The following is a 56,144-nucleotide window of genomic DNA, read 5'->3' on the forward strand; positions in this document are numbered from 1 at the left end:
GCCGACGCCGTCAAGGTCACCCTCGGCCCCAAGGGCCGCAACGTCGTCCTGGAGAAGTCCTGGGGCGCCCCGACCATTACCAACGACGGTGTCTCCATCGCGCGCGAGATCGAGCTCGAGGACCCGTACGAGAAGATCGGTGCAGAGCTGGTCAAGGAAGTAGCTAAGAAGACTGATGACGTTGCCGGTGACGGCACCACCACCGCTACCGTTCTGGCACAGGCTCTCGTGCGTGAGGGTCTGCGCAACGTAGCCGCTGGTTCTAACCCGATGGGCATTAAGCGCGGCATCGAGGCCGCTACCAAGAAGGTTGTTGACTCCCTGCTCTCCTCCGCGAAGGAAGTAGAGACCCAGGAAGAGATCGCCACCACCGCTGGTATCTCCGCTGCTGACCCGGCAATCGGCGAGAAGATCGCCGAGGCTATGTACACCGTGGGCAACGGCTCCGTAAACAAGGACTCCGTTATTACCGTTGAGGAGTCCAACACCTTCGGCGTCGACCTTGAGGTCACCGAAGGCATGCGCTTCGATAAGGGCTACATCTCTGGCTACTTCGCTACCGACATGGAGCGCCAGGAGGCTGTCCTCGAGGATCCGTACATCCTGCTGGTTTCCTCCAAGGTCTCCAACATCAAGGACCTCGTTCCGCTGCTGGAGAAGGTCATGCAGACCGGCAAGCCGCTGCTGATTATCGCTGAGGATGTTGAGGGCGAGGCCCTGTCCACCCTCGTGGTCAACAAGATCCGCGGCACCTTCAAGTCCGTTGCCGTGAAGGCTCCGGGCTTCGGCGACCGCCGCAAGGCCACCCTGCAGGACATGGCTATCCTCACCGGCGGCCAGGTCATCTCCGAGGAGGTCGGCCTGTCCCTGGAGACCGCTGAGATCGAGTACCTCGGCCAGGCACGCAAGGTTGTCGTGACCAAGGACGAGACCACCATCGTTCAGGGCGCTGGCTCCCAGGAGCAGATCGACGGCCGCATCAAGCAGATCCGCGCCGAGATCGAGAATTCCGATTCCGACTACGACCGCGAGAAGCTGCAGGAGCGCTTGGCCAAGCTGGCCGGCGGCGTGGCAGTCCTCAAGGTCGGTGCCGCTACGGAGGTTGAGCTCAAGGAGCGCAAGCACCGCATCGAGGACGCCGTGCGCAACGCTAAGGCAGCCGTCGAAGAGGGCATCGTCGCCGGCGGTGGCGTGGCCCTGCTGCAGGCAGCTGATGTCCTGGATTCCCTCTCTGACCTCACCGGTGACGAGGCAACCGGCGTCAAGATCGTCCGTGAGGCACTGTCTGCTCCGCTGAAGCAGATTGCTCAGAACGCTGGCCTGGAGCCGGGCGTTGTTGCGGACAAGGTTGCGTCCCTGCCGGCTGGTCAGGGCCTTAACGCTGCTACTGGCGAGTACGTGGACCTCATGGCCGCTGGCATCAATGACCCGGTCAAGGTCACCCGTTCCGCACTGCAGAACGCTGCGTCCATCGCGGCCCTGTTCCTGACCACCGAGGCAGTTGTGGCTGATAAGCCGGAGCCGGCCGGTGCAGGCGCTGGCATGCCGGACCCCGACGCAATGGGCGGCATGGGCTTCTAATGCTTAGCTCCCCGGGCTGAGGCGTCTCGCGGCTGCAGCCCGTAGCAAAACGAACGCTCCCCACGGTCAACCGTGGGGAGCGTTCTCTGTTCTGAGACCTTTTTGTGCCCTTATGTCACCCCGGATGGGGGTAGGCGAGCATGTTCTTGCGGAAAATATTTCTCGCTTTTACTTTGTTTGTCAGGCCTATGAATCGCTAGTGGAGGGGCTAGCGTTACGTTTTGCAGAAAATTTCTTGTCGCCTCGCGCCTGATGCTGTTTATTTCCGCAGTTAGAGGCGTTGTTGCTGGTTAGGTTAAGGTCGAGTGAATAAATAACGCTCGTTGCATGCTTGATCTGCAATGATCTTCATCCGAAAAATTAACTCGCCTAAACGCTTGCAAAGTCGGGGAGGTGTGCCAAAATAGTTTTCTGTGACGCCCGCTGAGGGTGTCTGCAAAACCGCAAACCCCTCCGGGCACTTCTGAGTCCGGACTTCACAAAAGGAGACCATAATGGATCTTTCTTTCGTTGCTGATCAGCTGGGCAACTTCGCTGACTTCGCTTCCGGCATCAAGAACCTCTTCCAGGGCTTCGCTAAGGCTTTCGACATCATCGCTGGTGCTGCTACCGCTGACTCCGTTGAGGTAACCCCGGACACCTCCAAGCTGGACGCCCTGTCCTCCACGAAGTAATCTTGTGCCCTTCTGAAGGGCGCACTTAATACACACACTTTCAATCCCAAGGAGATTTTAAAATGGAAACCCTGTCTTCCACCGGCATCTTCGGCCTCATCCTGCCGCTTCTCTACGCTCTGGGCGACGCTGCTTCCGGCGCCAAGAAGCTGATCGGCCTGCTCTAAGCAGCACGCTGCTCACGCAGAACTAAGCGTTAACCCCGCTGACCCACTTTGGGCAGCGGGGTTTCTCATTTCCAGAACCCTGGGCCGGCTAGCGCAGTGGCGCGGTACGTTTTCGCAAACATGCCCTTGGGATCATGCGGTTTCCGGACCTTGCACGCGAAAACGTACCATCGCGTAAGCGGGGCAGGTACGGATCGATCATTTAAGGCCCCAGAACTTCGATTCTTGGGGCACTATTTGTGAGAAACGTACATTCTGGGCGGCTGCTGCCGCCCGTTTGCCACTACGGGGGTAAATTGGGCGGCGGCAACCAGTTTTATCGCGCCGGATGCCTGTTTCATAGATAGAATTATTGGCATGGCTGACATTAAAGACGACGAACTCCCCGAGATCGACCTTGCGCAGACCGACGGCTACGTCGTCGATGACTCCGATGAAGACGATCCCTCGCTCATCATGCCGGATGGCTCGCCGGTTGAGACTTGGCGCGAGAACTACCCATACGAAGAGCGCATGACGCGCGATGAGTACGAGTCCATCAAGCGCTCCCTGCAGATCGAGCTGTTGAAGTGGCAGAACTGGACCAAGGAAACCGGCCAGCGCCACATTATCCTCTTTGAGGGCCGCGATGCTGCAGGTAAGGGCGGCACTATCAAGCGTTTCAACGAGCACCTCAACCCGCGTGGTGCCCGCACCGTAGCGCTGGAGAAGCCGTCCCCGCGCGAATCCACGTCGTGGTACTTCCAGCGCTATATTCAGCACTTCCCGTGCGGTGGTGAAATCGTCTTCTTTGACCGCTCCTGGTACAACCGCTCCGGCGTGGAGCGCGTCATGGGCTTCTGTACGGAATCCCAGCACGCAGAGTTCCTGCGCGAGGTTCCGATGCTGGAGAACATGATTCTCGGCTCCGGCATTTCGCTGACTAAGTTGTGGTTCTCCGTGACCCGCAAGGAGCAGCGCACCCGCTTCGCCATCCGCCAGATCGACCCGGTCCGTCAGTGGAAGCTTTCGCCCATGGACTTGGCCTCTCTGGATAAGTGGGATGATTACACCCGCGCCAAGGAGGAGCAGTTCCGTTACACCGATACTGAAGAGTCTCCGTGGATCACCATCAAGTCCAACGACAAGAAGCGCGCCCGCATTAACGCGATGCGCTACGTGCTCTCCAAGTTTGAGTACACCAACAAGGACCACGAGCTCGTTGACCAGGTGGACGACAAGATCGTCAAGCGTGGTCGCGACCAGATCGGTGACTAGTCTCGACGCATAAAGAAAGGAGGCGGCAGGAAATCCTGCCGCCTCCTTTCTTTGCCTATCTAGTGCTTCCAGGGCTCAATCGGGTTGCCCTGCCACTCGGAGTTGCTCGGAACCTGGTCGCCGCGCATGACCAGCGAGCCGGGGCCAACGGTTGCCACGCTGCCGATGACCGAGGCCGGCAGCGCCACCGAATGCGAGCCCAGGGTAGCGCCGGCCTTGATGGTGACGGTATCTAGGCTCATGACGCGGTCCTGGAAGAGGTGCGTTTGCACCACGGTGCCGGGGCCGACGGAAGCGCCTTCGCCCACAAAACACAGGTCCGTTTCCGGGAACCAGTAGGAGTCGATCCACGCGCCGCGGCCAATCGTCACGCCCAGCGCGCGCAGGCCCTGGTTGATTTCACCCATGCCATAGGCGTGGGTGAAGAACCACGGGGCGGCAACCGCCTCCACAAAGGTGTCCTGCAGCTCGTTGAGCCACACGAAGGCGGACCACAGTGGGTGGTCGCCAGCTGTCTGCGTGCCCACGCAGATCCACTTGACCGCCACGGTGATCACCATCGCGATAGCGCCGGCCACCATGAGGACGACACCGCCGAGGGCCCAGGCGGCGGCGATGCCGAGGGCGTCGGCCAGCGCGTAGAGTGATGCCAACGTGCCCGCCAGCAGCATGGCCGAGGTCATCGGCGCCAGCAGGCGCATGGTCTCAATCGCACCACGCGCGGCCTTGACCCCAAAGCCCGGGTTGTAGGTGAGGGACTCGCCCTCCACACCGTCCACGTGGGCCTCCACGCGGCGCATGCGCTCCGGCGGGGAACCCCACCAGTTGGCGCCGGACTTGGTCTTCTTCGGCGTCGAGGACAGCACCGCCACCAGCGAGTTCTTCGACAGCTTACGGCCCGGGCCAGTGATTCCGGAGTTGCCCACGAAGGAACGCTTGCCCACCTTGGTCTCACCCGTGAGCATCCAACCGCCGCCGAGCTCATAGCCGCCGATCATGGTGTCATCCGCCAAGAAGGCGCCGTCCTTGACCTCGGTGAGCTTGGGCACCATGACGGCCGTGGAAATCTCCACGTCCTTGCCAATCGTTGCACCCAGCGAACGCAGCCACGCCGGGGTGAGCTGCGAGGCGTAGATGGGGAAGAGCTGCGTGCGGGCCTCGTCCATAAGGCGCTCGATGGCCCACAGGCGCCAGCCCTTGGCGGAGCGCACCGGTGCCACACCGGGCTTGATACCCAGCGAGAGGATGCGCACGCCCAGCCAGGTTTGCAGCATGAAGGTGGCAAACGCCGCCAGGGCACCGAGCGGAGCGAAGAAGATAGAGCCGACGTAAGGGGAACCGTCGGTCACCGCGATGAGGGCAACGACCACGGCAGCGCCCACGGCCAGCGCCACGATGGGCTGGAAGGCCAGCAAGATAGAGGTAGCGCCGTAGATGGCTACCCACCACGGGCGGCGCTTCGGGGCATGCGACGGGAAGCGGTGCTTGGAGCGGCCCACCTTCTTGGCAGGAGAGCCGGACCAACGCTGGCCGTCCTTGATCTTCTTGCGCCCAGTGACGGTGGAGCCAGCCTCGACGTGGGCATCCTTGCCCACGACGGTGCCTGGGAGCAGCGTCGAGCGCGCGCCCACGCGAGCGCCTTCCTTGACCTCAATGGCGCCGACGTGCAGGATATCGCCGTCGAGCCAGTAGCCGGAGAGATCGACCTCGGGCTCAATCGCGGCGTGCTTGCCCAAGGTCAGCAGACCCGTCACAGGCGGCAGCGAGTGCAGGTCCACTCCGCGGCCCATCTTCACTCCCAGCGCGCGGGCATAGTTGTTGACCCACGTAGCGCCCGCGATCGAGCGCGAACCAGAAGCATCCGCCCAGCGCTCCGCTGCCCAAATACGCAGGTGCGTGGAGCCCCCGCGCGGGTACTCGCCGGGCTTAATACCGGTGGTGATCAGCCGCGCGCCGAAACCACCGATGGGGATGCGGCCGATGGGGGTGACAAAGATGACGAGGAGAAGGATGACCAGCCACCACGGGGTGGTCATGGCCCACTCCACACCCAGCAGGTTCGCCAGGTTTGAGCCCAGCAGCAGCCAGGCCAGCCACGTCGTGGCGGCCAGCGTCATGATGGGCAGCTGGATGAGTGTTTGCGCGATGCGCGTGCCAGCGCCGACGGGCTTGACCTCGCGGGCAGGCCCGGCGTCTTCGACGGACTCGGCACCAGCAAGCTGCTCCGCCAGGGATCCTAGGCGCGGGTGGTCGTACAGATCGCGCACGGCCACGGTGGGGAAGCGCTCGCGGATGCGGCCGACCAAGGTCGCCGCGGCCAGCGAGGTGCCGCCGAGGGAGAAGAAGTCTGCGTTGACGTCCTCGACGGACACCCCCAGGGTGTCCACCCACAGCTCCGCCAGCCACTGCTCGGTGGGGTTGAGGCCGTCTGCCTCCACGCCCACTCCCGGCAGCGGCCACGGCAGGGCCTTCTTATCCACCTTGCCGGAGGTGCGAATCGGCAGCTCATCCATGACGCAGATGCGCGGGACGAGCGCTGCCGGCATGGTCTCCGCTAGGCGGGCGTGTGCCGCTTCGTGGTCGAACCCGGCATCCGGGTCATCCAGGGAGACGTAGCCGACGAGCACGGACTCTCCGCCCGGCGTCTTCTGCACGGCCACGGCGGAGTTATACACGTTCGGCAAGGCGGCGACGTTGGCCTCCACCTCACCGAGCTCGATGCGGCGGCCACCAATCTTGACCTGGTCATCGACGCGGCCCACAAAATACAGGCCGTCCTCTTCCAGGCGCACGTGGTCGCCGGTGCGGTAGGCGCGCTCCCAACCCAGGGACTCCAGCGGCGCGTACTTCTCCGCATCCTTCACCGGGTCCAGGTAGGCGGCCAGGCCCACACCACCGATGACGAGCTCGCCCACCTCACCGATGTTCACGGGGACGCCGTGCTTGTCGACGACCACCAGATCCCAACCCTTCAGCGGCAACCCAATCGATACGGGCCTGCCTGGCAGCAGGCGCTGCGCGCAGGCCACGACGGTGGCCTCGGTGGGGCCGTAGGTATTCCACATCTCGCGGTCCTCGGTGGCCAGGCGGTCCGTGAGCTCCTGGGAGCAGGCTTCGCCGCCGACGATGAGGAGGCGGATGTTGTCCAGGGCCTCGGCGGGCCAGAGGCCGGCCAAGGTGGGCACGGGGGAGACCACCGTGATGTCGCGGCGGATGAGCCAGGGGCCTAAGTCCATGCCGGAGCGCACCAGGGAGCGCGGGGCCGGGACCAGGCAGGCGCCGTGGCCCCAGGCCAGCCACATTTCCTCGCAGGAGGCGTCGAAGGCCACGGACAGGCCGGCTAGGACGCGGTCGTCCGGGCCGAGGGGGCCGTGCGGGCTATCCGCCAAAAAGAGGGCAGCTTCGGCGTCCACGAAGGCGGCCGCGGAACGGTGGCTCACGGCCACGCCTTTGGGCTTGCCCGTCGAGCCGGAGGTGAAGATGATCCACGCCGTGTCTTCGGGGTGCGGTTCGTCGAACGCTGTGTCGTCTGCGTTGTCCGCCGTGTCGTTTCTGCCGTGTTCCCGCAGCATGCGGAAGCCCTCATCGGTGAAGACACCGTCGATGTCGGCTTCGCCGAAGACCATCTCGGCGCGCTCATCGGGGTCGTCGGCGTCGACCGGCACGTAGGCCGCGCCGGCGGCGAGTGTGGCCAGGATGGCCAGGTAGAGCTCGCGCTTGCCGGAGGTCATGCGGATGCCGATGCGGTCTCCGCGACGCACGCCGCTGGCGTGGAGCTCGGTGGCCCATGCGGAGACGTCGGCAAGCAGCTCGGCGTAGGTGAGGATTTCACCGTCGTCGAGGGCCGCGGCCTCGGGGTAGTGCTCGGCGGTGGTTTGAACGATATCCCAGAGGGTGCGCGCGGGTGCGGCCTCGGAGCCTAGGAGATAGTGCGCGGGAACCTTGGGCGTTGCTGGGTTCTCGGGCTTGTCCGCCTGGAGGGCGTGGCGGCCCCCAGTACTGGGAAGATTATCGGGCTCCGTCATTTAAGCATCACTGCCTTCAGCATCAGCAGGCGCGTCCGCCGCGATGATGGCGGTGGCCAGCTTACGCAGGTGCTTGAGCTGCTTATTGGTGGACTCGTCGAGGGCCTCGTCCTCTGCTTTGGCTACCAAAACGGCGAGCTCCTTATGGGCCTTCACGCCTTTCTTGGTGGAGGCAATGATTTGGCGGCGGCGGTCTTTGGCATCGCGCTCGCGCTTGACCCAGTTGCGAGACTCCAGGGAATCCAGCAAACGCACCATGTCGGAGGCGTCAATGGCCAAGGTTTCTGACAGCGCGGACTGGGAGGATGCGGCCTCCGCAACCAGGCAGGTGAGAACCCAGTACTCGCGCAGGGTGGTGCGCTTCGTTTGCAATGCGGCCTCGACGCCTTCGCGGGTGCGGCGGCGGAGGCGCTCCAGCTGGAAGGAGGGGGACTCGAGGAGCGAGGTGGGAATCGATACGGAGTTAAAGGTAGGCATGCCGACGATACTACGCGCCTACCGTAGCAAACTTAAATCATGGGTTATGGCCCATTAGTTTCAGGCTGAGGCTAGCTTCTGCATAATAAGTGTGTTGAGAGAAACGCCTTCCCGTTCTGCTTCGATGGTCAGGTCTCGGTGAAGTGACTGAGGTATGCGGAGGTTGAACTTCCCCGAGTAGCTTCGCTGTCCGAATGGTTCCGGGATGTGTTCATTGTTGCGTTGCATATCTTCTAGGGTTTCTTCGACGACGCTGCGCAACTCGGACTCAGCGGTGGCTGCAGTGGAGTCGAGCCATGACAAGGAGGGGAACTCTAGGACGGTGGCAACGAACTCTCCATCCTCTTCGGACCACGCGGTTTGGTAGGTGTATTTGTCTGCGAGGTTCATGGTCTGCTCCTAGAAATGGAAGTCACACACAAGTTGCAGCTCTGAGAAGCGGACGTTTGTCCGTGAGGTCCGCATCTTTGTGAGGATCTTTTCTATCTTGGAAACCACACCTGTATGGTACCGCAAATGGTACCACTAGTGGTTTGGGTAAACCATAGGGCAGCCTTGTGCTTTCCAACCATCCGTGCCGCCCTCGACGTTGATGACGTCCCAGCCCTTTGCCTGCTCGAGGTACTGGCAGACCTGCATGCTGCGCCCGCCTGCATGGCAGATGACGTAGATATCGCGGTCCGGGTCAATCTCGTCGAGACGCTCGACTAGGTCTCCCATCGGGATGTGCGTGGCGCCCTGGGCGTGCTCGGTGTTCCACTCGTGGTCCTCGCGGACGTCGATGAGCTGGGCGTTCTCGGGTACTTCGGTGGGTTGTACGTTCTGCATGCGCACCAGCTTACGCGGGCGCGGTTGTGAGGCTGGTGGGGCACTGTAGCGTGAGTAGCACTTTCGGCCCCGGCGCTCCCTTATGCCACACTTATTCAGGTGATGAACTCCAGCACTGTCGCGCTTATCCCCGGAGACCCCACGGGTCGCTTCTTTGGTTCTCGAGTGCTCGTGGTGGATAATTTTGACTCCTTCACCTTCAACATCGTGGACTACCTGGTGCGATTAGGTGCTGAGGTGACGGTCACCCCTAACACCGAGCCCGTGCCGCTGACTGGCTACCACGCGGTGGTTCTCTCACCGGGGCCGGGAACCCCTGAGCGTGCAGCGGACATTGGCTTTTGTGCTGAGGTGTTGAAACGTGCTGCGGTGCCGGTGCTGGGGGTGTGTCTGGGCTTCCAGGCGATGGCCCAGCACCTCGGCGCGCGGATCGCTCCGGCCCCAGAGCCTGTGCACGGGCGGGTGAGCACCATACATTGCTCCGAGGATCCGCTCTATGCCGGGGTTCCCACCTGTCACGATGTGGTGCGCTATCACTCATTGGTGGTAGATAAGCTGCCTTCCGGTATGAAGGAACTCGCGCATACGACAGATGGCCTCATCATGGCTGGCCGCAGCGAAGAACGCCGCTGGTGGGGCGTGCAGTACCACCCGGAGTCGATTTGTAGCGAACACGGTCTCCGGCTCTTCGAGAACTTCCTGGCTATCGCTTGTCCCGAAGCAAACGAGGTGGCATCTCCTGACGTCAAAGTCGACACCCCCTCAGTTGCGCCCCTGCCACCACTGCACGTGGAGGAGCGCCTACTCGCCATCGATCCCCTCGACGTCTTCGATGTCCTAGGCGGCAAAGGGGCGCTGCTAGAGTTCGAGGGCACTTCGATCATTGCACCGTTGGGAGAAATGGTGGGAATGGAAGCACTAGCGGAGCCCCCTCGCTTTTCCCGCCCCGCGGGGTGCCTCGGCGTTCCAGGTGTGTTCGGCTATCTGGGTTACGAGGCCCTCGGCGGCTTGTCCACACGCCACCCTCATGGTCTCTTCCGCGCGCCAGGTGTGGTGGCCATCCAAGGGCAACGAGTGCAACTGATTTGCGAGAAATCCTCGGCCTCCTGGCTGGCACAGACCTGGCGGCTCATTGAAGGACTCGCCGACAGACCTGTTCAACAACGGCGCCTCGATGCCAGCACGATTGGCCCGCTGATCTGCCGCGATACCGCCGCCAGCTATAAGGAGAAGATCCGCCGCGCCCAAGAGCTCATCAGTGCGGGTGAGACCTACGAAGTCTGCCTCACTACCAGCCTCGAGGCGGCAGCCAAACTCGATCCGCTGGCCCTCTACCAGCGCCTTCGGCAGCAGGTGCCCGCGCCGATGCGTTCGTTGTTGGTGCTCCCTGAGCTTGCAGTGGCTAGCGCCTCCCCGGAACGCTTCCTTAAAGTGTCTGGCGGCATCGTCTCCTCGGAGCCGATCAAAGGCACCCGCCCTCGTGGCCACAACCCCACCGCCGACGAACAGCTGCGGGCGGACCTGGCCAGCAATCCGAAGGATCGCGCGGAAAACCTCATGATCGTTGACCTAGTGCGCAACGATCTCACCCGTGTAGGAATCCCAGGCACCGTGCGCGCCGAAGAACTCTTCGCGGTCCGCAGCTTTGCCACCGTGCACCAGTTGGTCTCCACCGTTTCTGCTCGGCTGCGCCCGGATGCCTCGCTCATCGACGTCCTCCGCTCCACCTTTCCCGGTGGCTCTATGACCGGTGCGCCGAAAGTCCGCACCATGGAGATCATCCGTGAGCTCGAGACCGCACCGCGTGGGGTGTACTCCGGTGCGATTGGCTATCTCGGCTGCGATGGCAGCGCTGATTTCGCCATGACTATCCGCAGCATCGTTCTGCATTCCGGGAAGCTACACTATGGCGTCGGCGGAGCGGTTCTGGTGCTCTCCGACCCGGATGCCGAGTGGCAGGAGGTCGTGGATAAGTCCACCCCGCTGCTCAAACTCTGTGAGCAGTCTTTCCCTGGTGATCACTGCTACCGCTTCGAAGCCGGTGGCCTTCTTCCCGTCCCATCGATTCCCGAGCCCTTGCTCATCGACTCCTTCCGCCTTGAAGAGGGCCAGGTGCGCGGTTTCGATCTGCACCGCGAGCGTTTCATCGCGGGCGCACAAGCCCTGGGGCTGGATTCCCCGACATCGTTTCTGGAAGCAGTCCAGGAACACCTGCCCAACCGAGGCCGGTGGTTCCCGCGCCTGGAGGCTGGCCCCAGCGGTTTCGCACTTCGGTTGCGCCCTCTTCCTACTCAGCGGAAAACCACCCGTTTGCACAGCGCTACGGCAACAGTGGAAAATCCGCATGTCAAGGGGCCGAATCTGGCGCTGTTCTCAGAGCTTCGTGAGCCGGACGATACCTTGCTCATCTCCGACGAGGGCGTCGTCTGCGAAACCACCACGGCCGCGCTCATCGCTTGGGATGGAGACACGATGCTCACGATGGACGCACCTCGGTTGCGGTCAGTCACTGAGTCTCTGCTGGTTGCCGCGGTGAGAAAGGAAGTGAGCGTCGAAAAGAGAACGCTCGGACTGTCCGATCTTGCGGGGCTGGAGTTGTGGACCCTCAACGCCTTGCACGGGATTACCCCGGTGGTGGAACTCGACGGAAAGCCACGGCCGGCACCCGAAGACTCACGCCTCGAGCACTGGCGAAGCGTGCTAGACGGCATGCGCGCTACGATTGCGCGCGTCAAATGAACAGCAGTCTGCTCTGTTTCGCTGCCTCACAACAGCATTTGATGCTTGCCTTGGGCTTTAGCGGTGCGCTGAGAGGTACTCCAGAATGGCTTTCACGCGGCGGTTGTCTTCGCTGGGGTCCAAGCGCAGCTTGGTGAAGATGTTGGAAACGTGCTTGGCCACCGCGGCGGAAGACAAAACGAGCTCGGCGGCGATGTCCTTGTTGGACTTTCCGCGGGACATCAACTCGAGGACCTCGCGCTCGCGCGGGGTGAGCTCGCCCAGGCCGCTGCGCCCAGAGCTCATGAGAGCCTGCGCCACGGTGGGGTCGATGACGGTGCCGCCCTGGGCCACCACGTCCAGGCTCGAGAGGAAGTCCCGCACCTCGGAGACGCGGTCCTTCAACAGGTAGCCGGTGCCGGCATCGGGGGAGTCGAAGAGTTCCACCGCATATGCGGGGGCCACATACTGGGAGAGCACCATGACGGGCAGACCCGGGTATGCATTTCTCAAGTTTACGGCGGCTTTCAAGCCGTCATCGCCCATACCTGGCGGCATGCGCACGTCCGTGATGACGATGTCCGGAAGCTCATCGCGCAGCTTATCCACCACGGCCTCCAAAACTGGAGCAGAATCCGCCTGGCCCACAATTGAATGCCCGCGGCGCTCCAGAAGGCCGGCGAGGCCCTCGCGCAGAATGGCGGAGTCATCCGCCACCACGATTCTCAAACTCATTTCTTAAACTCCTGACTGTCCGCGATCGAGAAGAAGTGGAATCGAGCATGCCAGCCTCGTGGGCCCGCCCGGGGGAGAGCTCAGCGTCATCTCCCCGCCAAAGGCGGCGAGGCGCTCGGCCATCCCCGCCAAGCCGTGACCTTGTATAACCTGCGCGCCACCCGGGCCCTCATCCACCACGGTGATGCGCAGCGAATCATCCGCGATCACTAAAACAGACACCGGCGCGCCGGGCGCGTGCTTGGCCGCGTTGGTCAAAGCCTCCGTGCCGAAGAAGTAGCCGCAGGCCAGCACGGATGCGGAGAGCTTCGGAAGCGGATGCGGGGCGAAGACGCTGACGTGGGGGCCGTGGGAGGAGGAGACGTCGGCAAGCGCGGCGACCAAACCGTGATCCTGCAGGACTTGCGGGTGGATGCCGTGCACCGTGGCGCGCAGGGAGTGCAGGCCGCGGTCCACGTCCTGCTTGGCAGCGGTGAGAAGCTCGGCGAGGTCAGAGGGGGCGTCGAGAAGAGCCTCCCCCAACTTCATGCTCGCGGCCACGAGGTATTGCTGCGCGCCGTCGTGCAAGTCGCGCTCGATGCGGGCGCGCTCCACCTCATAGGCATCCGCGATGGCGCGGCGCGAGGCCGTGAGTTGCGCAATTTTCTGCGCCTGCTGTTGCTCATGGTTGGTGGGCTGGGGTTTTCTTCGGAACACAGGCCCAGCATAGTGGCCCGCCCCTGCGGCAGGGGTAGTGCTGGCACTACCTTAAAGAGCAACGCTAGGACTGTTCTTTATGAGGGCCCGAGACGGTGAAATGAGAGACATGGCACAGACACTTTCCCTGACAGACATCACCAAGGATTTCGGCGGCGGCCCGGTGCTCGCCGGAATCTCCCTCGACATTGAACCGGGTGAGCTCGTGGCGGTCATGGGGCCGTCTGGTTCCGGCAAGTCCACGCTGTTGCACTGCATGTCCGGCGTGCTGACCCCCACGCACGGCAGCGTGCGCTACGGGGATGACGAGCTCTCCGCGCTTGGCGACGGCCCCCGCTCCCGCCTCCGCCTGCGCAACTTCGGCTTCGTCTTCCAGGACGGCCAGTTGCTGCCGGAGCTGAGCAACGTGGACAACGTAGCGCTTCCCGCGATGCTCAACGGGGTCTCGCGCGGTGCTGCGCGCAAGCGCGCGATGCAGCTGCTGGACCAGCTGGGATTGGGCGGTTTGGCGGAGCGTCGCCCGGCGCAGGTCTCCGGCGGCCAGGCGCAGCGCGTGACCATTGCGCGTGCGCTGGTGGCGAACCCGGGTGTGGTCTTCGCCGACGAGCCCACCGGTGCGCTGGATCAGTCCACCGGTCACGAGGTCATGCAGATGCTGACTACCATCGTGCGCCAGTCCGGTGCCAGCCTGGTCATGGTCACGCACGACCCGAAGGTGGCCGACTGGATGCAGCGCCGCGTGGAGATTCGCGATGGCATCATCCACGACGACCGCCGCCTCGAGGTGATCCGATGAACACCGCGACTTTAGTCTTTGACCTGCAGCGCGAATCGATTCGCGCGCGCTCCGGAACGGGTATCGTTTCTTTGCTGGCGATTGTGAGCCTGACCATCGGTTCCGCCATCGCCTTCCTGGTTGCGGGCGGTACCTGGATGTTCTGGGAGCGCGCTCAGCACGTCGAGGAGGCCGCGCCCGCTCTGCAGGAGGCTTTCGGCGACGAGATGGAGGCCTTCCTCTACCCGTGGTTTGCCCTGGCCCTGCTGGCCTGCGCCTTCATTCTTCCGGCGCTGTTTAACCTCACTGCCCAAGCCGCCGTCCTCGGCGCCTCCGGCCGGGAGCAGCGCTTGGCCACCCTGCGCCTGTTGGGATTGAGCTCCCGCCAGGTGGAGCGCATGGCCATCGTGGAGACCGGCCTGCAAGCCATCCTCGGCATCGTGCTCGGCGGGCTTATCAGCCTGCTCGTCGCGCCGGTCTTTACGCAGGTGGATTTCCAGATGCGTTCTATTGCTGTATCCGAGATTCTCCTCCCGTGGTGGGGTTATCTGGCCGTGGCCGGTGTGCTCTTTGTGTTGGCCATCGGTGCGGCACTCGTCGGCATGCAGCGCGTGCGCGTGAGCCCCCTGGGTGTGGCCAAGCGCCAGATGCCCGCGGCCTATCGCTGGTGGCGCGTCATCGTCTTCCTCATCATCGCGGGTATCGGTGGTGTGTTGCTCTCCGGGAAGGCGGGACCGCCGACCGCCATGGTCATCGTGGTCATGTTTGGCATGGTGATGAGCATCAACCTCATTTCCCCTTTTATCTTGCAGCTCGGCGCACACATCATGTCTCTCTTTCCTGGCACCGCGCACTTCGTGGCCTGCCAGCGAGTGGCGAGCAATGCGCGCCCGGCGTGGAAGCGGAGTGCGGCCATCGCGTTCTTCGGCTACTTGGCGGGCTTCCTCGTTGCGGCGCCCCTAGGCTCTGATGCCTTGGCCATGGTTCTCAAAGAGGACCCGGGGATGAACGTGGTGTTTAAGGACATCTCCACCGGCGTCTTATTAACCCTCATCTTCGGCTTCACGCTGACCACCATGTCCATCATTCTGGGGCAGGTCTCCGGCATCTTCGAAGACAAGGAACTCATCCGCTCTCTGGATCTCATGGGTGTGCCGCGCGGTTTCCAGTTCCGCTCCGGTGCCCTGACCATCATGGGGCCTGTGGTGGGATTGAGCTTCTTCGGCTTCCTTTTCGGCGGTGGGATCGCCTCACTGATGTTCTTCTCCAGTGTCGAGCAAAGCGATGTCGACGTTCTTGGCCGTCTGCTCATGGCCTTCGGTTTCTTGGCCATAGGCTGGCTGGTCACGCTGCTTGCCATTGTCCTTGTTGAACCCCTGCGCGGCTACGTGCTGCGGACTGGAGGTCGAAAAGAATGAAAACGGTACTGAAAATCTTCGGCGGACTCTTTCTCGTTGCTCTTGTTGCTGTGGCCGCGGCCGTGTATTTCTTCGGCCCCTCCTATGGCGGGGCGCTGCTGGGCAAGCCCTACTTCCTCTTCAATGCCAGCGAGAAGCGCATCAACACTGCGATGGTGGATACTGCCGCGATCTCCGGAATCTATGGCGAGAGCGAAGAATTCCAGCGCGCCCGCGAGGCCTTCAAAGCGGACCCCACGAACGCTGAGCTCCTCGATGCCGCCATCAACGCTGCCGGTGGCAAGCACTCCAAAGTCTTTAGCACCGAAAAGGAAAAGGCCGCCGAAAGCGCTGAGCCTTCGGTTGACTTCAACGATGGCGTCTTGCGCGCTACCGTGCCCTCCATCGGCCGCCACGATGACGGCCAAGCCTACGCCGACACTTTGGCCCACGGTCTGACCTCTCACCCGGAGGCCTGTGCTGCCGTGGTGGATCTGCGCGGCAATGACGGCGGGGACATGGGCCCGATGTACGCGGGCTTAAGCCCCCTTCTGCCGGATGGCACCGCCCTCTCCTTCGTCAGCCGAATGACTACTTCTGACGTGGTCATCGACGGTAATTCCGTTACCGGCGGTGGCACGCCCACCACCACGTCGGGCGGCAAGCTGAACATTCCCGTCGCCGTGCTCACCGACGACGAGACCGCCTCCTCCGCCGAAGCCACCCTCCTGGCCTTCCGCGGGCTGGACAACACACGGACCTTTGGCAAGCCGACCGCCGGCTACGCCTCCGCCAACGTGGTCCTGGACTATCCGGACGGCCGCTCGCTCATGCTCACCACGGCCAAGGACAAGGCGCGCACGGGCGAGGAGTTCGCCGAGGATCCCATCGCTCCCGATGCACCCGAATCCGAGCTCGACGGCTGGCTCGCCTCCCACTGCGGCTCCTAAGTGTGGTGCGGCGATCTAGCCGCAACGCTCGCCTTCCCACCGCCAGTAGTGGTGCCATGTCCACGGCGGGGCCACGAAACTGCCCCGCCCTTGTATGACCGCGAGAACCTGCTGGACGGCGACGTCGAGGTGGTACTCAATCGTGGCGGCGGTGAAGTGGAGGGGCCGATAGCCGCGCTGGACGGCGTCGTTCAGCTTTTGGCGGTCGATTTCGAAACGCTGTCGGTTCTCGCCTTTGTGATAGGCGTAGCCGTCCACCTCGATGGCGACCTTGTGTTCCTCCAGCACCAAGTCCCAGCGGTAGGGCCCAATCCGCACGTTGTTGCGGACTTTGACGTGGGGCTCAAGGCCCCTGGTCAGGTCGCGCTCCGGCTTGCTATCCGCTCCGACGATGGCCTTTTCCAGAACTTCGCGCGTGTGCTTGGGCAGGCGGCGAAAGTCCAGCTGCTCGGTCTCGATGCGCGAACGCCCGTGCGGCCCGGCGAAGAAGGCCTCGATGAAGGCCACGGCATCCTCCTGCGCCATCGCCTCAACACACTGCAGTGGGCTGCAGACGTTCACCCGATTCATGCTGCCCAGCGCTTTAGGCCGTGCCCGCCTGCTGCGAAAATAAGTGCTCGATGGGAGAGTGGAGTCGCGGATAAACTCGAGCGGGAATTGAAGGGGCTGTTCTAGGTACCGGCGCGCGGCGGAATAGCCATCAAGCGCTAAATCGGGCCATTCACGTGACATGATTTGTGCTAGCTGAAGCGGTGTGGGCTCCTCTGAGAGGTAAAAGCCATTCGCAATCTTGATGGCCCCCTTGCGCCGAGCCCCGCGGGAGACATCGCGCCCCCGATAAATCTCAATCAATGTTCCCCCCGGAACGAAAAAGGTACGTTTTCGCAAATAGTGGCGAAAAACTGGTAGGTTTTCAGCCCCTATTTACCAAAACGTACCTGACAGTGCCGTCGCCGGCATGCGGAACGCGGCTGCTTACTTGAAGCGAGCCTTGGCTTCCTCGAGGATCTTCTCTGCTTCAGCCTTGTCTCCCCAGCCGGAGCCGGTAACTTCCTTGTTCGGCTCCAGGTCCTTGTAGCGGGTGAAGAAGTGCTCGATCTCGTCCTTGATGTGCTGCTCTACATCGTTGATGTCCTGGTAGCGCTCCCAGCGCGGGTCATCGACGACGGCGAGCAGCTTGTCGTCGCCACCGGCCTCGTCGGTCATCTTGAACACGCCGAGGACACGAGCCTCAACGACAACGCCGGGGAAGACCGGTTCCGGGAGGATGACCAGCGCGTCCAACGGGTCACCGTCCTCACCCAGGGTGTGGTCGATGAAGCCGTAGTCAGCCGGGTAGGCCATCGGGGTGAACAGGTAGCGGTCGAGGTGGACCTTGCCGGTCTCGTGATCGATCTCGTACTTGTTGCGGGAGCCCTTTGGGATCTCGATGGTTACTTCAACGCTCACGGCTGAATCCTCCATAACTAATAGGTTGGCATGTGCTCCGCTTAGTCTACCGCGCTAGTCTAAAGGGCGATGAAAGCTAAGCATGTCTGGTGGAGTACTGCGGCCCTCGTCACGGCGGGAGCCGTGGCGGCGACGGCCGCCTTGGGCGTAGAAATCCAGCGCACCTACGATCACCTGGACCACGGCCAGCCCTATAAACAGGAAGAACCCACAACACTGGTCCAGCCCGTCGAGCCCGGTGATATCGACGCCGCCGCGCTCAAAGCCAGGTTGGATGAGCTAGGCAAGGACAAGGCTCTAGCCACTTTCGGCGGGCAGATCATCGACACCACCACCCAGGACGTGCTGTGGGAGCGCGAGCCCGCAAAGCCGCTGACCCCGGCCTCCGCCACCAAGGTCCTCACCCTCGCCGCGGCTACGCTCAAGCTCGACGAAGAAGAGCGCCTGACCACCGAAGTGGTCGCAGGTGAGCACGAGGGCGAGATCGTTATCAAGGCCGCCGGCGATGTCTGGCTGACGGACGAGCGCCTCGATGAGCTGGCGGAACAGATTCAGCAGAAGATGGATACCGTCACGCGGGTCTCCATCGACACGTCCATCTGGGCCGGGCCCGACCAGGCACCGGGCTGGGATGATGACAATATTGACGGCGGTTTCGTCGCCCCCATCCAGCCGGCCATGCTCTACGGTGGGCGCATTGGGGAGAAGACCGGCGACGTTCCGCGCTCCCACGAGCCGGCCCTCGACGTCGCCCGCGCGTTGGCCTCCCGCCTGGGAACCGACAAGGCGGACACGAGCTCAGCGCCCGAGAACACCGAGGTCATCGCAGCTACAGAATCTGAGCCGTTGGCTTTGCGCGCCCAGGAAGCGGTGAAGGATTCCGATAACGTCATGGCGGAGGCCATCGCCCGCGAGCTGGCCGTCAGCCAGGGCGCGGAAGCAAGTTTCGAGGGCGCCACGAAAACCATGCTCGACGTGCTTAAAGGCCACGGCATCGACATCAGCGACATCACCCTCAAAGACGGTTCCGGCCTGTCCCGCGATAACCGCATCCCCGCCGACGTACTCGCCCACATCATGGACCAGGCCGTAGCCACCGAGGAGCTGCGCCCGCTGTTGGGCTACCTGCCCCTCGCCGGCGGTGAGGGCACGCTCTACCAGCGCTACCCCGATTCGCCGGCCCGCGGGTACGTTCGCGCCAAAACCGGCACCCTCACGGGAACCTCCGCGCTGACCGGCACCGCCCAGGGCCAGTCGGGTCGCGTGTACGCCTTCGCCTTCTTAGTCAACGACGGCGAAGTCACCTCCGCCCGCCAAGCCCAAGATGCTCTCGCCGCTGCCCTCCATGACTTCTAAGAAACCTTTTTGGCCGCGCAGAAGCCCCAACTTTTTGGCGTGCCGCGTCGCCGCCCGCGCCGTGGTCGGTGAGCAGCCACGCGCCATCGCCGTGGGCTTGTCCGGCGGGGCCGATTCCTTGGCGCTGACCGCCGCTCTCGTGGCCGAAGGACACGAGGTGACAGCGCTCTGCGTCGACCACGGCTTACAGGAAGGCTCGGCCGCGCAGGCGCGCCGGGCTGCCGAGCAGGCCCGCGCCTTGGGGGCGGGGGCGGAGGTGTTGCGGGTGGACGTCGGCAAGCAAGGCTCCGTGGAGGCCGAAGCCCGCGCCGCCCGGTACCGTGCCTTCGCGCCCTGGGGTGAGGTGGCGGTGGCGCATACCGCTGATGACCAGGCCGAAACCCTGCTGCTGGGTGCCCTGCGGGGGAAGGTCGCGGGCATGCGCGAGCGCTCCGAGGTGGAGGGCGTGCGCGTTGTGCGCCCCCTGCTGAGCGTGCGCCGCGCCCAGACCGAGGCCGCCTGCGCGGAGCTGGGGCTGGAGGTCTGGCAGGACCCCCAGAACCAGGACCGAGCCTTCCGCCGCGTGGCCCTGCGCCGCGAGCTCCTCCCGCGGCTGCAGGAGATCGTGGGCGGTGACCCCGTCCCGGCCTTAGCCCAGGCAGCCCACGACGCCGCGCTTGACGACGTCCTCCTCAGCACCCACCCCACCACCGACTGCGCCGAGCTGGCCGTTCTCCCAGAACCGAAGCGCCGCCGGGCGATCGCTGCGTGGCTGCGCGAGGAGGGAATAGAGGTTACGCGCGAGGCGGTGCGCGGCATCGATGCCCTGTGCACGCAGTGGCATGGCCAAGGCCCCGTCGCCGTCCGTGGGGAAAAGAAAGGTACAAGGTTGGAAGTCGCACGCGTTGGTGGCAAACTGTCACTATTGCCTCGGTCAGCAAAGGAGCGCTCACGTGCACGATAACCATGATTTAGCCGTCCCCGCCCATCCTTATGGAGAGGACATCAAAAACGTTCTCATCACCGAAGACGATCTTCAGGCGCGCATCCAAGAGATGGCGGATCGCGTGTCCAAGAAATACAGCAATGCCGACGATGACCTCATCTTGGTCTGCGTGCTCAAGGGCGCGGTCTTCTTCCTGACGGATTTCGCCCGCAAGCTGGCTATCCCGTCCCAGCTGGAGTTCATGGCGGTCTCCTCTTACGGCAACTCGGCCTCCTCCTCGGGGGTTGTGCGCATTCTGAAGGACTTGGACCGCGATATCGAGGGCCGCGATGTGGTCATCGTGGAGGACATCATTGATTCCGGCCTGACTTTGTCGTGGCTTATCCGTAACCTGCAGGGCCGCCAGCCACGATCCCTTGAGGTGGTCACCCTGTTGCGCAAGCCAGAGGTGGTTAAGGCAGAGCTTGACCTGTTCGATGTAGGCTTCGATATCCCCAACGAGTTTGTCGTGGGGTATGGCCTGGATTTTGCCGAGCGCTACCGTGACCTGCCCTATGTAGGTACGCTGCATCCGGCGGTCTACAGCAACGATTAATCTTTATTCTTGTCCGGCGCTTTAAGCCGCAATTGTGCAAGGTAGTTAATGAAAAACAAGAACATCATCCGCTACGGCTCCATCGCGGGCCTGGTTCTCATCCTGCTGTACGCATTCACGTTCTTTACCAACGATGCCCGCAGCTTCAAGCAGGTGGACACTTCGGTGGCCATGGAGCAGCTGACCTCCAAGAACGTCGAGGAAGCGCAGATCGACGACCGCGAGCAGCAACTGCGCCTCAAGCTCAAGAAGCCGGTGACGGTGGAAGAGCAGGAGGGCATCGAGGAGGTCATTGCCAAGTACCCGGCACGCGCCTCCGAGCAGGTCTTTAACGCGGTCAAGGACTCCGGTGCTGAGAAGTACCAAACGAAGGTCACGCAGGATTCCTTCATCGGCTCGATGATTAGCTTCCTGTTGCCGATGCTGCTGCTCTTCGCGCTGTTGTTCTGGATGATGTCGCGCATGCAGCAGGGCGCTGGCGGCATGTTTGGCATTGGCGGCTCCAAGGCCAAGGAGCTGACCAAGGATATGCCGACCAACACCTTCGCGGATGTGGCCGGTGCGGACGAGGCCGTGGATGAGCTGCAGGAAATCAAGGACTTCCTCGATGATCCGGAGCGCTACCACGCCCTCGGCGCGAAGATCCCGCGCGGCGTACTTCTCTACGGCCCGCCGGGCACCGGTAAGACCTTGCTGGCCCGTGCCGTGGCGGGCGAGGCCGGTGTGCCCTTCTACTCCATTTCTGGCTCCGACTTCGTGGAGATGTTCGTCGGCGTCGGTGCCTCCCGCGTGCGCGACCTGTTCAAGCAGGCGAAGGAAAATAGCCCGTGCATCATCTTCGTTGATGAGATTGATGCCGTGGGCCGCCAGCGCGGCTCCGGTACCGGCGGTGGACACGATGAGCGCGAGCAGACCCTCAACCAGCTGCTCGTGGAGATGGACGGCTTCGGTGACCGTGAGGGAGTCATCCTCATCGCCGCTACCAACCGCCCGGACATCCTGGACCCGGCGCTGCTGCGCCCGGGCCGCTTCGACCGCCAGATCCCGGTGACCAACCCGGACCTGGCCGGCCGCGAGCAGATCCTGCGCGTGCACGCCAAGGACAAGCCGTTGGCCAAGGAGGTCGACGTGGCGCAGCTGGCCAAGCGCACCGCCGGCATGTCCGGCGCGGACCTGGCCAACGTGCTCAACGAGGCTGCCCTGCTCACCGCCCGTATCGGCGGCAACGTCATTACCTATGACGCGCTGGAGGAGGCCACCGACCGCGTCGTCGGCGGCCCGCGCCGCCAGGGCAAGATCATTTCCGAGCATGAAAAGAAGGTCACCGCCTACCACGAGGGCGGTCATACCTTGGCCGCCTGGGCGCTCAAGGACATTGAGCGCGTCTACAAGGTCACCATCCTGGCCCGCGGCCGCACCGGCGGCCACGCCATGACCGCGCAGGAAGATGACAAGGGCATGTATACCCGCGATGAGCTCTTCGCGCGCCTCGTCTTCGCCATGGGTGGCCGTGCCGCTGAGGAGCTGGTCTTCGGCGCACCGACCACCGGTGCTTCCTCCGATATCGAGCACGCCACCAAGATTGCGCGGTCCATGCTTACTGAGTACGGCTTCTCGCCGGATCTAGGCACCGTCAAGTACGGCAAGGAGCAGGGCGATCCCTTCAGCCAGATGGGTGGCGGCGGGACCATCGACTACTCCGATGCCATTGCCGCCAAGATTGATGAGCAGATGGCTTACCTCTTGGACCGCGCGCACCAGCAGGCCTATGACATCCTGTCCGAGCACCGCGACTACCTGGATAAGCTCGCCGAGATGCTCCTGGAGAAGGAAACCCTGCGCCGCCCGGACCTCGAGGGCATCTTCGAGGGCATCGAGCCGCGCGAGGCTTTCGACGTTTTCCCGAACGAGGACGCTCGCTTCCCGCGCCAGGCCGGCCGCGAGCCGGTAAAGACCCCGGTCGAGCTTGCCCAGGAGCGCGGCGAGGAGCTGCCGAAGCGCATGACGCTTCTCGACGCCTCCCGTGCCGCCCGCGAGCGCCGCCACGCGGAGCTCGAACGCGCGAAGGAAAACGGTGACGAGGCCGCCGCCGCGACATCGGAGGCATCGGTCGAGGAGATTGGCTTCAGCTTCGGCCAGCACGCGGGTGACTACGTGGATCCGGAGAAGGGCAATACCTTCTTCGGCGAGTCCGATATCACCGAGCCCACCGGTCGCGAGCTCAGCGCAGACGAAGCGGTCAGCGATGGGGCGCAGGAAGAAACTGTTGCCCCAGAACAGGCTGACCCCAGCCACGAGGACACCCAAGAGATTCCGCGTGTGCCGGATGCCGCCGCATCGCAGCCAGAATCCCAGCCCCAACCAGAACACCAGCCGCAGCCACGCGAACCGGAACGCCGCGGCCGCCACGCCAAGCCGGAGGAGCACGCCTGGGGCGCTCCCGGCTGGGGAGAACATGAACACCGCAACAACCCGTACAAGGATGGCGACACCAATGAGCGATAACATCCCGGCGCAGCGCGACTTCGACCACGAGCGCGCCGAAGCAGCCATCCGCGAGCTGCTCATCGCAGTGGGCGAGGACCCCGACCGCGAGGGCCTGCGCGAGACCCCGGCCCGCGTGGCCCGCGCCTATGCCGAGGTCTTCGCAGGTCTCCACCAGGACCCGACTGAGGTCCTGCACAAGACCTTTGCCGAGGAGCACCAAGAGCTCGTCCTCGTGCGCGATATCCCCATCTATTCCACCTGCGAGCACCACCTCGTGCCCTTCTACGGCACGGCGCACATCGGCTATATCCCTGGCTCCGACGGCCACGTCACCGGCCTGTCCAAGCTGGCTCGCCTGGCGGACATGTACGCAAAGCGCCCGCAGGTCCAGGAGCGCCTCACCAGCCAGATCGCCGATGCGCTGGTGGAGGTCCTCCACGCGCAGTCCGTCATCGTCGTCATCGAGTGCGAGCACCTGTGCATGGCCATGCGCGGTATCCGCAAGCCGGGGGCGACCACGACGACATCCGCGGTGCGCGGCGGATTCAAGAAGAATGCGGCCTCCCGCGCGGAGGTCATGAGCCTGATTAGGAGCTAGCAGCAATGGCAGTCAGTGATCTCACCGTTCCCGGCCGCACGCTGGTCATGGGCATCGTCAACGTCACGGAGGATTCCTTCTCCGACGGCGGGCGCTGGATTAATGTCGACGACGCCATCGCGCACGCCCGGCACTTGGTGGCCTCTGGAGCGGACATGATTGATGTGGGCGGCGAGTCCACCCGCCCGGGTGCGGTGCGTGTCGCGGCCGAAGAGGAAGAGCGCCGCGTCGTGCCCGTCATCAAGGCGCTGCGCGAGGAGGGGATTAAGACCTCCGTGGACACGATGAGGGCCTCGGTTGCTCAAGCCGCTGCGGAGGCCGGCGTGGACATGATCAATGACGTCTCCGGAGGTGCGGCCGACCCGCACATGTACCGCACCATGGCCGAAACCGGCCTGCCGGTCTGCCTCATGCACTGGCGCACCGTCCAGTTCGGCTCGGCCGCCGGTGTGGCCGACCACGGCGGGGATGTGGTGCGCGATGTCCACGAGTCCCTGGCGAAGCTCGCCGATAACGCGCTGCAGGCCGGTGTTAGCCACGACAACATCGTTGTTGACCCGGGCCTGGGTTTTGCCAAGTCCCCGCAGGATAACTGGGCTTTACTCAAGGCTCTGCCGGAGTTCCTCCAGGGCGAATTCCCGCTGTTGGTGGGTGCGTCCCGCAAGCGTTTCCTCGCCGCCATCCGGGAGGATCGCGGTGCCGAGTCCAGCCCGCTGCTCGCGGATCCGGCCACCGCCGCCGTGACTGCCATCTCCGCGCAGATGGGTGCGTGGGGCGTGCGCGTGCACGAGGTGGAAGTCTCGCGCGATGCCGTGGATGTCGCCGCGGCCTGGAACGCGGGCGCGGCCTACACCGGCGGCGCGCATGCCTCCGGCAGCTACGCCAACGGCGCGGACGGCGGAACAGTGGTGTCCACTTCTTTGGGAAAGGCATAAAACATGGCGGATCGCATCGAACTCACCGGCCTGGAGTGCTTTGGCTACCACGGAGTCTTCGAGGAAGAGAAAAAGACGGGGCAGCCCTTCATCGTGGACGTCACCTGTTGGTTGGACACCGCGGGAATCGGGGATGACCTGTCCCGCACGGTGAACTACGCCGAGCTTGCCGACGTCGCCGCAGACATCGTCGAGGGCCCCTCCCGGGACCTTATCGAGACGGTGGCTGAAGAAGTTGCTGAGACCGCGATGCAGCGCTTTGAGATTCTCCACGCCATCGAGGTGACCATTCATAAGCCAAAGGCGCCCATCCCGCGCCCCTTCGCGGACGTGGCAGTGGTGGCCCGCCGCTCCCGGAAGAGGATGGCAGGCTAATGCGCGCCGTGCTGTCCATCGGCTCCAACATGGAGGATCGCCGCGCGCTGCTGCAGACCGTCTTTGACGAGTTTGCTGAGGAGACCGTCGCTGCCTCTCCAGTCTTTGCCCCCCCGCCGTGGGGCGTGACCGACCAAGATGAATTCCTCAACGCGGTGCTCATCGTGGACGTGGACTGCACCCCGCTGGAGCTGCTGCGCCGCGGCCAGAAGCTGGAGGAGGCCGCTGAGCGTGTGCGGGTGCGGCACTGGGGTCCTCGCACCCTGGACGTGGACATCGTACAGATAGACGGCGTGACCTCCGAAGATCCGGAACTTACTCTGCCGCACCCTTATGCTCACGAGCGGGCCTTCGTGCTCGTGCCGTGGTTGGCCGCGGATGAGCACGCGGAGCTCAACGGCACCCCGGTGCGCGAGCTCATCGCCGACCTCGATGAGGACGAGGTCGCTGCGGTGAAGGAACTGGGGGAGTAATGACGAGGACGTCGATCGGCGCGCTTGTCGGCACCGCCCTCTTCGTGGCTGCGGCGGCTGCCATCCTCACCACCCGCTTTTATGGCTCCATGCTGGCCATTCCGGCAACCGTATCGATTTCTCTGTGGGCTATGGCGCTGGTGTGCGTGCTGTTGACGCTCAAGGTGCGCGGTGCCAAGGAGGACGAGCACGGTATCGGCCTGGATAACTCGCAGCTCAATCCCATGACCATCGCGCAATTCCTGCTTGTCGGCAAAGCCTCGGCGTGGACCGGGGCCATCGTGGGCGGGGCCTATGCTGGCATGGCGGTCTACGTGGTGCCGCGCGCCGGTGAGCTCGTCGCTGCGGCTGGTGACCTGGCCGGGGTGGTGTCTTCGGCGCTGGGCGGTGCCGCGATGTGTGTTGCCGGAGTGGTGTTGGAGCGACACTGCGAGGTGCCACCTCCAACTGATGGGGCACAAGCGGTAAGTTAGTGGGCATGACGAGCCCGCACCACGCCCCTGATCCCCAGTACGAGTCGGCCCCGGATGATCGCCCGACCACCCAGTTTTCTGCGCAGCCGGACTCTCAGCCACCGACAACGGCGGAGTCTTCCCAGGACGGTTCGAAGACGGATGCTGGTTCTATTGGGCTTATCATCCTCGTCATCCTCGCGGTCATCGCCAGCCTGGTCATGTTGATTTCGGGTTCGGCGAACGCACTGAAGATTGCCCTGCTGGCTGCCCTGTGGGCCGCGGTGTTGGGCTTCTTCTTGGTGGTGCGCTATCGCCGTCAGGCCCATGAGGCCAAGGAGCTTCTGGCGGTGGAGCGCGCCCATGCCGCATCCACCTTGACCGCTTCCGGTGCTTCGAGCGCGGATAACAGCAAGGTCCTGGCGGAGATCCGATCGGAGCTGGAAGCCATCCGCACCCAGATCGAGGAGATCTCCGGGCGCGAGTGGGTCTACGAGCCGGCCGCCCTGTATGCGGAGGCTCGCCGCATCCAGGAGCTGGAGCGCAAGGCTGGCGGCGCTGGCGTGGATGAGCGCGGCGATGCCCCCAACGTGAACTTCACCCAGAAGTCCGGCGGCGCGCCGTCTGCCGACGCCGTCGCAGGCCGCCTCGGCTCGCAGCCGACCCACCCGGTGAGCAACCCGCTGGACAATCTGCTGGCGGATAACGCCCGTGCCAACGCCCAGCAGCCGGCGGCGAAGCCAGCCGCGAAGCCTGCTCAGCAACCCACGCAGAAGCCAGCCGAGCAGCCCGCCGGGAAACCCGCAGATCAGCAGGGCACCCGCCCAGCACCATCGGCCTTCGGCGCGCCGCAGCCTTCTCAGAACCGTCCCTCGGCGTTTCGCCCAGTGACCGAAACACAGCCTCAGCCGCAGGCGGCACAGCAGAAGCCGCAGCCGAAGCCTCAACCCCAGCCGAAGACTGAGAAGCCACAGCCCCAGCCAAAGGCACCGGAGTTCAAGACCGATAGCTTCCAGGCCGTGCAGTGGAACCAGGGTGCCGCGGGCGGGCAGCACGTCAAGGAGAACTCTGCCCCGGCCCAGCCGCACCACCGCCACCGCAAGCCGGAGGCAGACACCGCACAGACCAGCACCCGTGGCCGCCGCCGCAGCGATGAGCACCGCGAGGGCGCGGTCTCCGTGGCGGAGCTCATGGCACGCCGCAAGCGTCAGCAGGAACAGCAGAACAAGGGCGACAAGAAGTAGATGAAGGCACCACGCATGCGGGTGGCGGTCTGGGGTAGCTCCCGGGCCGGCCTTAACTTCGCGCGACGCCTCGAGTGGGCGGGCCATACCATCGAGAGCCTTGAGGACCCCGCCCAGCTGGACCGCTTCGATGCGCTGATTCTCGCCGCGACGGCGAGGGAGCTGGAGGGGGCAGTGGGGGACGTCGAAAAGCACGTGCGCCCCAAGCAAATCGTCATCCACACCTCATTGCTGGCTGGGGTGGAAGCCCTTGATGAGCTGGAAACGCGCGGGTGCCTGACGATTGCCGCAGCTCCCCTGGGCGACTCCTACGCGGTGGGCACCCTCGATGAGGTGGCGGAGACCGTCATTGGGTTGCTGCTCTCGGAGATTCACCAAACTGCAGAAACGGTGCCGGCGGCACAACGTGCCGAGCGAGCCGCGCGGTTGTACTACGCGGAGATGCTCGGTGAACTCAGCGCGTGGGCGGCGCTTAAGGCGGGGATTATCGAAGATTTTATGGGCAGTTCCTTCGACCTTGACGCTGGCGACATCATCGATGCTTACCCCGCCGCCGTGGAGCTGGGCATGGCGCGCAACTACCGCGACGTCGCCCGCATGGTGGGTGAGAAGAAGAACATGGAAGAACTGGAACTGTGGGCAGTAAGAAAGGAAGCGCCGTGGCAGAGCAACTCCTAGTGGAGGACAACGAGCGCATCCGCATGGTCGGCAGCGCCTACCGCAAGACCGGCAAGCGCGTAGTGCTGGTGCCACTCGGCCGCGATATTCACGCCGGGCACCTGGCACTCGTGCAGGCAGCACAACGCGTGCGCGGTGGCATCGTGGTCGTGGCAGTGGACCCGGAGACGGACATCTCTTCCCTCGATGGGGTTGATGTGGTGTGGCGCTACGACCAGCAGAGTCAGCGCACGCGGGTCCTTGCACCCGACCACGGCATGGAGGACGTGAGCGCGGAGCTGACCCGCATTGTGGCGCTGACCTGCGCGCTGGGTCCCAGCGATGTGTTCATGGGGGAGAAGGACTACGAGCTGCTCGTGGCCACCCAGCAGGCCTTTACGGACCTCCACATTGCGGCGCGTGTGCAGGGCGTGCCCTCGGTGCGTATGCCCGATGGGGTGGTGATGAGCCTGCGCAATGCCGACGTCGCACCGGAGGCCCGTGAGCAAGCCAGCGCCTTGTCAGCGGCACTCACCGCCGGTGCGTACGCGGCGGAATCCGGGGCCGAGGAAGTCGTGCGCGTGGCACGTGAGGTGTTGGCTGCCGCGGGCGTGGAACCGGAGTACGTGGAGCTGCGCGGGCGCGACCTGGGTGAGGCCCCCGCAGAGGGCGATGCCCGCCTCTTTATCGCCGCCACCGTGGGTGGGGTGCGGCTCATCGATAACGCGGGCGTGCCGTTGGGAATTGGGTTCCGAAACTTAGAACAGCGCGGATAAAAGTCTGTGGCGCAGGTCTCCACCAGCTAGGTTGGAGACATGAAGATTGGAATTCTGGGAGCCGGCGCCATCGGCGGATACTTTGGCGGAAAACTGAAAGCAGCGGGCCACGACGTCGCCTTCGTCGCTCGCGGTGAGACCTTGCGGGTGCTGGGGGAGACGGGCGTGACGCTGATCGACGCCCACGCGGAACCCACCACCACCGAGGTCATAAAGGTCCCGGCTGCCCACACCTTTGCTGAGGTCAAAGAACTCTTGGGCGGATTGGACGTGGCGATTATCGCGTCGAAGGCGCTGCCGGGCAACGAGACCTTTGGAAGCGCGGAGGACCGCGAGGCGCTGCAGGGAATCCCGGTGGTGACCACGCACAACTCGGTCGAGATTCCGTACTTGGCGGCCGAGGAATTCGGGGAGGAAAACATCCTCGCCGGTGTCGCTCGCGTCTATGCCACGCGCCTGGCGCCGGCACGGATCAAGCGCAACCCAGGGCCTTTGGCTTTGGCTTTCGGACCGCTAAGTGCCGATGCGCCGGAGTCCCTGCGCCGCACGGGCGAGGAACTGGCGGCGGCGCTGAAGGAGTCTGGGGCTTCCAGCAAGTTCCATGACGCCGCGCTTGTCGACGTTTGGTCGAAAGCCATGTTCGTTACCCCGACAGGAACTCTGGGCGCCTTGGTGGATAAACCGATTGGTTACCTCTGCCAGGAAATCCCCGGCCAGCTTGAGGCATTCATGCGGGAAGTCGAGGCCGTCGGGCGCGCACTCGGCGTGAAGCTGCCGGAGAACGTGGTGGAACAGACCATGGAGTTCGCCCGCCAGCAGCACCCGGACAGTACGTCCTCGATGCAGCGCGATATCAAGGAGGGGCTTCCCAACGAATTAGACGCCCAGGTCGGAGCGATCCGACGCATGGGCGTCAAAGCTGGCGTTGCAACCCCGTTGTGGGACTTTGCACAGGAGGTGCTGGAGGCGCAGCTGCGCACCGCCTAAGAGTGCGCACTACGCAACGTCGGTGCCTTATTCGGTACCGATCTTGCCGCCCTTCTTCCACACCACAACCACGGCCGGGCGCGGGGTGGACTTACCGCCATCAGGCCAGTGGGAGGTGGCGTTGTCGAAGGTGGCGTCATCAGACTCGCCCGGGTGCTGAACGTTGACCATGACGCGGTCATCGTCGACGATCGGGCCACAGGTCTCCGCGCCCGCCGGGACGGTGAGGAAGCACTTGAGCTCGCCGCGGGTCTCGCCCTCGGTGGTCACGGCGTAGAGGCCGTCGTTAGAGTCCAGCGCGTTGCCGTCAGTGGAGATCCACAGGTTGCCGTGGTTGTCGAAGGCCAGGTTATCCGGGCAGGAAATCGGGGAGACCTTCTCCTTATCAAAGCCACCGAAGTAGGTGCTGGCCTCACGCGGGTCACCACAGACCAGGAAGAGGTTCCAGGTGAACTTCTCGCCGGCGTGGTCATCCTCGAGCTCCATGACCAGGCCGTTCTTGTTCTCCTTGACCGGAGCCCATTCCTTGGCGTCTTCCTTGTTCTTCTTAGCGTTCTCGCCGGTGGCGCCGCGGTACTTATTGTTGGTCAGCGCGATGTAGACCTTCTCGGTCTCCGGATGAACCTCAACGTCCTCCGGGCGGTCCATCTTGGTGGCGCCCACCTTATCGGCGGCCTCACGGGTAAAGACGGCGACTTCTTCGGCGGACATGCCGTCCACGTGGGACTCGAACTTGTTGTTCTCCGTATCGGAGGTCAGCAGCTTGACCCACTCACCGGTGCCGTCGAAAGCACCGTCCTCCGGCAGGACGCCGGAGCCGTCGATTTCCTTCTCCGGGGAGTTGCCCTCCATCTTGGCCACGTACAGGGTGCCGTGGTCCAGGATGGTCATGTTGTGCTTCAGGTCGCCCTCCTTGTACTTCTTGGAGGAGACGAACTTGTAGACGTACTCGAAGCGGGAGTCATCGCCGGAGTAGCAGACCACGGTGCCATCCTTGGTGATGTGGATGTTGCCGGCCTCGTGCTTGAAGCGGCCCACGGCGGTGTGCTTAATCGGGGTGGACTTCGGGTCCAGCGGGTTGATCTCCACGAGCCAGCCAAAGCGGTTCGGCTCGTTCGGCTCCTTGGTCACGTCGAAGCGGTCATCGTACTTTTCCCACTTACGCTCGGACGGGCCCTCCTCGATGCCGAAGCGCTTGAGGGATTCAGCGGCCTTCTCATCCTTGACATCGCCACCGGCGAAATACTGGTCGAAGTTCTCTTCGCCAGAGAGCATGGTGTTCCACGGGGTCACGCCACCGGAGCAGTTGTTGAGGGTGCCCAGGACCTTCTCACCCTTCGGGTCGGCGGAGGTCTTCACCAGGTCGGTGCCCTTAGCGGGGCCCACCAGGGTGAACGGGGTGGTAGCGGTAATGCGGCGGTTGAGCGGGCCGAACTCGCGCTTGAGTTCGCCGGAGCCCTTCACCTTGGAGACCTCGAGGATGGTGTGGCCGTGGCCAGCCCAACCGATCTTTACCTGCTCCTCGGTAGGGTTCTCCGGGTCGTAGTCCGGGAACATCATCGGCTCGGTGGTGTACTCGTGCGAGCACATGTAGATCATGCGGTTCTTGTCATCCGGGTGCTCGATGAGGCCGGCGAAGTCATTGTTGAAGCCGAACTGCTTCTCCGCATCCGCGGCAGTCTGGTTGTTGACGTCGAATTCCGGCGCGCCCTCGATGACCGGGTCACCCCAGGCAATCAGGACGGACTGCTCATAACCCTTGGGGATGACGACCTCATCCTTGGTGTTGGCCTCCACGGCTTCAAAGTGCATGCCCTCGGCGGAGGTGAGCTCGATGTCAGAGCCCTTGACCTCGCTGGTCTTGTTGGAGGAGCTGCCAGCCGCAGACCCGTTGTCATCCGGCGCGGCACACGCAGCCAGCGCAGAGGAGCCACCGACGGCGACGACGGCCAGACCACCGGCGCGCAGAGCAGTGCGGCGGGAGAACTGGTCACCAAAGTAAGGGTTATCGGAGGTGTTCTCGCACTCGCCGAAGCAGGCATTACCGCACTTGTAGGTGCAGGTAAGAGAAGAACGAGAAGAGGTAAACATGTTAGCCAAGAGATTGCGGCCGTTGAGTGCCATGAAAATATGCTCCAAAAATCGAACTCGTTGGTTGCGCGGGGATGTCGCAACGGACGCACTGAGTTAATACGGTTGAGATGGCCGCGCGGTTGATACTGTCTAACGGCTAGATGAACACTCTGTGAACCGGGATCGCGCCAGCGTATGGGGATCGACTACCCTAGACAACCGTGAGCGAGAAGAAGAATACTGAAGTTACTGACGTCCCCGAGCAGCTGCGCATCCGCCGCGAGAAGCGCGCCCGACTGTTGGAGTCCGGCACCGAGCCTTATCCGGTGACCGTGGACCGCACGATCTCCCTGCGGGATCTCCGCCAGCAGTTCCAGGTCGTTGCAGAGGGCGAAGAGCCGGCCGCGGAAGAGGGCGTCACCTACCTCAACGCGGGTGAGGAGACTGACGTCGAGGTGGCCATCGCCGGCCGCCTTATCTTCATGCGTAATACCGGCAAGCTCTGCTTTGCCACCTTGCAGGATGGTGATGGCACCCAGGTACAGGCCATGCTGTCGCTGGCGGAGGTAGGGGAGGAGCGCCTCGCCGCGTGGAAGTCTGACGTTGACCTGGGTGATTTCATTTCCGTACGCGGCCGCGTCATTGCTTCGCGCCGCGGCGAGCTCTCCGTCATGGCTTCCGAGTGGACCATGGCGGCGAAGTCCTTGCGCCCGCTTCCGGTTTCCTTCGCTGACATGAACGAGGAAACTCGCGTGCGCCAGCGCTACAACGATCTCATCGTGCGCGAGGAGGCCCGCAAGAATGCCATGACCCGCGTGAAGGTCATGCGTGCGTTGCGCAACTACCTGGAGGATCAGGGCTTCGTGGAGATCGAAACCCCGATGCTGCAGACCATCCACGGTGGTGCGGCGGCCCGCCCGTTCGTGACCCACTCCAATGCCCTGGACATCGACCTCTACCTGCGCATCGCTCCGGAGCTCTTCCTGAAGCGCGCTGTCGTCGGCGGCATTGACCGCGTCTTTGAAATCAACCGCAACTTCCGCAACGAGGGCGTTGACCGCTCCCACTCCCCGGAGTTCGCCATGCTGGAGACCTACGAGGCATGGGGCGACTACAACGACTGTGCTCGCACCATTCGCGAGTCCATCCAGTCTGTGGCCCGCGCGGTCTTTGGCTCCACCACCGTCACCCTGGCGGATGGCACGGAGTATGACCTCGGCGGCGAAGAGTGGCCGGAAATTGAAATGTACCCCTCCCTCAACGAGGCTCTGCAGCGCAAGTTCCCCGGCCAGCCGGAAGTGACCATCGACTCCACCGTCGAGGAGCTCAAGGCGATTGCCGACGTCATCGGGCTCGACGTCCCGAAGAACGGCGGCTGGGGCCACGGCAAGCTGGTGGAGGAGATCTGGGAGGTGCTCTGCGAGGACCAGCTCGAGGGCCCGATCTTTGTGAAGAACTTCCCGGTTGAGACCTCCCCGCTGACCCGCCAGCACCGCTCGCAGCCGGGTGTGACGGAGAAGTGGGACCTGTACGTGCGCGGCTTCGAGCTGGCCACGGGCTACTCGGAGCTGGTGGATCCCGTAATCCAGCGCGAGCGCTTCGAGGACCAGGCCCGCCTTGCCGCCGGCGGTGATGAGGAAGCCATGGTGCTGGATGAGGACTTCCTCGCCGCCATGGAGCAGGGCATGCCGCCGACAGCCGGTGCTGGCATGGGCATGGACCGCCTGCTCATGGCCCTGACCGGCCTGGGCATCCGCGAGACCGTGCTCTTCCCGATCGTGAAGCCGGAGCACTAGTTTCTCCTAGCTTCCACCTGCCCGCGCCCGCCACTGTGGTGGCTGCGCGGGTTTTCTGGTTTTCTCATTGCTGCGCCTTCAGCCCCCAATGAGGGAAAGTTGCTGCGGCTAGCCGCAGGATTGACCAATCCATGGGAAAATGCAGGTGTGACAAAGCTTCTGAATGCCCTGCCCCTCGCACTGATCGCCTGTACAGCGGCAGCGTGTTCTGCTGCCGAGGATTCCACCAGCGGTGAGCCGCAATTCCACAACACCTCCACCGCCGAGACTTCCGCCGATAACACTGAATCTACGGAAGCGAGCCCGGCTCCGACGTCCGCGAAGGACAAGGAAGGTGACTCGGGCCTTAAAGAATTAGATAAGGAAGACTTCATCGCCACCAACTTGGGACACGCGACCTCCACGGTGTATGGAGTGAGCAGCCCGAATGACCGTGTGGCCTGCACAGTTACTGAAGATCAAGGTTTGATCGGGTGCAGCGTAATGCTCGCTGATCCGCCCCTGTACCCGGCGACCGGGCAGCCGTTCTGGCTTTCTAACTCCGTCAACTTCGATGCGAACGCGGGCTTTTATCCCAATGTGAAAATGGGCGGAGACGCCGCGGCGCCCACCATGCTAGAAGCAGGGAACACCGTCACGATGAACGGTGTGACGTTTGAATCCGTGAATGAGGATGAGTTCACGGTCAAGATCGATGGCCACCACTTCACAGTGAAAGACGATGGTGAGTACTACTCCGATACCTTCCCACCGCAGCCAGATGGGGAAGGGAAAGCTATGACCGGAACCATCTGTGGGGACCTCGGCAATGGCGAGTATGTCTATGCCAAAGAAAACGGGACGAATTGCGCGCGGGCAATGGAAGTTCTTGAGTATTACAAGAACTATGACTTCGCGCCCATGGAGGGCGGTAACCGTGGGTACCTCATGGAAGATGATTTCAGTTGCTCCTATAACGCCGATCCCGGCTGGCCAGACGAGCCCGACTATCGGTGGCTTGGCTGCAGCATTGAAGACGGTGGCGCTGTCGTCGTCCTGGACCCGGCCGCGCGTGCACTCGTGTCAGAGAAAGGTGGGCAGCGCTAGATCAGTGCGGGCCGCGAGTCAGCGTGAGTTCGTAGGAGCCGCTGGGCGTCGTGAAGCACAGCAGCGAGGTGCCCTCGGGGATGGCTGCGGTAGCGTGCGGCAGCAGCCTGATGGGGCCGTGCGTGCGGATGCGTGGGGAGGATAACTCCGCCGCCAGGAAGCTGCCCACGTTACTCACCATCCAGTTATCCTCTTGCTGCCAGAAGTGGAGGAAGTGACGGTGCATGGAGGCGTCATCAGGAGCCAGTGGGAAGTCCCCCGCGCGGCCTGCCACGAGCTGCTGACCTGGGCGCACGACGGCGCGTTCCCCAGCGGAGTTAGTGACAAGGAGGTCGCGCTGCATCCAGAGGCCTTTCTGTAACTTTAGGCAGTAGCTTTTAGAGCTTTGAGTAGTACGGAGGGCGCTGTCACCTTTACACTGCCGTGTGGCCTAGCGCGCCTGCTGAGATTCCGGGGAGTGCCACCCAACGAGGGTTCACATTTGGCTCGTGTGGCACCCCCGGCCACCAGAGGAATACACTAAATCGCTCACGTGTTGTCTCTTGGGCGCTGACGATGTGAGTAGCAGCGCTGAAGACCCAAAATAGAAAAGTTGAAAGGTGTAGCCGGCCGCATGTCCGCTGAAATCCCTTCGAAGGTAATAACTACCCTCAGCATCCTGGTGCTGGGAGCGATGGTCATGATTCTCAACGAGACCTCGCTCTCCGTTGCGCTACCAGCCATTATGGCGGACTACTCCATTCCTGCCACGAGTGCCCAGTGGTTGTTGACGGGATTCATGCTCACCATGGCTGTGGTTATCCCGACCACCGGCTTCCTTCTGGAAAGGCTCACGACGCGCCAGATCTTCGTTGCGTCCGTGGGGCTCTTCCTGGCCGGAACCGTGGTGGCGGCCCTCGCACCGAGCTTCTTCATCCTGCTGGTGGGCCGCGTCCTTCAAGCTGGCGGAACCGCTTTGATGATCCCTACCCTTATGACCGTGGCCATGACGCTGGTCCCAGCGCAGCGTCGTGGCACGGTGATGGGCATCATTTCCGTGGTTATCTCCGTGGCCCCGGCATTGGGACCCACCGTCGGCGGAGCGATTCTCAACCACTTCACCTGGCACGCCATCTTCTGGTCCATGGTTCCGCTCATCGCCCTCATTCTCATCGCCGGGCTCTGGCGTTTGGACAATGTGGGTGAGAACCGTGATACCCCGCTCGACGGCCTCTCCGTCATCCTTTCCGCCTTCGCGTTTGGCGGGTTGATCTACGGCCTGTCCTCGATGGAAAAGATCCTGCAGGGAGGCGGCTGGGTGGACATCGCCGTTACCGTGGTGGGCGTCATCGCGCTCGCCGTATTCATCCGTCGGCAGCGGCGCTTGGCGCTGGAGGATCGCGCCCTGATGGATCTGCGTCCCTTCCGTGTGCGCAATTTCACCCTCGCGGTGATCATCCTCCTCCTGTCCTTTGGGCTCATGCTGGGAATGGTCACGGTCTTGCCCATCTATCTGCAAACCACCCTGGGGGCTACGGCCTTTGCCACGGGGTTGGTGGTGATGCCGGGCGGCATCCTCCAAGCCTTCCTTTCCCCGATTGTGGGCCGGCTCTTCGATTCCTATGGCCCGCGCCCGCTCATGATTCCTGGTTCACTGCTCATGGTGGCCGGGCTGTGGCTCATGGCCACCTTGGGTGAGAACTCAGCTGTGTGGATGGTCGTGGGTATGCACGTGATCTTCTCCCTCGGCATGTGCTTGATGATGACGCCGCTGATGACCACTGCGCTGTCCTCGCTTCCGAAGAAGCTCTATTCGCACGGCTCGGCAATCATGAACACTTTCCAGCAATTGGCGGGTGCGACGGGAACGGCTTTGCTCGTTGTCTTCCTCACCCGCGGCACCCTGGCTGGCGCTGCCGCTGGGCTAAGCCCGGCCGCGGCGACGGCGCAGGGAACGCATTGGGCTTTCCTGTTTGCCGGCGTGGCCGGCATCGCCATTGCTGTGATAGCACCGCTGCTTAAGCGCGCGGACTAAGTGCGCGGTTTAACACAGAGGTAGGTTGAGGCGGATGTCCTCTGCGTCCTCGCCCCAGACGAGGACGGCGTCGGTGGAGTCCTCGGCGCTCATGTAGAACACCGGCTCGGAATCGGAAATGTCGTAGCTGTACACGGTGCAGCGTCCGTTGGATAGTTCCTGCGCGCCCTGCGTCGGGCCGGCGGCCTCGCGCTGGGTGACGTCCCCGTACCGCGCCACGGAGTAGCTCACGCCGTCACCAACGCACGTAATCTTCGCCTCTTGGCCGTCCTCCGGAGCACGGGATTCGCAGGTGGCGCCGTTGAAGCCTTCGTCGCCGGGGCGGGAGCTGATGAGCCCGGGGTGGCCGTCGGCAAGCGCCTGCTCTGAGTCGGACCACGCCGACCGCCCCAAGAAGAACCACAGCAGCCCACCAACCAGGAGCAGGAGAAGAAGGCCCACGCCCAAGCCCGCAAAGACCTTGCCCTTCGATTTCGAGGTGCGCGTGGTGGGTGATGACTCCGCGGGATCGGCAGCATAGCCAGGTTGCGGTTGCTGGGGTTGCTGGGGTTGCTGCGGCCCGGCCCAGTCCGCCTGTGGGGCGGCGGTGGGCTGCGGAGCTGACTGCCACGAGGCCGCGCCCGGACTATCTGTGTTTGTGCTGCGCACGGCGTCGATAACGGCGGCCGCTGAGGGGTAGGCGGCCGCAGCACGGAAGCCTGGGTAGGCCGCGGAGACGAGCTGGGCTAGGCGGTCAATGACCTCCTTCGCGGAGGCAGTGGGGGCGTCGGTAGCGGTGGCCGGGCCGACCGTGGCGAAGAAGGCGTTCGCGCGGTTATCGGTGAGGATGATGCGTCGCGGGTTGAGCGCACGGAGAGCGAAGCCAGCGCGGCCCTGCTGGATAAGGAAGTCCGTGGCGTCGGCCAAGGGAGCAAAGACGGCGAGAGCCTCCTCCTGGGAAAGGTGATGGGCGCCGATGCCAGATGACGTGTACTTCGACAGCTGCTCGCCCGGCAGGCTGCGGCGTACAAAAAACTCCTGACCATTGTTCATCGTGCCCGTGCCCACGACGGGGGCAATAGCGCTGTGCTGCAGCTGGCCAACGATTCCGGACTGGCGGAGCACGCCGCGGTGCTCCGGACCATAAATCTCTACGAGGAGTTCGTCTTGCGAGGGATCTTCCACGAGAAACAGCGAGGAGCCCGTCCCTTGGTCCAAGACAGCCTTCTCGCGCAGCCGGTGCTGGGTAGTGAAAAATTCAGGAAGCGTAGTCACGGTGAGAGAAATCCTTCGTGGAGGAGGTCGACGGTGAGGTATACGAATCTTCCTCATTCTAAAGGCGACACCGTGTCCATGGGCGTGACACAGCGCTCCCGCCAGGGTGGGCTAACAGATGGGCAAGCTCAAACGGTCCTCGTGGGCCTGCGGACCAGCAAGAACGAGAGCAAAACGCGCGGAGACGCCCGAGGGGTACACTCCCCACGTTCCCGGCTGGTGAGGGATTTCCGCCGAGGTGATGCTGCACGCATCCTGGACTAAGACGTCGAGGCGGCGCGGCATGATGGAGTTACGGTTGTCCTCCGTGCCGAAATCAGCTGCGACGAGCGTGAGGTCGTCGCCCCTGCACACGATTCGAGCCTGCTGCCCCGCTTCCGGCAGCGCGGGGCGGCAGTCGAGGTTGCGCCACGGAGCGCGGCCAGGGTGCTCCGGCAACAACTGTGGAAATTGTTGGGCCAGAACCTCGTCGTAGTCGTCCCACCCCGCGCCGTACAGCGCTAGTCCGCCGGCGACTGCCAGACACAGCAACACCGCCGCAAGCACGCCCCCGAGGATGCTCAGATGGCGGCGCCGCGGCTGCTGGGCGCGCTCGTGGTGGGGGCTGGCCGGTGGCGTAGCAGGGCCGGCGGCAGCATCCGGGGCTGCGGGGCGCGGCGCGGACGCCAGCTCACTCAGCTCCGCGAGCATCTCCGATGCGCTGGCGAAGCGCTGATGAGGATCCGGGTTCAGCGCGCTGGCGAAAAAAGTGTTGAGGGCGGGGGCGAGGGGAGCGTCGCCAGGCGCCAGATTATGAGCGGTCAACTGCGGTATCACACGGCTGTGCGCCCACTGCTGGGGACTGGTGGCGCGGCGCAGATTAACCAGAGTGAGCATCTCCAGCGCGATGAGCGCGAGCGAGTAGCGGTCGCTGGCGGCGGTCGGCTGCGGTGGCTGCTTGACCAGCTGCGTGGGGTAGAGCTCCGGCGCCATGTAGGCATCCGTGCCCACGCGCAGGCCTTCGCGGGTCAAGCGCGTCGTGTCCTCATTGATGGCGATGCCAAAGTCCGCCAGCATGACGGTACAGCCCTCGTTATCACTGTGGGCCGTGGGGGAAGGCGTGCTATCGGCGATGATGTTCGCGGGCTTGACGTCGCGGTGAATGACCGGCGAAGGCAGGGCCGCCAGGTAGTCCAGGGCCTGTGCGATGGGCGCGAGCAGCTGCACGGTTTCCTCCACCGTGAACTTGGAATTGTCCAAGATCCGCTGGTTAATGTGCGCCTCCAAGCTAGGGCCGCGCAGAAATTTCATAATGAAATAAGGCACGCCGCCCGGGGTGATGTCGCCATCGTAGATAGGCACGATGGCCGGATGCTCGAGTGCCGCGACGGTGCGCATCTCCGCCATGAAGCGGCGGACCTCCTCATCATCCTCGGCCGCATGCTGCGCGATGACCTTGATGGCGACCTCGCGGTCCAAGCTTTCCTTGCGGGCAAAGACGATGGTGCCCATGCCACCCGCACCGATCTGGTGGAACTGCGAGTAGCCCTTGGCGCTGAGCTCGGGCTCAAGATCCAAAGGCAGACCGGAAGCGGTGGGCTGGCTGTTCATGGCTATGCGGCGACGATGATGGGCTGGTGAATGACAAAAGGCTCATAACCGGCCTGCCGGATGCTGATCTCTGCGACGAAGTCGCCGGGGTCGGTGAGCCGAGCAACCAGCGTGCACTCGCCGGACTCACAGTCCACGACGAAATCCTCGCCCTCCTTGAGGTGGTGTGACTGGGTGTCGTCGAGAAGCGCCACCTGCCATTCGGCATTGTTGTCCAGATCTGCCTCGTCCCCACTCAAGTTCGTGGCCTGCACGCTGAGGACAAGGGCACCCCCGGTGGCCCACTGCAGCACGCCGGTCGGGGCAGAGCCGCCGGTAGCCCCGTCGTAGCGCCGGTTGTCCAGCTCAACGCGCAGGGTTTGGAAACCGTAGGGCTCTACGCCCGAGTAGGTGGCCACGATTTCGTTGACCACACCGGGGCCCGCTTCCTTCTTCGTGAGCAGGTAGGTGCCGTCCTCCTGGCGCAGGTGCGAAGGTTCGCTGGGTTCTGGGCTCTCGGAGTCGGCCCCCTCGACAGGAACGTCTTCGTACTGGGACAGGGTGGTCTGGCCCGTGACCGTGAATTTGGGCGCATCCTCCGCGGTGTCCTTGTTCGTCGCGCACGCAGACAGCGCGAGGAGCGCTACGCCGAGTCCAGCTAGCGCGCGCGGAGAGACGGAGGCGAACATTGGTTGTCAGATCCTTGCAGAGGGACAGATGAGGGATAGAAGGGGATAAAAATAGAAAGGGGCCAGAATCAGACAAAGAATAACAGCACCGGTGAGCGGCTTAAAACAATAATGCTGAATTGTTATGAAAGGTGCGCATAGTAGTGCGGGTGTGCGGCCGCGAACTGGGCGAGCACAATGCGCCACGAGATTTTCTGGCCCGGCTGGAACTGCGGAACGCCGAGCTTTTGCAAGGTCTCCGCCAGCGTCTGAATCTTGCGCTCTACTTTCTTTTCGGTCCAGTCTAGGGCCTCTGCTAGCTCGCGCTGACTACTCACGACCACCCGTGGCTCCGCAGCGGGGTTGTCGAGGAGTGGCTGAGCGAGGGTCTTGAGCAGCAGGCACTGCTCCTCATTCGGCTCGAAGACGTGGGTGGTAAACGGCCCATCCGGTGGAAGGCTGGGCTGTGGGCTGCGCAGCGACTGCATGACGGTGAGCTCGCACTCGTAGCTCATGGTGGCAGTGGAGAAATAGAGCGTGGAGGTTCCCGGGTGCAGGACCTCAATGCTGCCGGGGCTGATGAGGGTGCGGCCGAAGCCGCAGGCGGCGGGCGGCTGGATCGTAGCGGCGATGAAACTGCCGATGTTCTTGATGAACCACTGTGAGCCATTGGACCACACCTGCAGGAACGTGCGGTGCATGGCGGGATCATCGGAGGCCAGTAGGAAGTCCCCCTGGCGGCCAAGGGTGACGCTTTCGGAGACCTCGAGGAGGCGGGAGTGCCCAATCAGATCGTCGATAAGCAGGGTGCCGTGCTGTGCCTGTTGCATCGGGGGAGGCTCCTTCCCGCGGGGATGTAACCAGTGTTGACTGAAGAGTTACTTTACTTCAAGGCTTGCGCGCAGGCGCTTGGCGACGCCTCCCGCCACCTGTTCGCTACCGGCGTACAGTGGCTCTACCTGGGGAAATGAGGTTTTTGAGTAGGGGGGTGCGGAATTCGCGAATGGAGTGTCCGCCCCGCGCGTTAGAGTGGATGACACATTTACAGCGAAAGGTAAGAGGTAATGTTCGAGAGGTTTACTGACCGTGCTCGCCGCGTCATTGTTTTGGCGCAGGAGGAAGCACGCATGCTCAACCACAATTACATCGGCACCGAGCACATCCTCCTGGGGCTTATTCACGAAGGCGAAGGTGTAGCGGCCAAGGCTTTGGAGTCCATGGGTATCTCGCTGGAGGACGTCCGCCGTGAGGTGGAAGAGATTATTGGTCAAGGTTCTCAGCCGCACACCGGCCACATCCCATTTACCCCGCGCGCGAAGAAGGTTCTCGAGCTCTCCCTGCGTGAGGGTCTCCAGATGGGCCACAAGTACATTGGCACTGAGTTCCTGCTGCTTGGCCTCATCCGTGAGGGTGACGGCGTGGCGGCTCAGGTGCTGACCAAGCTGGGCGCCGACCTGCCGCGCGTGCGCCAGCAGGTTATCCAGCTGCTCTCAGGCTACGAAGGGAATGAAGGCGAAGGCGGCCAGTCCCAGGGTGGCCCCGGCCCGGTAGGTGCCGGTGCCGGCGCTGGCCAGGGAGGCCGTGTTGGCCCGGGTGGCTCCGGCGAGCGCTCCAACTCCCTGGTGCTGGACCAGTTTGGCCGCAACCTCACCCAGGCTGCGCGCGACGGCAAGCTGGACCCAGTCGTGGGTCGCGATTCCGAGATTGAACGCATCATGCAGGTTCTGTCTCGCCGCACCAAGAACAACCCGGTGCTCATCGGTGAGCCCGGCGTGGGTAAGACCGCCGTGGTCGAGGGCCTAGCCCTCGATATCGTTAACGGCAAGGTCCCGGAGACCCTCAAGGATAAGCAGCTCTATTCGCTGGACCTCGGCTCCCTGGTGGCTGGCTCGCGCTACCGCGGTGACTTCGAGGAGCGCCTGAAGAAGGTGCTCAAGGAGATTAACCAGCGCGGTGACATCATCCTCTTTATCGATGAGATCCACACCCTGGTCGGCGCCGGTGCCGCCGAGGGCGCTATCGATGCTGCTTCCTTGCTAAAGCCGAAACTGGCTCGCGGCGAGCTGCAGACCATCGGTGCCACCACCCTGGATGAGTACCGCAAGCACATTGAGAAGGATGCTGCCTTGGAGCGCCGCTTCCAGCCTGTCAAGGTGGAGGAGCCCTCCCTCGATGACACCATCCTGATCCTCAAGGGGCTGCGCGATAAGTACGAGGCACACCACCGCGTCTCCTACACCGATGAAGCGTTGAAGGCTGCAGCCTCCCTGTCGGACCGCTACATCAATGACCGCTTCTTGCCGGATAAGGCTGTTGACCTCCTCGATGAGGCCGGTGCCCGTATGCGCATCAAGCGCATGACCGCCCCGGAGGGCCTGCGCGAAGTGGATGATCGCATCGCAGAGGTCCGCAAGGAAAAGGAAGCTGCGATTGACGCCCAGGACTTCGAGAAGGCCGCTGGACTGCGCGATAAGGAGCGCAAGCTGGGTGAAGAGCGCGCGGAAAAGGAAAAGCAGTGGCGCTCCGGTGACTTGGAGGAAATCGCCGAGGTCGGCGAGGAGCAGATCGCTGAGGTCCTCGCGCACTGGACCGGCATTCCGGTGCTCAAGCTCACGGAGAAGGAATCCAACCGCCTCCTCAACATGGAAGAGGAGCTGCACAAGCGCATCATCGGCCAGGACGATGCCGTCAAGGCCGTGTCCCGCGCCATTCGCCGCACCCGTGCCGGCCTGAAGGACCCGCGCCGTCCTTCCGGTTCCTTCATCTTCGCAGGCCCCTCCGGTGTGGGTAAGACGGAGTTGTCGAAGTCCTTGGCTAACTTCCTCTTCGGTTCGGATGATGACCTCATTCAGATCGATATGGGTGAGTTCCACGATCGCTTCACCGCGTCCCGCCTCTTTGGTGCTCCTCCGGGATACGTTGGCTACGAAGAGGGCGGCCAGCTGACCGAGAAGGTTCGCCGCAAGCCTTTCTCCGTGGTGCTCTTCGATGAGATCGAAAAGGCCCACAAGGAGATTTACAACACCCTTCTGCAGGTGTTGGAGGATGGCCGCCTGACCGATGGGCAGGGCCGCGTGGTGGACTTCAAGAACACCGTGCTTATCTTCACCTCCAACCTGGGCACCCAGGACATCTCCAAGGCTGTGGGACTGGGCTTCACCGGCTCTTCGGAGAATGACGCCGATGCGCAGTACGAGCGCATGAAGAACAAGGTCAATGACGAGCTGAAGAAGCACTTCCGCCCCGAGTTCCTCAACCGTATTGATGAGATTGTGGTCTTCCACCAGCTCACCCAGGAGCAGATCGTCGAGATGGTGGAGCTGCTCATCGCCCGCGTAGAGAAGCAGCTCTCCGAGCGTGACATGGGCATCGAGCTCACTCAGAAGGCCAAGGACCTGCTGGCTCAGCGTGGCTTCGATCCGGTCTTGGGTGCTCGTCCGCTGCGCCGCACCATCCAGCGTGAGATTGAGGACCAGCTCTCCGAGAAGATCCTCTTCGGCGAAATCGGTGCGGGTGAAATCATCACCGTGGATGTTGAGGGCTGGGACGGCGAGTCCAAGGACAATTCTTCCGCCACCTTCACCTTCACGCCGCGTCCACGCCCGCTGCCGGAGGACACCTTCGACAATGAGCTCGAGGAGACCGCCGTGCGTGAGGCCGATGAGGAACTCGCCACCGAGATCGACGCCGAAACTCACGGCCCCGACTCCAATGGTCCGGACACGGTGACCCCGGACGTCCTCGACGAGTCTGGTAGCGATTCCGCTGAGGAATCCCACAACGACGATGGCGATGACGGCAACCCGCCGCCGGCAGGTGCCGGTGCTGGCCAGCCGCTCTAAGCGCTGACCTGGGCCCCATAAGGATTAGCCCCGGATCGCATGCGTGTGACACTGCATGCGGTCCGGGGCTTTTTGCACGACCAGTGGGCGAGATGGCCCGGTGGGTGGGAAGGCCCAGTGGGCGGGATGACCCGCCCACCACTAGAAGGGAATCAGCACACCGTCTCGTGGGATTCGTGCTCTGGGTGCTCGATCTGGATGGTGGAGTGCTCGATGCCGTGCTCGCGCAGGGCTTGCTGGGCGGCATCCAACAGAGGGCCGGTCTCGACGGTACCGTCGCGCACGATGTGCACGGTCGTCAGCACGTTCACGCCGTCCAGGCTCCACAGGTGTAGGTCGTGGATGTCGGCAACACCCTCGATCTGTCGCAGCGCGGGCTCGATGACGCTGGCGTCGAAGTCCGCCGGGACCTGCTCGAGCAGCACGCTCGCCGAGAGCCGCATGAGCTGCCAGGCGCGCGGGAGCACCATCGCCGCGATCACCAGGGAGGCGATCACGTCCGCCGCCACAAACCCCGTGGTCAGTACCACGACGCCCGCCACGATCACTGCGATCGAGCCGAGCATATCCACCAGCACGTGCAAGAACGCGCCCTCCACGTTGATTGAGGATTCGCGGTGCCGGTGCAACACCCACGCCGATAGCGCATTCGCCACAAGGCCAATCACCGCGATGATCAGCATCGTTGTTCCTTGTACCTCAGCTGGGCTCTGCAGGCGGCGCACCGCCTCGACGACAATCCACACCGAGATCGCCAGGACCATCACCGCGTTCGCTAGCGCAGCAAGCACCTCTACTCGCCGGTAGCCGTACGTGGCCTGGGCTGATGCTTGTCGACGCCCAACCAACACCGCTAACACCGCGATGATCAACCCAGCGGCGTCGGAAAGCATGTGCATCGCATCCGCCATCAGCGCCATTGAGCCCGCCAACCAGCCGCCGATCAGCTCCGCGAAGAAGACGGTTCCGGTAATGCTCAGCGCAATCAGTAGTGCGCGCAGCGGCGTGCTGGAGTGATCGTGGTCGTGGTGCTCGTGTGCCATGCACTCAGTCTATCCCCGCCGGCGCTTATTGACAATTAAATGAAAATGGATGGCGGCGCCAGGGGGCGATTCTAGGATTCGGCAGGTTGGCAGTTTGACGGTGCGGGGACGTCGCGGAAGCGGTCGATGAGGTAGTTCGTGCCCTGCAGAACCGCGCGGACCGTGGGGGCGGCATGGTTGGTGCCCGAGCCTGGGTTCACGTTGACCGCCCAGGCGTCCTCAAAGTAGACGGTCCCGCCGGCAGCACAGAAGTCGTGGGCCATGCGGCGTGCTTGCTGGTAGGGGATGATGTCATCGGTCGGGGAGTTGACCACCATCATCGGGGCGTTGAGAGCGCGCTGGCCGAGGCGCTGCTCGTGCAGCATGCGGGAGGCTACCGGCTTGCGGCGCAGGAGCTCGGCGAAGGACTCGCCGCTCGTGGTCAGCTCACTGGTTCGAACATTTCCCCAGGTAGACATCGATTCGCGCAAACAAAAAGTGGCGGCGTCGGCGAGGAATGTGTGGCCGCGCGGATTCATCTCATCGATGATTTCCCGGGAGAACTCCGGGCTACGCTCCGCAAAACCATTGATGGCGTAGCCCAACACGTGAACGAGCGCTGAGCCGTCGACCGCCTGCATCACCTCGAAGAGGTCCGCTGGAGGTGCACCGGCGAAGGTTCCCTTGACGTTGAGCTCGGGGGCGTAGCTAGCGGCGTATTCGCCCGCAGCGGCAGCTGCACCGCCGCCTTGGGAGTAGCCGACAAATCCCACGGGGGAATCGGCGGGAGCACCGGCGAGCCGGAGCGCGGCGCGGGCGGCGTCAAGAACCGCGTGGGCCTCCTCGACGTTGTTGACATAAGAATGGTGCCCCGGGGTTCCGAGCCCGATGTAGTCCGTGACTACGACGCGCACACCTTGGGAGGCCGCATAGTTATACACGCGCGTGGCCGCAGCTTCATAGCGCTGGTCAACGCGGTTGCCGTCGGCGGCGAAACGGGCTCGGGACGGTGCACACTGGTCACCCGCCCCACGCGTTCCCGGCGCGTAGACGATAGTTGGGCGCTCGCCCGGCCCGTTCCATGGTGCTGAGGGCTCGTAGACCATGCCGGTCACCGTGGTGGGTGTGCCATCCATGAGGGTGGAGGAATAAGAGATAACAGTGGCCTTAACACCGGGTTGTTCTATCGGTGACGCCGATTGGACGCTGCCCGGCTCCACCGCGTGGGCGGCGGGTGACGCCAGAATAAGAGCAGCGGTGGCCGTCAGCACTGTTAACAGGGATTTTATTCGCACAAAGCTCAGAGTAGCCTGCGGCGTCGTGGTGCGCATCCGCGCTAAGCTGGCACGCATGGGAATTTATTATCGCAAGCGCAAGAAGACCGGAAAGAACAGCTGGATCAACCTCTCCGGCTCCGGTGCCTCGATGTCGACGAAGGTCGGCCCCGTGACGTTTAACTCCCGCGGCGGCATGTGGGTCAACCTGCCCGGAGGCCTGAATTTCCGGGGACGCTGGCGCTAATGACATCTCACCCCAACAGCGACTATGTCCGTATGGGGTACGAGGCCGACGTCGTCTTGCGCCTAGGCATGATGCTCATGGGCGCGGGAACGTCCGGCTACCGCGTGCTGCGCGGCATGAAACGTGCCGCCCGCGCGCTCGGCTTTGATCGGCTCGACGCCAACGTTGGCGTCACCCAGATAACATGCACGTTTCACCGCGGCCGCGAGTTTCGCACCGTGGTGGCCCAGCAGCATTCACCGGCTGTCGATGCATCCCGGATCGAAGCCCTTGAGGACCTTACCCACCACAAGCTGTACGCGGGCATTACGGCCGAAGAGCTCACGGAGATGCTTGATTCCATCGAGTCGAGGGTGGTCAAGCGGTGGAATCGTTGGTTCTTGGCAGCCGCGGCGGCGATTGCGTGCGCCTCATTCGCGGTCCTGAACTTCTTCACGCCGCTGGCGATTTTCCTCGTGGCGCTCGCCGCTTTTTGTGGTCAGCTCACCCGCGCGGTCCTACACGGCAAGCACGTTCACCAGCTGGGCTGCATCGTGGCGGCCGGGACGGTGGCTAGCCTCGTGTACTTCTTCACCACCGAGGCTGTGGCCGCCGCCGGGGTGGCGGACCCGTCGGAGTTTTCCTCGGGCTATGTGGCCGCCGTACTTTTCCTCATTCCCGGCTTCCCGCTATTCTCCGCGCTCATTGATCTCGCGCGCTTCGACTTCGAGGCCGGACTATCCCGCCTGACCTACGCGCTGACGGTGATCACAGCTGCGACCTTTACCGTGGCCTTAGTCAGCTGGACCACGGAACTCACCCCGGAACCGGGAATTCCGGACTATGCGCCCGTGTGGTACCTCGCCGCCGCGGCGGCCAGCTTCCTAGGCATTTCCGGATTCGCGTTCCTCTTTAACTCCTCGCGCCGGATGGTGCTCGTGGCGGCCGCGGTGGGAACGGTGGCCAACCTTGTGCGCCTGCTCCTCATCGGCGTCGGGGCCACGGCCTACGTCGGCGCCTTCGTAGGTGGTCTCATCGTCGGGCTCTTGGGTGCGGTGGCCTCCACACGCGCACACCTACCGCGCATCACCACGACGGTGCCCGCGTCCGTCATCATGATCCCGGGCACCTCCATGTTCCGCACTGTCTATCACCTCAACGTGGGTAACATGGACCAGGCGTTGAGCAACTTCGCTACCGCCTCGATGGCCGTGGCAGCCATCGGCTGTGGGCTTATCCTCGCGCGCCTGTTGACCGACCGTGACTGGACCTTCGGCCACCTCATCGACTTCTCACATGTGCCTAGTGCGGAAGGTGGAACAAACCCTCGTCGTTGACATCCATCAACCCATCCTCGAGCAGTGAGGCTTGTGCGCGCGAGCGCTGTGCCGCGTCCGGCCATACCGCGTCGAGCGCGGATTGCTCGACGGGATGAGGGGTGGCGCGGAGGACGTCGAGAAGCAGCCCGCGCACCTGCCGGTCCGTACCGGTGAACTTTTGCACGCGCTTCTTGGCCCGCGCGGTCTCTTCTTCGCTGGGCTCCGGACAGCCCGCGAGCTGCCAGGCGCACGTGGACTTGATGGGGCAGGCGGCACAGTCGGGGTTCTTGGCCGTGCACACCAGCGCGCCGAGCTCCATGAGCGCGGCTGAAAAGCGCGGACCGTTCTCTTCTGGAAGCAAAGCTTCTACCTGCGCCAACTCGCGTTTTGCGGGAGGTGGCGCCAGGAAGCGGCCCTCCTCGGCGCGGGCATAGACGCGGCGGACGTTGGTATCCACCACCGGAACGTTGTGCCCAAAATGGAAGCAAGCCACCGCACGCGCGGTGTACTCACCGATTCCGGGCAACGCCAAGAGCTTGTCGACGTCTCCCGGAACCGCGCCTTCACCAATCTCTTTCGCGCACTCCCACAAGCGTAACGCGCGGCGCGGGTAGCCCAGCTTTCCCCAGGCACGCAGCACATCTGCTTTGGAAGCCGCCGCGAGGTCCTGTGGGGTGGGCCAGCGGCGCATCCACTCCTCCCACTGCGGGGCGACGCGCGCGACGGGTGTTTGCTGGCTCATGACCTCGCTTAAGAGCACGCCCCATGCCGAGGTCCCTGGCTCGCGCCACGGTAGGGGACGCTCATGGGCATCGAACCATTCCACGACAGCTTGGGTATCCATAGGCACCTCAGTGTAGGTGGTGGGGACTAGAGTAAGGATCATGCCTTTAGTAGATGTCCCTCAAAACCCGCAGAAGGTGTGGGAAGCCCTCCAGGAAGGTAACCACCGACTGGTGACGGGCCACCTCATCGACGTTAACCAAGACGCGAAGCTGCGCGCTGGCCTGACCCAAGGGCAGGACCCGCGCGTCATTGTGTTGGCCTGTTCCGATTCCCGCGCGCCGATCGAACACGTGTTCAACATTGGTTTCGGCGATGCCTTCGTCATCCGCACCGCCGGTCATATCCTGGACAGCGCGGTGATGGCGTCGCTGGACTATGCCCTGGAGAATCTCAAGGCCAACCTGCTCGTGGTGATGGGGCATCAGTCCTGCGGTGCGGTGGGCGCAGCTGCGGACTTCCTGGCGGGCGGCGATCTGCCGACGGGCCTGCAGCGTCCGATCATTGAGCGCGTGGCCGCTGCCTCGATGGTGGCCAAGCGTGATGGCCGCGAGGAGCTCGCCGATTTCGAGCGCGAGAATACCGCGCAGACAGTCTCCCAGATCATTTCTGACGTGCCGGCTGCGCGCCAGCTTCTCGACGCCGGCACGCTCGGCATCGTCGGCCTGCGCTACCTCCTAGAGGATTCCAGCGTGGAGACCGTCGTCCTGCACGGCGTTCACTAGGCTCGCCGGCTGGCCCGGGCACTGGGCGGGACTAAGCGCATAGAAGTCGCTGCTCAAGACACGCGGCCCCGGGCTGGCCCGGGTTGGGCTCTAGTCCCCTTAAACTAAGAGCTGTGACTGAGCCATCCCGTACCCCGAAGCAGCTGCCGCGAGAGATTTACCTGCGTCGCCGCATCGCCGCGCTCGTGGCGATTCTGGTACTCGTGGTTATCCTTATTTGGGCTGCCACCGCGCTCTTTAGCGGTTCGAAGGAGGACCCGGGAGCCGAGTCGCAGCAGGCGGCGGCGTCGGGCACTCTGACTCCGTCGGAGGATGCAACCTCGGCGGTGGAGACGACCGAGTCCACCGCGTCTGAGGAATCCACCGAGCCCGAGGCGGGGGAGACGGACAAAGAAGAACCGACCTCCGAGGAAAAGCCAGCTGAGCTCACCGTTGATCCATCCAAGACAACGTGTTCCCTCCAGGACCTTAAAGTGATGGCCAAGACCAACGAGGACAGCGTCCCCGCCGGTAAGATGCCAACCTTCTACTTGGAGGTATTCAACCCGACGACGGAGGACTGCTCTATCGATCTCGATGAAGAGCAGCTGCGTTTCGAGGTTTACAAGATGGGCTCCAACGAACGCGTGTGGTCCGATACCGATTGCTATGCCTCAGTGGAAACCGGCAAGCAGACTTTCAAGTCCGGTGAGACGCGCTACTTCCAGGCGGATTGGTCCCGCAAGCGTTCCGAGTCGGGCAAGTGCACCGAGCGCGAGGAAGCCGAGCCAGGCGCTTACTTCCTGCATACCGTCATCGGGGAAAACTACTCCCCAGCGTTGCCGTTCAACTTGCTTTAAGCGCTGCAATCGCCTCGCTCAGCGTTGCGGCTTGGCGCACCTGCATGCCACCGCCGACCTCCACCTTTCCGGGCGGGACGATGGCGTAGCGGTAACCCAAGCGGGACGCTTCTGCCAAGCGGCGGTCCAGGTTCGGTACGCGGCGAACTTCGCCGGCCAGGCCCACCTCACCGATGACCACCGTTTTCGGTGGCAGCGGCTGCTCGTGCAAGGAAGACCACGTGGCGAGCGCTACGGCAAGATCCGTCGCCGGCTCTTGGATCTTCATGCCGCCCACCGTGGCCACGTAAGCGTCCTTATCGTTGGTGCGTTCACCGGCGCGGGCCTGCAGTACGGCGAGCACCATCGGGACACGGTTGGCATCGAGCCCCGTGACCACGCGCCGCGGGTTCTTCGCCACGGGGTCGACGGTCAGCGCCTGCACCTCGGCCAGGATGGGGCGCACGCCATCCATGGCGACGGTCACCGCTGAACCGTCTGGGGTGCTGCCGCGGTGGGAGAGGAAGAGGCCGGAAGGGTCCGCCACCTCCCGGATGCCGGCGGCGGTTTGCTCAAAGCAGCCCATCTCATCGGTGGCGCCGAAACGGTTCTTGAGTCCCCGGAGCAGACGCAGGGAGGATTGGCGGTCACCTTCAAAGTTCAACACGACGTCCACGAGGTGCTCGAGCACGCGCGGGCCAGCGACGTTGCCGTCCTTGGTCACGTGTCCGACGAGGAGGATGGGGATGCCGGTGGTTTTGGCCAGTGTGGTCAGGGCTGCGGTCACCGCACGCGACTGTGCCACGCCACCGGCTACGCCCTCCACCCCGGCCGCGTGCATGGTTTGGACGGAGTCCACGATGAGGAGGCTGGGCTTGAGCTGTTCGACGTGACCAAAGACGACATCCAAATTCGATTCGGCCGCGAGGTAGAGCGTCTCGTGCAAGGCCCCGGTCCGCTCGGCCCGGGCGCGGACCTGCCCGGCGGATTCCTCGGCCGTGGCATAGAGGGCGGTGCGGCCCAGTTGCGCCCAGCGGGAGGCGACCTCCAATAACAAAGTGGATTTTCCGACTCCCGGCTCACCCGCCATGAGCACCACCGAACCGGGAACGATGCCGCGGCCAAGAACGCGATCGAGCTCCCCGATGCCAGTGTTGAGGGCCTTCGTGGCGGCAGCGCCCACCTTCGTAATCGGAACCGCTGGGCTCGTCGGTGTCAGGCCGGTTGGTCGGCGTCCAGACACAGCGGCCTGGGCCGCGGTGCTGCTTTCTGACGCCGCGGTTTCCTGCAACGTTCCCCATGAACCGCACTCGGGGCAGCGGCCAAGCCACTTGGGGGAGACGAAGCCGCATTCAGAGCACGTGTGGACGGGACGAACCTTTTTTGCCATGCCCATCACTCTAGTAAGTGGTGTGGACATTCACGTCGCGGGCAGGGTCGCCCCCTTTTCATCGCGCGCGATATGCACAGAGGCGCTACAGTGTTAGCCAGGTTACATCTTGTGTGTGCCTGCCCCCTCTTTATCCCCGTCCGATTTCTCACAACAAGAAGGTATTTCCATGAAGATTCGTCGTACCCTCGTCGCCGCTGGCGCTGCTGCCGCCGTCGCCCTCGCTGGCACCCCGGCTGCTTCTGCCGCACAAGCTCCTGAGCCGCTGGCCACTGTTCTGACCGAGATCACCAACGTCGCTGGCTATGAGGCTCAGAACCTCATCCTCGTCCCGGCGGCGCTGTCCTCCTTGGGCTTCCTGTCGAACCTGCTGTCCTAGTCCAGTTCACTTACCCCCACACCTCACTATTCAAGGAGACCCCATGAAGATTCGTCGTACCCTCGTTGCTCTGACCGCTGCTACCTCCCTGGCTGTAGCTGGCGCCCCGGCCGCTTCCGCCGCTACCTACCCGGAACCGCTCAACCAGGTTATGGATGAGATGGTGAAGTACGGCGGCCCGCAGGCGCCGAACCTGCTTCTCATCCCGGCTGCCCTGTCCTCTCTGGGCATTCTTAACTCTCTGCTTGTGATGGCTACGGCATCCTCGCGAGCTTAAGAGTTTTCTGCGTTCGCTAAGGAGCGTTAAACGCAGACCGCCCCAACTGCCAAAGTTGAAGCCCGTGATTCGGGCGGGAAAACTTTGGCGGCTGGGGCGGTTTTCTATGAAGAAAAGGCTTACTTGTTCTCGGCGTAGCCCTCGGTGGACTGCGGGTCGCGGTCAAAGTCACCGGACTGCAGCGGGGAGGCGGACACGGTGGCGTCAACCTCGATGGTGCCGGTGTTAAAAGTGAAGGTCACCGGGCGGGCGCCGCCGAAGGCGAAGCCGTCGTTCTCTAGGGTGGTGGCCACGTAGGTGATGTTCTTGTCCTTGCCGTCCTTCGGGAGACGGTCCAGGTTCGTCTGGGAATCAGCGTAGAGGGCGTGATCGCGAGGAAGCGGCTCTGCGCCTTCCAGTGGTACGTCCTGGCCGTCGACGCTCACGGACTCGAGGACGACGTCGTCGACCTTGTAGCCCTGGTTGACGGCCACGAACTTCAGGGAGGTCTCACCGGTGTCCGGCTCAACCTGAATGGTGACGTCACGCACGGCCACCTTGCCATCTTCGGTGCTTGCGGATGCGCCGTCGACAGCAATGACCTTTTCCGCGGTCTGAGCAACATGACCGGCCGAGCAGGACGCCAAGGCCAGCGCGGAGAGGGCGGTAACTGACATGATGGCACCGCAGCGAGCGGCGGACTTCAGGGACTGCACTGTGAGTGTCCTCCATTGAATTGCGATCACAAAGCTTATCAACGCTTTAGCCTAGTACCTCCGCAGTAAAAGCACACAGTTTCCGACAAACCTCTTGGGTAAACCGGGGGTAGCCGCGCTTTATGTTGGCCGTCATCGTGGTGTAAAGCGAGCTGCTCTACGGGCTTGGGTGGGGGAGCAGTGCCGGAAAACTGCGTGCTAGAGTAGATACCCTGTATATGCGGCCCACTGAGAGTACGCCGAGAGCGCACGATGGGCACCGTCTCAAAGGCTTCATAAGGAGTGGCAATGGAATTTAAGGTCGGAGAGGTCGTCGTCTACCCCCACCACGGCGCCGCCAAGATTACGGCGATTGAAACGCGCGAGATGGGCGGCGAGGAGCTCGAGTATCTCGTCCTCCAAATCAACCAATCCGACCTCGTGGTTCGTGTGCCCTCCAAGAACGTTGAGATGGTGGGCGTGCGTGATGTTGTGGGCAAGGAAGGCCTCGAGAAGGTCTTCTCCGTCTTGCGCGAAGAAGACGTGGAGGAGGCCGGCAACTGGTCCCGCCGCTACAAGGCCAACCAGGAGCGCCTTGCATCCGGCGATATCAACAAGGTGGCAGAAGTCGTGCGTGACTTGTGGCGCCGCGATCAGGACCGCGGCCTGTCCGCCGGTGAGAAGCGCATGCTTGCCAAGGCCCGCCAGATTCTGGTCGGTGAGCTTTCCCTGGCTAAGCCGGTCGATGACAAGAAGGCGGACACCATGATGGAGGAAATCAACGCCACCATCGAGCGCCACCGCGCCGCCGGCTTGGTCGAGGACAAGTCCATCACCACCGACATTGACAATGACGTCGATCTCGATGACCTCTCCTTCGACGACGAAGACTAATACCCGCCGCGTGATCGCCCTCGTCGCGGCGGCCGGTCAGGGAACGCGCCTTGGCGCTGATATTCCTAAGGCCTACGTGGAGCTGCGCGGAAGTACCCTGCTTGAGCGCTCCGTGAAGGCCATGATTACCTCGGAATTTGTCGATGAAGTCATCGTTCTCGTCAGCCCCGCCATGGAGGATTATGCCGCCAGCATCCTCGACCGCATCGATTCTGATGTGCCCGTACGCATCGTCCACGGCGGGGGTGAGCGCGCCGATTCCGTCTGGGCGGGCCTGCAAGCCATCCCAGATGAGGATGCCGTGGTGCTGGTCCACGACGCCGCCCGGGCGTTGACGCCGCCGGGGATGATCGCGCGCGTCGCCAAGCGCGTGCTCGACGGTGCCACCGCGGTCATCCCGGTCCTTCCCGTCGCGGACACCATCAAAGAAGTCGAGGGGACCACGGTTCTGTCTACTCCGGATCGCTCCCGCCTGCGTGCCGTGCAGACGCCGCAGGGTTTTAACCTGGCCGCGCTGCGCCGCGCCAACCTAGACTATTGGGCGCAGGACCCTGACTTTGTCGCCACGGATGACGCCAGCCTCATGGAATGGCACGGCGAGCGCGTGGAGACCGTGCAGGGAGATACCTTCGCGTTTAAAATCACCACTCCCATCGACCTCGTCCTGGCGAAGGCCGTGACGGATGAGGCCGAACCGACCATCTTCGAGGTGCCTAGTGACTAACCCCATCATCCCGCGCGTGGGAATCGCCACCGATGCCCATCAGATCGAGCCCGGAAAACCCTGCTGGATTGCAGGCCTTCTCTTTGAGGACGTGGATGGCTGCGAGGGCCACTCCGATGGGGACGTGGTGAGCCACGCGCTTGTCGACGCTCTGCTTTCCGCCTCCAACCTCGGCGACCTCGGCTCCTTCGTTGGCGTGGGCCGGCCAGAGTACGACGGAGTCTCCGGAGCACAGTTGTTGCGCGAGTGCCGCGAGCTGCTGAAAAAGGAAGGCTTCATCATCGGCAACGCCGCTGCGCAACTGGTTGGCCAGAGCCCCAAGATGGGCCCGCGGCGGAAGGAAGCCGAGGCCGTTCTGAGCGACATCCTCGGCGCCCCAGTGTCCGTCTCTGCGACGACGACGGATCACCTTGGCTTCACCGGCCGCAAGGAGGGCCGCGCTGCCGTGGCCACCGCCGTGGTCTGGCGCGCCTAGGCCGTCCCGCGCTAGCCGCCGGACGCGGGTCAATTAGACTAGGCCAGGTGAGTACTTTGCGCATTTTTGATACCGCCACCCGCAGCCAACGTGAGTTCGAGCCGGTTCGCCCCGGCCACGCGTCGATCTATCTGTGTGGTGCCACCCCGCAGTCCCAGCCGCACATTGGCCACCTGCGCTCCGGCGTCGCCTTCGACATCCTGCGCCGCTGGCTTAGTGCGCAAGGCTATGACGTGGCACTCGTGCGCAACGTCACCGATATCGATGACAAGATCCTCACCAAGGCCGCCGAGAATAACCGCCCCTGGTGGGAGTGGGTATCCACCTATGAGCGTGAGTTCACCAAGGCCTATAACACCCTGGGCGTTCTGCCCCCTTCGGTGGAGCCGCGCGCGACGGGCTTTGTCACCCAGATGGTGGAGTACATGCAGCGGCTTATCGACGCCGGCTTTGCTTATGCCGTGCCTGGCGAAGACGGTGTTGGCTCCGTCTACTTCGACGTCGCGGCGTGGAATGCCACGGAAGGCTCGGACTACGGTTCGCTGTCCGGCAACCGCGTCGAGGAAATGGAACAGGGCGAAACAGACAACGCGGGCAAGCGCAGCCCCCAGGACTTCGCTCTGTGGAAGGCGGCTAAGCCGGGCGAGCCATCCTGGCCCACCCCGTGGGGTCGTGGCCGACCGGGCTGGCACTTGGAGTGCTCGGCCATGTCCACGTACTACCTAGGCAGCGAGTTCGATATTCACTGCGGTGGCTTGGACTTGCAGTTCCCGCACCACGAAAATGAGATCGCGCAGTCCCATGCGGCGGGGGACAAGTTCGCCAACTACTGGATGCATAACCACTGGGTCACCATGGCCGGTGAGAAGATGTCGAAGTCCTTGGGCAACGTCCTCTCCATTGCCAACATGCTGGAGATTGTCCGCCCGGTGGAGCTGCGCTACTACCTGGGCTCCGCGCATTACCGTTCGGTGCTCGAATACTCCGAGGCGGCGCTGACCGAAGCTGCGGCTGGCTACCGCCGCATCGAGGATTTCGTAGGCAAGTTCGAGGGCGTCGAGAAGGGCGAGTGGACCCCGGCCTTCGAAGAAGCGATGAATGATGACATCGCTGTGCCGAAGGCGCTGGCGGAAATCCACACCACCGTGCGCGCGGGCAATAAGGCGCTGAGCGACGGCAACCGTGAAGAGGCTGAGCGCCTCGCCGGAGCCGTGCGCGCTATGGCCGCGGTTCTTGGCTTTGATCCACTGGATGAACAGTGGAAAGATAGTGG

General features: G+C 63.5%; 53 protein-coding genes (1 of these 53 cut by a window edge). 34 read left to right on the plus strand and 19 right to left on the minus strand.

Annotated elements, in window-relative coordinates:
- The 3 genes from groL to ppk2 all read left to right on the plus strand — a co-directional run.
- Positions 1-1,581: chaperonin GroEL (gene groL, locus HMPREF3009_RS03475; RefSeq protein WP_070680052.1), on the plus strand; the 1,581-nt coding region annotated here is incomplete at its 5' end.
- Positions 1,582-2,075: 494 nt separating this feature from the next.
- Positions 2,076-2,255: a PorH family porin gene (locus HMPREF3009_RS03480; RefSeq protein WP_046647186.1), complete on the plus strand. Its 180-nt coding sequence runs from the start codon at positions 2,076-2,078 to the stop codon at positions 2,253-2,255.
- Between the two features lie 524 nt (positions 2,256-2,779).
- Positions 2,780-3,679, plus strand: coding sequence for a polyphosphate kinase 2 (gene ppk2 / locus HMPREF3009_RS03485; protein ID WP_049154699.1), 900 nt, complete (start codon positions 2,780-2,782; stop codon positions 3,677-3,679).
- A 59-nt stretch (positions 3,680-3,738) separates the two neighbouring features.
- On the opposite strand, the gene HMPREF3009_RS03490 is transcribed toward ppk2, so the two are convergent.
- From HMPREF3009_RS03490 to HMPREF3009_RS03505, 4 genes are all read right to left on the minus strand, one after another.
- Positions 3,739-7,704: a Pls/PosA family non-ribosomal peptide synthetase gene (locus HMPREF3009_RS03490; protein ID WP_070680056.1), complete on the minus strand. Its 3,966-nt coding sequence runs from the start codon at positions 7,702-7,704 to the stop codon at positions 3,739-3,741.
- Entirely contained in the window at positions 7,705-8,181 is a 477-nt protein-coding gene (locus tag HMPREF3009_RS03495) for a MarR family winged helix-turn-helix transcriptional regulator (protein ID WP_070516193.1), read from the minus strand.
- A gap of 60 nt (positions 8,182-8,241) precedes the next feature.
- Entirely contained in the window at positions 8,242-8,571 is a 330-nt protein-coding gene (locus HMPREF3009_RS03500; protein ID WP_070516195.1) for a type II toxin-antitoxin system HicB family antitoxin, read from the minus strand.
- Positions 8,572-8,706: 135 nt separating this feature from the next.
- Positions 8,707-9,009, minus strand: coding sequence for a rhodanese-like domain-containing protein (locus tag HMPREF3009_RS03505; RefSeq protein WP_010188796.1), 303 nt, complete (start codon positions 9,007-9,009; stop codon positions 8,707-8,709).
- Between the two features lie 102 nt (positions 9,010-9,111).
- Between HMPREF3009_RS03505 and pabB the strand changes: the two genes are divergently transcribed.
- Positions 9,112-11,748 carry an aminodeoxychorismate synthase component I gene (gene pabB, locus HMPREF3009_RS03510; protein WP_070680059.1) on the plus strand — a complete coding sequence of 879 codons (2,637 nt, stop codon included), beginning with the start codon at positions 9,112-9,114 and terminating at the stop codon, positions 11,746-11,748.
- A 57-nt stretch (positions 11,749-11,805) separates the two neighbouring features.
- On the opposite strand, the gene HMPREF3009_RS03515 is transcribed toward pabB, so the two are convergent.
- Together HMPREF3009_RS03515 and HMPREF3009_RS03520 are read right to left on the minus strand one after the other, a co-directional pair.
- Positions 11,806-12,462: a LuxR C-terminal-related transcriptional regulator gene (locus HMPREF3009_RS03515; protein ID WP_070680062.1), complete on the minus strand. Its 657-nt coding sequence runs from the start codon at positions 12,460-12,462 to the stop codon at positions 11,806-11,808.
- A gap of 3 nt (positions 12,463-12,465) precedes the next feature.
- On the minus strand, positions 12,466-13,158 hold the full coding sequence (locus HMPREF3009_RS03520) for a sensor histidine kinase (protein ID WP_070680065.1): 693 nt from the start codon (positions 13,156-13,158) through the stop codon (positions 12,466-12,468).
- A gap of 109 nt (positions 13,159-13,267) precedes the next feature.
- On the opposite strand from HMPREF3009_RS03520, the gene HMPREF3009_RS03525 reads away from it, so the two are divergent.
- Genes HMPREF3009_RS03525 through HMPREF3009_RS03535 form a run of 3 tightly spaced genes read left to right on the plus strand, consistent with a single transcriptional unit; the run spans position 13,268 to position 16,280 of the window.
- A complete protein-coding gene (locus HMPREF3009_RS03525) occupies positions 13,268-13,954 on the plus strand; it encodes an ABC transporter ATP-binding protein (protein WP_070511131.1) in 687 nt (228 codons plus the stop codon).
- Positions 13,951-15,351, plus strand: coding sequence for an FtsX-like permease family protein (locus HMPREF3009_RS03530; RefSeq protein ID WP_070680068.1), 1,401 nt, complete (start codon positions 13,951-13,953; stop codon positions 15,349-15,351). The genes HMPREF3009_RS03525 and HMPREF3009_RS03530 overlap by 4 nt, the downstream gene beginning before the upstream one ends.
- On the plus strand, positions 15,348-16,280 hold the full coding sequence (locus HMPREF3009_RS03535; RefSeq protein WP_070511126.1) for a S41 family peptidase: 933 nt from the start codon (positions 15,348-15,350) through the stop codon (positions 16,278-16,280). The genes HMPREF3009_RS03530 and HMPREF3009_RS03535 overlap by 4 nt, the downstream gene beginning before the upstream one ends.
- Positions 16,281-16,295: 15 nt before the next feature.
- Here the strand turns inward: HMPREF3009_RS03535 and HMPREF3009_RS03540 are convergent, their stop codons facing one another.
- A complete protein-coding gene (locus HMPREF3009_RS03540) occupies positions 16,296-16,850 on the minus strand; it encodes an endonuclease domain-containing protein (protein ID WP_232760907.1) in 555 nt (184 codons plus the stop codon).
- A 405-nt stretch (positions 16,851-17,255) separates the two neighbouring features.
- Positions 17,256-17,729: an inorganic diphosphatase gene (locus HMPREF3009_RS03545; protein WP_010188812.1), complete on the minus strand. Its 474-nt coding sequence runs from the start codon at positions 17,727-17,729 to the stop codon at positions 17,256-17,258.
- Positions 17,730-17,798: 69 nt separating this feature from the next.
- Between HMPREF3009_RS03545 and dacB the strand changes: the two genes are divergently transcribed.
- Genes dacB through HMPREF3009_RS03610 form a run of 13 tightly spaced genes read left to right on the plus strand, consistent with a single transcriptional unit; the run spans position 17,799 to position 29,589 of the window.
- Entirely contained in the window at positions 17,799-19,085 is a 1,287-nt protein-coding gene (dacB, locus tag HMPREF3009_RS03550; protein ID WP_070511124.1) for a D-alanyl-D-alanine carboxypeptidase/D-alanyl-D-alanine endopeptidase, read from the plus strand.
- Positions 19,075-20,028, plus strand: a complete 954-nt coding sequence (gene tilS, locus HMPREF3009_RS03555; protein WP_083306495.1) for a tRNA lysidine(34) synthetase TilS — start codon at positions 19,075-19,077, stop codon at positions 20,026-20,028. Before dacB ends, tilS begins: the two co-directional genes overlap by 11 nt.
- On the plus strand, positions 20,018-20,605 hold the full coding sequence (gene hpt / locus HMPREF3009_RS03560; protein ID WP_049154711.1) for a hypoxanthine phosphoribosyltransferase: 588 nt from the start codon (positions 20,018-20,020) through the stop codon (positions 20,603-20,605). Before tilS ends, hpt begins: the two co-directional genes overlap by 11 nt.
- A 48-nt stretch (positions 20,606-20,653) precedes the next feature.
- The gene (gene ftsH / locus HMPREF3009_RS03565; protein ID WP_070516212.1) at positions 20,654-23,110 is read left to right on the plus strand and encodes an ATP-dependent zinc metalloprotease FtsH; all 2,457 of its coding nucleotides are present in this window, start codon (positions 20,654-20,656) and stop codon (positions 23,108-23,110) included.
- Positions 23,100-23,690 (plus strand): GTP cyclohydrolase I FolE, encoded by a 591-nt coding sequence (gene folE, locus HMPREF3009_RS03570; protein ID WP_046647199.1) that lies wholly within the window; start codon positions 23,100-23,102, stop codon positions 23,688-23,690. The genes ftsH and folE overlap by 11 nt, the downstream gene beginning before the upstream one ends.
- A 5-nt stretch (positions 23,691-23,695) precedes the next feature.
- Positions 23,696-24,625 carry a dihydropteroate synthase gene (gene folP / locus HMPREF3009_RS03575; protein ID WP_070516214.1) on the plus strand — a complete coding sequence of 310 codons (930 nt, stop codon included), beginning with the start codon at positions 23,696-23,698 and terminating at the stop codon, positions 24,623-24,625.
- Between the two features lie 3 nt (positions 24,626-24,628).
- Positions 24,629-25,000: a dihydroneopterin aldolase gene (folB, locus tag HMPREF3009_RS03580; RefSeq protein ID WP_070680071.1), complete on the plus strand. Its 372-nt coding sequence runs from the start codon at positions 24,629-24,631 to the stop codon at positions 24,998-25,000.
- Complete coding sequence (gene folK, locus HMPREF3009_RS03585) at positions 25,000-25,473, plus strand: 2-amino-4-hydroxy-6-hydroxymethyldihydropteridine diphosphokinase (protein ID WP_070680074.1); 474 nt, start codon at positions 25,000-25,002, stop codon at positions 25,471-25,473. The genes folB and folK overlap by 1 nt, the downstream gene beginning before the upstream one ends.
- Positions 25,473-25,946, plus strand: a complete 474-nt coding sequence (locus HMPREF3009_RS03590; RefSeq protein WP_046647203.1) for a DUF3180 domain-containing protein — start codon at positions 25,473-25,475, stop codon at positions 25,944-25,946. Before folK ends, HMPREF3009_RS03590 begins: the two co-directional genes overlap by 1 nt.
- Before the next feature lie 5 nt (positions 25,947-25,951).
- Positions 25,952-27,169: a DUF6779 domain-containing protein gene (locus tag HMPREF3009_RS03595; protein WP_070516217.1), complete on the plus strand. Its 1,218-nt coding sequence runs from the start codon at positions 25,952-25,954 to the stop codon at positions 27,167-27,169.
- A complete protein-coding gene (locus tag HMPREF3009_RS03600) occupies positions 27,170-27,847 on the plus strand; it encodes a Rossmann-fold NAD(P)-binding domain-containing protein (protein WP_083306496.1) in 678 nt (225 codons plus the stop codon).
- A gap of 23 nt (positions 27,848-27,870) precedes the next feature.
- Positions 27,871-28,602 (plus strand): pantoate--beta-alanine ligase, encoded by a 732-nt coding sequence (locus HMPREF3009_RS03605; RefSeq protein ID WP_070516221.1) that lies wholly within the window; start codon positions 27,871-27,873, stop codon positions 28,600-28,602.
- Between the two features lie 39 nt (positions 28,603-28,641).
- The gene (locus HMPREF3009_RS03610) at positions 28,642-29,589 is read left to right on the plus strand and encodes a 2-dehydropantoate 2-reductase (RefSeq protein ID WP_049154717.1); all 948 of its coding nucleotides are present in this window, start codon (positions 28,642-28,644) and stop codon (positions 29,587-29,589) included.
- A 27-nt stretch (positions 29,590-29,616) separates the two neighbouring features.
- On the opposite strand, the gene HMPREF3009_RS03615 is transcribed toward HMPREF3009_RS03610, so the two are convergent.
- Positions 29,617-31,713: a PhoX family protein gene (locus HMPREF3009_RS03615; RefSeq protein WP_070680077.1), complete on the minus strand. Its 2,097-nt coding sequence runs from the start codon at positions 31,711-31,713 to the stop codon at positions 29,617-29,619.
- A gap of 170 nt (positions 31,714-31,883) precedes the next feature.
- Between HMPREF3009_RS03615 and lysS the strand changes: the two genes are divergently transcribed.
- Both lysS and HMPREF3009_RS03625 read left to right on the plus strand, forming a co-directional pair.
- A complete protein-coding gene (lysS, locus tag HMPREF3009_RS03620) occupies positions 31,884-33,458 on the plus strand; it encodes a lysine--tRNA ligase (protein WP_070680080.1) in 1,575 nt (524 codons plus the stop codon).
- Positions 33,459-33,605: 147 nt separating this feature from the next.
- The gene (locus HMPREF3009_RS03625; protein WP_049154719.1) at positions 33,606-34,544 is read left to right on the plus strand and encodes a hypothetical protein; all 939 of its coding nucleotides are present in this window, start codon (positions 33,606-33,608) and stop codon (positions 34,542-34,544) included.
- A 1-nt stretch (position 34,545) separates the two neighbouring features.
- Here the strand turns inward: HMPREF3009_RS03625 and HMPREF3009_RS03630 are convergent, their stop codons facing one another.
- Positions 34,546-34,887: a hypothetical protein gene (locus tag HMPREF3009_RS03630; protein ID WP_046647209.1), complete on the minus strand. Its 342-nt coding sequence runs from the start codon at positions 34,885-34,887 to the stop codon at positions 34,546-34,548.
- 270 nt (positions 34,888-35,157) lie between these two features.
- Between HMPREF3009_RS03630 and HMPREF3009_RS03635 the strand changes: the two genes are divergently transcribed.
- Positions 35,158-36,558 carry an MDR family MFS transporter gene (locus HMPREF3009_RS03635; RefSeq protein ID WP_070680083.1) on the plus strand — a complete coding sequence of 467 codons (1,401 nt, stop codon included), beginning with the start codon at positions 35,158-35,160 and terminating at the stop codon, positions 36,556-36,558.
- Positions 36,559-36,567: 9 nt separating this feature from the next.
- On the opposite strand, the gene HMPREF3009_RS03640 is transcribed toward HMPREF3009_RS03635, so the two are convergent.
- From HMPREF3009_RS03640 to HMPREF3009_RS03655, 4 genes are all read right to left on the minus strand, one after another.
- Complete coding sequence (locus tag HMPREF3009_RS03640; RefSeq protein WP_070515878.1) at positions 36,568-37,812, minus strand: serine/threonine protein kinase; 1,245 nt, start codon at positions 37,810-37,812, stop codon at positions 36,568-36,570.
- Positions 37,813-37,923: 111 nt separating this feature from the next.
- Positions 37,924-39,402 carry a serine/threonine-protein kinase gene (locus tag HMPREF3009_RS03645; RefSeq protein ID WP_070515876.1) on the minus strand — a complete coding sequence of 493 codons (1,479 nt, stop codon included), beginning with the start codon at positions 39,400-39,402 and terminating at the stop codon, positions 37,924-37,926.
- Positions 39,403-39,404: 2 nt separating this feature from the next.
- Positions 39,405-40,070, minus strand: a complete 666-nt coding sequence (locus tag HMPREF3009_RS03650; RefSeq protein ID WP_070515874.1) for a hypothetical protein — start codon at positions 40,068-40,070, stop codon at positions 39,405-39,407.
- Positions 40,071-40,192: 122 nt separating this feature from the next.
- Positions 40,193-40,879 (minus strand): hypothetical protein, encoded by a 687-nt coding sequence (locus HMPREF3009_RS03655; protein WP_070511101.1) that lies wholly within the window; start codon positions 40,877-40,879, stop codon positions 40,193-40,195.
- Positions 40,880-41,113: 234 nt separating this feature from the next.
- Between HMPREF3009_RS03655 and HMPREF3009_RS03660 the strand changes: the two genes are divergently transcribed.
- Positions 41,114-43,891 (plus strand): ATP-dependent Clp protease ATP-binding subunit, encoded by a 2,778-nt coding sequence (locus HMPREF3009_RS03660; RefSeq protein WP_070680086.1) that lies wholly within the window; start codon positions 41,114-41,116, stop codon positions 43,889-43,891.
- 152 nt (positions 43,892-44,043) lie between these two features.
- Here the strand turns inward: HMPREF3009_RS03660 and HMPREF3009_RS03665 are convergent, their stop codons facing one another.
- Positions 44,044-44,934 carry a cation diffusion facilitator family transporter gene (locus HMPREF3009_RS03665; RefSeq protein WP_046647215.1) on the minus strand — a complete coding sequence of 297 codons (891 nt, stop codon included), beginning with the start codon at positions 44,932-44,934 and terminating at the stop codon, positions 44,044-44,046.
- A 71-nt stretch (positions 44,935-45,005) separates the two neighbouring features.
- Positions 45,006-46,265 (minus strand): lipase family protein, encoded by a 1,260-nt coding sequence (locus HMPREF3009_RS03670; protein WP_232760910.1) that lies wholly within the window; start codon positions 46,263-46,265, stop codon positions 45,006-45,008.
- Here HMPREF3009_RS03670 and HMPREF3009_RS03675 point away from each other — a divergent pair.
- Together HMPREF3009_RS03675 and HMPREF3009_RS03680 are read left to right on the plus strand one after the other, a co-directional pair.
- The gene (locus HMPREF3009_RS03675; protein ID WP_080975064.1) at positions 46,264-46,434 is read left to right on the plus strand and encodes a DUF4236 domain-containing protein; all 171 of its coding nucleotides are present in this window, start codon (positions 46,264-46,266) and stop codon (positions 46,432-46,434) included. The genes HMPREF3009_RS03670 and HMPREF3009_RS03675 overlap by 2 nt on opposite strands.
- Positions 46,434-47,750, plus strand: coding sequence for a threonine/serine exporter family protein (locus HMPREF3009_RS03680; RefSeq protein WP_070680092.1), 1,317 nt, complete (start codon positions 46,434-46,436; stop codon positions 47,748-47,750). The genes HMPREF3009_RS03675 and HMPREF3009_RS03680 overlap by 1 nt, the downstream gene beginning before the upstream one ends.
- Here the strand turns inward: HMPREF3009_RS03680 and HMPREF3009_RS03685 are convergent.
- Complete coding sequence (locus HMPREF3009_RS03685; RefSeq protein ID WP_070515882.1) at positions 47,716-48,576, minus strand: HhH-GPD family protein; 861 nt, start codon at positions 48,574-48,576, stop codon at positions 47,716-47,718. The genes HMPREF3009_RS03680 and HMPREF3009_RS03685 overlap by 35 nt on opposite strands.
- A 40-nt stretch (positions 48,577-48,616) precedes the next feature.
- Here HMPREF3009_RS03685 and HMPREF3009_RS03690 point away from each other — a divergent pair, with 40 nt between their 5' ends.
- Positions 48,617-49,240 (plus strand): carbonic anhydrase, encoded by a 624-nt coding sequence (locus HMPREF3009_RS03690; RefSeq protein ID WP_070515866.1) that lies wholly within the window; start codon positions 48,617-48,619, stop codon positions 49,238-49,240.
- A gap of 113 nt (positions 49,241-49,353) precedes the next feature.
- Positions 49,354-50,079 (plus strand): hypothetical protein, encoded by a 726-nt coding sequence (locus HMPREF3009_RS03695; protein ID WP_070515864.1) that lies wholly within the window; start codon positions 49,354-49,356, stop codon positions 50,077-50,079.
- Here HMPREF3009_RS03695 and radA read toward each other — a convergent pair.
- Positions 50,066-51,448: a DNA repair protein RadA gene (radA, locus tag HMPREF3009_RS03700; RefSeq protein ID WP_070515862.1), complete on the minus strand. Its 1,383-nt coding sequence runs from the start codon at positions 51,446-51,448 to the stop codon at positions 50,066-50,068. The two genes, HMPREF3009_RS03695 and radA, sit on opposite strands and share 14 nt — an antisense overlap.
- 169 nt (positions 51,449-51,617) lie before the next feature.
- Here radA and HMPREF3009_RS03705 point away from each other — a divergent pair, with 169 nt between their 5' ends.
- Both HMPREF3009_RS03705 and HMPREF3009_RS03710 read left to right on the plus strand, forming a co-directional pair.
- A complete protein-coding gene (locus tag HMPREF3009_RS03705) occupies positions 51,618-51,827 on the plus strand; it encodes a hypothetical protein (protein ID WP_049154730.1) in 210 nt (69 codons plus the stop codon).
- A 43-nt stretch (positions 51,828-51,870) separates the two neighbouring features.
- The gene (locus tag HMPREF3009_RS03710) at positions 51,871-52,104 is read left to right on the plus strand and encodes a hypothetical protein (RefSeq protein WP_070680095.1); all 234 of its coding nucleotides are present in this window, start codon (positions 51,871-51,873) and stop codon (positions 52,102-52,104) included.
- Between the two features lie 119 nt (positions 52,105-52,223).
- Here HMPREF3009_RS03710 and HMPREF3009_RS03715 read toward each other — a convergent pair whose 3' ends face one another.
- On the minus strand, positions 52,224-52,799 hold the full coding sequence (locus tag HMPREF3009_RS03715) for a hypothetical protein (RefSeq protein WP_070511090.1): 576 nt from the start codon (positions 52,797-52,799) through the stop codon (positions 52,224-52,226).
- A gap of 288 nt (positions 52,800-53,087) precedes the next feature.
- Here HMPREF3009_RS03715 and HMPREF3009_RS03720 point away from each other — a divergent pair, with 288 nt between their 5' ends.
- The 4 genes in view from HMPREF3009_RS03720 to cysS are tightly spaced (at most 47 nt apart) and all read left to right on the plus strand, a layout consistent with a single transcriptional unit that may run on beyond the window.
- Positions 53,088-53,672, plus strand: a complete 585-nt coding sequence (locus HMPREF3009_RS03720) for a CarD family transcriptional regulator (protein ID WP_046649265.1) — start codon at positions 53,088-53,090, stop codon at positions 53,670-53,672.
- Positions 53,644-54,396: a 2-C-methyl-D-erythritol 4-phosphate cytidylyltransferase gene (gene ispD, locus HMPREF3009_RS03725; protein ID WP_070546294.1), complete on the plus strand. Its 753-nt coding sequence runs from the start codon at positions 53,644-53,646 to the stop codon at positions 54,394-54,396. The genes HMPREF3009_RS03720 and ispD overlap by 29 nt, the downstream gene beginning before the upstream one ends.
- Positions 54,389-54,871: a 2-C-methyl-D-erythritol 2,4-cyclodiphosphate synthase gene (gene ispF / locus HMPREF3009_RS03730; protein WP_046649267.1), complete on the plus strand. Its 483-nt coding sequence runs from the start codon at positions 54,389-54,391 to the stop codon at positions 54,869-54,871. Before ispD ends, ispF begins: the two co-directional genes overlap by 8 nt.
- A gap of 47 nt (positions 54,872-54,918) precedes the next feature.
- Positions 54,919-56,144 carry the 5' portion of a cysteine--tRNA ligase gene (gene cysS / locus HMPREF3009_RS03735; protein WP_070680098.1) on the plus strand. The gene runs 181 nt beyond the window's last position, so the window shows 1,226 of its 1,407 coding nt (coding positions 1-1,226); it begins with the start codon at positions 54,919-54,921; the stop codon falls past the right edge of the window.

This window comes from Corynebacterium sp. HMSC034H07, from assembly GCF_001815175.1.
Lineage (GTDB): Bacteria > Actinomycetota > Actinomycetes > Mycobacteriales > Mycobacteriaceae > Corynebacterium > Corynebacterium hiratae.

Bases quoted from the DNA above. Each gene is read 5' to 3' on its own strand.
- HMPREF3009_RS03480 (WP_046647186.1), top strand. From the start codon at position 2,076: ATGGATCTTTCTTTCGTTGCTGATCAGCTGGGCAACTTCGCTGACTTC.
- ppk2 (WP_049154699.1), top strand. From the start codon at position 2,780: ATGGCTGACATTAAAGACGACGAACTCCCCGAGATCGACCTTGCGCAG.
- HMPREF3009_RS03490 (WP_070680056.1), bottom strand. From the start codon at position 7,704: ATGACGGAGCCCGATAATCTTCCCAGTACTGGGGGCCGCCACGCCCTC.
- HMPREF3009_RS03495 (WP_070516193.1), bottom strand. From the start codon at position 8,181: ATGCCTACCTTTAACTCCGTATCGATTCCCACCTCGCTCCTCGAGTCC.
- HMPREF3009_RS03500 (WP_070516195.1), bottom strand. From the start codon at position 8,571: ATGAACCTCGCAGACAAATACACCTACCAAACCGCGTGGTCCGAAGAG.
- HMPREF3009_RS03505 (WP_010188796.1), bottom strand. From the start codon at position 9,009: ATGCAGAACGTACAACCCACCGAAGTACCCGAGAACGCCCAGCTCATC.
- pabB (WP_070680059.1), top strand. From the start codon at position 9,112: ATGAACTCCAGCACTGTCGCGCTTATCCCCGGAGACCCCACGGGTCGC.
- HMPREF3009_RS03515 (WP_070680062.1), bottom strand. From the start codon at position 12,462: ATGAGTTTGAGAATCGTGGTGGCGGATGACTCCGCCATTCTGCGCGAG.
- HMPREF3009_RS03525 (WP_070511131.1), top strand. From the start codon at position 13,268: ATGGCACAGACACTTTCCCTGACAGACATCACCAAGGATTTCGGCGGC.
- HMPREF3009_RS03530 (WP_070680068.1), top strand. From the start codon at position 13,951: ATGAACACCGCGACTTTAGTCTTTGACCTGCAGCGCGAATCGATTCGC.
- HMPREF3009_RS03535 (WP_070511126.1), top strand. From the start codon at position 15,348: ATGAAAACGGTACTGAAAATCTTCGGCGGACTCTTTCTCGTTGCTCTT.
- HMPREF3009_RS03540 (WP_232760907.1), bottom strand. From the start codon at position 16,850: ATGAATCGGGTGAACGTCTGCAGCCCACTGCAGTGTGTTGAGGCGATG.
- dacB (WP_070511124.1), top strand. From the start codon at position 17,799: ATGAAAGCTAAGCATGTCTGGTGGAGTACTGCGGCCCTCGTCACGGCG.
- tilS (WP_083306495.1), top strand. From the start codon at position 19,075: ATGACTTCTAAGAAACCTTTTTGGCCGCGCAGAAGCCCCAACTTTTTG.
- ftsH (WP_070516212.1), top strand. From the start codon at position 20,654: ATGAAAAACAAGAACATCATCCGCTACGGCTCCATCGCGGGCCTGGTT.
- folE (WP_046647199.1), top strand. From the start codon at position 23,100: ATGAGCGATAACATCCCGGCGCAGCGCGACTTCGACCACGAGCGCGCC.
- folP (WP_070516214.1), top strand. From the start codon at position 23,696: ATGGCAGTCAGTGATCTCACCGTTCCCGGCCGCACGCTGGTCATGGGC.
- folB (WP_070680071.1), top strand. From the start codon at position 24,629: ATGGCGGATCGCATCGAACTCACCGGCCTGGAGTGCTTTGGCTACCAC.
- folK (WP_070680074.1), top strand. From the start codon at position 25,000: ATGCGCGCCGTGCTGTCCATCGGCTCCAACATGGAGGATCGCCGCGCG.
- HMPREF3009_RS03590 (WP_046647203.1), top strand. From the start codon at position 25,473: ATGACGAGGACGTCGATCGGCGCGCTTGTCGGCACCGCCCTCTTCGTG.
- HMPREF3009_RS03595 (WP_070516217.1), top strand. From the start codon at position 25,952: ATGACGAGCCCGCACCACGCCCCTGATCCCCAGTACGAGTCGGCCCCG.
- HMPREF3009_RS03600 (WP_083306496.1), top strand. From the start codon at position 27,170: ATGAAGGCACCACGCATGCGGGTGGCGGTCTGGGGTAGCTCCCGGGCC.
- HMPREF3009_RS03605 (WP_070516221.1), top strand. From the start codon at position 27,871: ATGGTCGGCAGCGCCTACCGCAAGACCGGCAAGCGCGTAGTGCTGGTG.
- HMPREF3009_RS03610 (WP_049154717.1), top strand. From the start codon at position 28,642: ATGAAGATTGGAATTCTGGGAGCCGGCGCCATCGGCGGATACTTTGGC.
- HMPREF3009_RS03615 (WP_070680077.1), bottom strand. From the start codon at position 31,713: ATGGCACTCAACGGCCGCAATCTCTTGGCTAACATGTTTACCTCTTCT.
- HMPREF3009_RS03630 (WP_046647209.1), bottom strand. From the start codon at position 34,887: ATGCAGCGCGACCTCCTTGTCACTAACTCCGCTGGGGAACGCGCCGTC.
- HMPREF3009_RS03635 (WP_070680083.1), top strand. From the start codon at position 35,158: ATGTCCGCTGAAATCCCTTCGAAGGTAATAACTACCCTCAGCATCCTG.
- HMPREF3009_RS03645 (WP_070515876.1), bottom strand. From the start codon at position 39,402: ATGAACAGCCAGCCCACCGCTTCCGGTCTGCCTTTGGATCTTGAGCCC.
- HMPREF3009_RS03650 (WP_070515874.1), bottom strand. From the start codon at position 40,070: ATGTTCGCCTCCGTCTCTCCGCGCGCGCTAGCTGGACTCGGCGTAGCG.
- HMPREF3009_RS03655 (WP_070511101.1), bottom strand. From the start codon at position 40,879: ATGCAACAGGCACAGCACGGCACCCTGCTTATCGACGATCTGATTGGG.
- HMPREF3009_RS03660 (WP_070680086.1), top strand. From the start codon at position 41,114: ATGTTCGAGAGGTTTACTGACCGTGCTCGCCGCGTCATTGTTTTGGCG.
- HMPREF3009_RS03665 (WP_046647215.1), bottom strand. From the start codon at position 44,934: ATGGCACACGAGCACCACGACCACGATCACTCCAGCACGCCGCTGCGC.
- HMPREF3009_RS03675 (WP_080975064.1), top strand. From the start codon at position 46,264: ATGGGAATTTATTATCGCAAGCGCAAGAAGACCGGAAAGAACAGCTGG.
- HMPREF3009_RS03670 (WP_232760910.1), bottom strand. From the start codon at position 46,265: ATGCGTGCCAGCTTAGCGCGGATGCGCACCACGACGCCGCAGGCTACT.
- HMPREF3009_RS03680 (WP_070680092.1), top strand. From the start codon at position 46,434: ATGACATCTCACCCCAACAGCGACTATGTCCGTATGGGGTACGAGGCC.
- HMPREF3009_RS03685 (WP_070515882.1), bottom strand. From the start codon at position 48,576: ATGGATACCCAAGCTGTCGTGGAATGGTTCGATGCCCATGAGCGTCCC.
- HMPREF3009_RS03690 (WP_070515866.1), top strand. From the start codon at position 48,617: ATGCCTTTAGTAGATGTCCCTCAAAACCCGCAGAAGGTGTGGGAAGCC.
- radA (WP_070515862.1), bottom strand. From the start codon at position 51,448: ATGGCAAAAAAGGTTCGTCCCGTCCACACGTGCTCTGAATGCGGCTTC.
- HMPREF3009_RS03705 (WP_049154730.1), top strand. From the start codon at position 51,618: ATGAAGATTCGTCGTACCCTCGTCGCCGCTGGCGCTGCTGCCGCCGTC.
- HMPREF3009_RS03710 (WP_070680095.1), top strand. From the start codon at position 51,871: ATGAAGATTCGTCGTACCCTCGTTGCTCTGACCGCTGCTACCTCCCTG.
- HMPREF3009_RS03720 (WP_046649265.1), top strand. From the start codon at position 53,088: ATGGAATTTAAGGTCGGAGAGGTCGTCGTCTACCCCCACCACGGCGCC.
- ispD (WP_070546294.1), top strand. From the start codon at position 53,644: ATGACCTCTCCTTCGACGACGAAGACTAATACCCGCCGCGTGATCGCC.